A 55,465-nucleotide genomic window follows, 5' to 3' on the forward strand; every position below is an offset into this window, starting at 1 on the left:
GGTCGGTTCGGTGCCGGGTTCCCGGCAGAGCACCGGGACGGTGTTGTCCGTCAGCCCCCGCAGCCACTCCGGGGACGGGCTGCGGGCCCGGCCCCGAGCGCAGTCGGCCCGCTGGTCCAGCAGGGGGCCCGCCTGGACCCGTGTCCAGCGTCGGTCGGCCGGGGCCGCCGCGGCGTCCGCGGGGTCCGTGGGGGCTGCGTCCCACCCGGCCGGGTGGCGGAGCACCACGGGCCGTTGGACGCCCACCGGGACCCCGCCCGACAGGGTCCACTCGTCGACGGGCAGTCCGAACAGTTCGGGCTCGACGGCCACTTCCAGCAGGGCGGGGGCCTCGTGCGTGTCGCAGCGCCGGAACCCTTCGGCGAGCGGGGCCCGGAGGGCATCGGGGAGTCCGGCCGGGGTCGCCCGTACGCCGGCGGCCACGGGGGTGACGCGGCCGGGCCGTGCGGGGCCCGCGAGCACCGAGACCCGCCAGTCGTAGACGTCCTCCCAGCCGTGGGCCCACACCTCCAGCAGCACGGAGGGTCCCTCGGGAAGGCCGCCGCGCCGGCGGGCGGGGCCGTGGACGGCCTGGCCGGCGCGGGCCCTGCGGCGCCGTTCGCGTGCGGCCAGGCCCTGCTCGTGGCGTTCGGCCAGTTCGCGCCGCAGCGGGCGGGAGAGCCGCTCGGCGGTGACCCGCACCCAGTCCCACAGTTCCTCGTCGGCGCCCGGTGAGGGGGGCTCGCGGTGGTCGGCGACGCTCACGTCCGTCGCGTAGCGGAGCATCGCCGCGGCCTCGCCGCCCGCGCCGGGCGGGTCGTGCAGCAGGCCGAGTCCGTCGCGCCAGCTGAGCGGGGCCGGCAGTCCCGTGTCGGGTTCCTCGCCCCGGGCCTGCTCGGCGAGTTCCCGGACGGCCTCGGAGGAGCCGGGCGGCGGGAGTTCGGCGAGGAGCCCGCACAGGGTGGTGCGTTCTCCCGGGGTCAGCCGGCCGCGTCCGCCGTGGCGGTCCGCTTCGCCGGCGGGGAGTTCGTCGTGGACGTCGGTCCAGGTGCGGCGGCTGTCGAGATCGCTGAGGTGGCGGTCGTAGTGGTACAGGTCGTGGGCCTGCATGACGCGCCGGTACAGGCCGGTCCGGCCGTTCGCCGGCATCGGCAGGGTCCGTAACCGGTCGACGGACACGGCGAGTCCGCCGCCGCCGGCGGACCGCCGGGCCTTGACGACGCCGACGACCTCGCCGCGGGTGAGGTCGACGACGGGGCCGCCGGACATACCGGCCTCGATCTCGTCCTCGTCGCCGAGGCGGATCGCGGCGCCGTTGCCGGCGGTGCCGCGCAGGCGGGTGGTGCGGCCGGTGATCTCGCGGATTCCGAGTTCCTCGGTGCAGCCGAAGTAGGCGGCCTCGTCGAGTCGGGGTCCGGCCCGGTCGGTCAGCCAGACGCAGGCGTGCGAGACGGGCGAGAGGACCCGGACGAGGGCCAGGTCGGGCAGGTCCCACAGGGCCCGCCGCCCGGGCCGGTGTTCCTCCAACCGTTCCGGGAGGACGCATTCCACCCGGCCGGTGACCGTGCCCGTGGTCCCGGTGGCTCCGGCCGACGCCCCGGAGAAGAAGGTGATGCCGACCTCACGCCCGGCCAGACGCACCGCAGCACCCCCTTCGCCGACCACGTGCGCACACGTCAGGACCCAGCCGGGGGCGATGAAGAAGCCGCTGCCCCAGGTGGGTCCGGTCCCGTCGTTGCCCGGGTTCTCATACCCGCCCGGGGGCGCGTGGACGCGTACCGTGGCCGCCCGGACGAGGGGCTCCAGGAGCTCGAAGGCGCGCGCGGACCCCGCCGTGCGCCCATCCGGCATCCCCAGACCCCCGCCCCCCGCTCATCCCACCGAGAACGTCCAGGCTAGCCCCGGTGCACGGGACGGCGGGAGGTCTCGCCGTAAGGCGGATTATCCTGGCGGGAAACACCCCCATCCCGACACGGCACGGAGCCCGACTTGTACTTCACCGATCGCGGCATCGAGGAGCTGGAGAAGCGGCGCGGCGAGGAGGAGGTCACTTTCGAGTGGCTCGCCGAGCAGCTCCGCACGTTCGTCGACCTCAACCCGGACTTCGAGGTTCCGGTGGAGCGCCTGGCCACGTGGTTGGCCCGTCTCGACGATGACGACGAGGACGAGGAGTAGGACACCCGGCGCCTCCGCCCGCCCGGCCGCGGGGCCGCGCGCGCCTCGTCCGCGACCCCTCGCACCTCGTACGCTCCCGGGTGCGGCCCGCGCGCGGGTGCGCACCGGGAACACGACGACGGCCCGACCGCGCGGTGCGGTCGGGCCGTCGTCGTTTCGCGCCACCGGGGGCAGCGCGCGGGAAGCGGGGTGGCCCGGATCAGGCGGCCTTGGTCTCCCAGAAGATGCGGTCGATCTCGGCGATGAGCTCCAGCGCCTTGGCGCCGGTCGCCGGGTCGTTGGACGCCTTGGCGGCCGAGAGGGCCTTCAGGGTGTCGTTGACCAGGGTGTGGAGCTGCGGGTACTTCTCGAAGTGCGGGGGCTTGAAGTAGTCGCTCCACAGCACCGAGACGTGGTGCTTCGCGAGCTCGGCGCGCTGCTCCTTGATGGTGATGGCGCGCGCACGGAAGTCCGCGTCGTCGTTGGCCTGGTACTTCTCCTGGACGGCCTTGACGGACTCGGCCTCGATACGGGCCTGGGCCGGGTCGTACACGCCGCAGGGCAGGTCACAGTGGGCGGAGACCTTCGCCTTGGGGGCGAAGAGGCGGGAAAGCATGGAGTTTGTCCTCCTCGTGATCGTCTTCTCAAGAGGGGAGATTACTCGCTGGGAAAGAGGAATTCGCCGTCGCCCCCATGGGCTTAGGACAAAAGTCCAGGGTCGTACGAGGAGTGGTGAGCGAACGTACGGGGCCGTGCGGCACCATGCGGGCAGGGAAGAGGAGGGCTCGAATGGGGCAGAACAGGCGCTCGCGGGCGCGTTTCGAGGTGGTGGAGGTGACGGGCCCGTCGATGGTGCCGACCCTCGTGCACGGGGACCTGCTCGTGGTCCGTCACGGGGCGCTGGTCCGGCCGGGTGACGTGGTCGTGTTCCGGCATCCGCTCCAGCAGGACCTGTTGGTCGTCAAGCGCGCGGCCGAGCGCCGCCCCGGCGGCTGGTGGATGCTCGGCGACAACCCGTTCAACGAGTCCGGGGACAGCACCGACTACGGGGCCGTGCCGGAGGAGCTGGTGCTGGCGACGGCCGTGCTGCGGTTGCGGCCGTTCCCGGCGGGTCAGCGTTCGCTGAGGGCCCGGCTGTCCTGGGCGGCGTCGGCGTTGCGGGTGCTGCGGGCGGATTCCTCGGCCTCCAGCCGCTTGCGGGCGCGGTAGGCGGCGACGTTGGCGCGGGTGGCGCAGCGGTCGGAGCAGTAGCGCCGGGAGCGGTTGGTGGAGGTGTCGAGGTAGGCGTTGCGGCAGGGCGGGGCCTGGCACAGGCCGAGGCGGTCGGGTCCGTGTTCGGTGAGGTGGAAGGCCAGGCCCATGGAGGCGATCGCGGCGTAGCCGGCCGAGGCGTTGGACGGGTGGTCGGCGAGGTGGATGTGCCAGTCGGGGCGACCGTCCGGTCCGACGAGTTCGTGGCCGGAGACCTGCGGGCTGACGGGGAACTCCATGAGCAGGGAGTTGAGGAGGTCCACGGCGAGGACGTGGTCCCCGCCGTCGGCGGCCTCGAAGACGGATCGCAGTCGGCCGCGGACGTTGCGGAACCGGGTGACGTCGGTGTCGGTGACCCGGCGCGCCATCTGCACGCTGGCCCCGAAGAGGGCGCGGACGTCGTCCACCGAGGTGAGCGAGTCCTTGTTGCGGGCCGGCTCCTCGGTGTTGACCAGGCGCACGGCATAGTCCGAGTAATGGGCCAGTTCCACTTGTAGTCCTTACGGCTGCGGTTTAGGGTGAGCGGGAGCCGAGGTAACGGCTGATACGTCTTCGAGGGTATTACGTACGGAGGACTTCAGGGTGACGGACGCGGTGACCGGCGCGATCGGTACGGACTGGCAGGCCTGGCAGGACAGCTGGGACCGGCAGCAGGAGTGGTACCTGCCCGACCACGAGGAGCGGTTCCGGGTGATGCTGGACATGGTCGAGGCACTGGTGGGTCCTTCCCCCCGGGTGCTGGATCTGGCGTGCGGTACGGGAAGTATCACGGACCGGCTGCTCAAGCGGTTCCCGTCGGCGACGAGTACGGGGCTGGATCTCGACCCCGCGCTGCTGATGATCGCCCGCGGCCACTTCGAGGGCGACGACCGGGTCACCTTCGTGACCGCCGACCTCAAGGACCCCGACTGGCGCGCGGCCCTCCCGCACGACTCCTACGACGCGGTCCTGACCGCGACCGCGCTGCACTGGCTGCACAGCCCCGACCTGGCGGCGCTCTACGGGCAGATCGCGCCCCTGGTCCGGCCCGGCGGGGTGTTCATGAACGCCGACCGGATGCCCGACCCCGCCGCCCCGCGCATCGGCGCCGCCGAACGCGCCCACCGGCACGCCGGCATGGACCGGGAGAAGGCCGACGGGGTCCTGGACTGGCGGCAGTGGTGGGAACTGGCGGCGGCCGACCCCGTGCTGGCCGGGCCGACCGAGGCCCGGTTCGCGATCTACGGGGAGCACGCCGACGGCGACACCCCCGACGAGGCCTGGCACGCCCGGACGCTGCGCGCGGCGGGCTTCGACGAGGCCCGCACCGTCTGGCGCTCCCCCTCGGACGCGCTGGTCCTGGGTCTGAAGTAGGAGACCCGCGCCGGAGCGGGAAATCGGCGCGGAAACGCCGCAGGGGCGGTACGGGATCCCGTACCGCCCCTGCGGCGTTTGTGCGCGTACCGCTCACAGCACCTTGGACAGGAACGCCTTCGTCCGGTCGTGCTGCGGGTTGCCCAGGACGTCGCGCGGGTTGCCGGATTCGACCACGACACCGCCGTCCATGAACACGAGGTTGTCGCCGACCTCGCGGGCGAAGCCCATCTCGTGGGTCACCACGATCATGGTCATGCCCGATTCGGCCAGGTCCCGCATGACGTCGAGGACGTCACCGACCAGCTCCGGGTCGAGCGCCGAGGTGGGCTCGTCGAAGAGCATCAGCTTCGGCTCCATGGCCAGCGCGCGGGCGATGGCCACGCGCTGCTGCTGACCGCCGGACAGCTGGGTCGGGTAGTTCCCGCCCTTGTCGCCGAGGCCGACGCGGTCCAGGAGCTTGACCGCGCGCGCACGGGCCACCGCCTTGGACTCGCCCTTGACCATGACCGGGGCTTCCATGACGTTCTCGATGGCCGTCATGTGCGGGAAGAGGTTGAAGCGCTGGAAGACCATGCCGATGTCCCGGCGCTGGGCCGCGACCTCGCTGTCCTTCAGCTCGTAGAGCTTGTCGCCCTTCTGCTTGTACCCCACCAGCTGCCCGTCGACCGAGAGCCGGCCGGCGTTGATGCGCTCCAGGTGGTTGATGCACCGCAGGAACGTCGACTTGCCGGAGCCGGACGGACCGACCAGGCAGAAGACCTCCCGGGGCGCGACCTCCAGGTCGATGCCGCGGAGGATGTGGGCGGCGCCGTACGACTTGTGGACGCCTTCTGCCTTGACCATCGGCTGGGCGGTCACTTCGCCACCTCCGTACGGCGGAACATGTTCAGGTTGGCCTTCAGCCGCTCGAACGGCGTGGGCGGCAGGCTGCGCAGCGAACCGCGGGCGTAGCGCCGCTCCAGGTAGTACTGCCCGACGCTGAAGACGCTGGTGAGGGCGAGGTACCAGATGGAGGCGACGAAGTACATCTCGATGACCGCGCCGGCCGTGCTGCCGATGTTGGAGCTGGCCCGCAGGAGCTCGGTGTACTGCACCGCCGAGACCAGGGACGAGGTCTTCAGCATGTTGATGAACTCGTTGCCGGTCGGCGGGATGATCACGCGCATCGCCTGGGGCAGCACGACGCGGCGCATGGTCTGCGTCCGGGTCATGCCGAGGGCGTGCGAGGCCTCGCTCTGGCCCTCGTCGACGGACTGGATGCCCGCGCGGACGATCTCCGCCATGTAGGCGCCCTCGTTCAGGCCGAGGCCCAGCAGGGCGACCATGAACGGCGTCATGACGTCGACGGTCTCGTTCTTGTAGATCGGACCGAGGTTGATGTACTGGAAGATCAGCGGGAGGCTGAACCACACGAGGAGCTGTACGTAGACCGGGGTGCCGCGGAAGAACCAGATGTAGAGCCAGGACACGAAGCTCGTGACCGGGTTGTTCGAGAGCCGCATCACCGCGAACAGGATGCCGAGCACGAGGCCCAGCGCCATGGCGGAGATGCTGATGATGATGGTGTTGCCGAGGCCTGCGAGGACCGCCGGGTCGAACAGCTTGTCACCGACCGTCGCCCAGATGATCTTGCCCTGGGAGAAGGCGTAGACGAGCCAGGCGAGCAGGACCGCCACGACCACGGCGCTGATCCAGCGGCCGTAGTGGCGGACGGGGATGGCCTTGATGGCCTCGTAGGTGGTGCCCGAGGCGCCGGGCCCGGCCGGCGGGGTTGCGGCCGGACCCTTGTCGATCTTGTCAGTCACAATGACTGCCCTTCAGTGGTGCGCTCGCTCGGGAGTCACTTGCCTGCGTTGATCGTGGCGGACGGCACGGCGCTGTCCTTCACGTTCCACTTCTCCAGGACCTTGGCGTAGGAGCCGTCCTTGATGATGGCGTCGAGCGCTTCCTTGATGGCGTCGCGGAGCTGCGTGTTCTCCTTGGAGACCGCGATGCCGAAGAGGCCGACGTCGGCCTGCTGGCCGGCGACCTCGAAGTCGTTGCCGCCGCCCGAGGTCTTCGCGGTGTACGCGGTGACCGGGAAGTCGTTCAGGTCGGCAACGGCGCCGCCGGCCTTGACGCGGGTCTGCGCCTCGGCGTCGGTGTCGAAGGCCTCGATGGTGAGCTTCTTGTCGCCGCACTTCTCGGCCTGCGCCTTGAAGGTGTCCTCGTACGTGGTGCCGCGCTGCACGGCGACCGTCTTGCCGCAGAGGTCGTCGAGCGACTTGATGTTGTCCGGGTTGCCCTTCTTGACGAGGAGCGAGACGCCGGAGGAGAAGTAGTCGACGAAGTCGACGCCCTTGCCGATCTTGGCGCCCTTGTCGTCCAGGCCCTCCTGGCGCTTCTTGTTGTCGGTGATCGACGACATGGCGACGTCCTGACGGCCCGTCTCCAGCGAGGTGATCAGGCCGTCGAAGGTGCCGGAGGTGAACTGGAACTTCACACCGAGCTGCTTGCCCAGGGCCTCGGCGATGTCGGGGTCGACACCGACGATCTTGCCGCCGTCGACGAACTCCATCGGGGCGTACGCGGTGTCGGAACCGACCTTGACGACACCGGCGTCCTGGATCTTCTTCGGCAGCTTCGAGAACAGCGGGGCGCTGTTGTCGGTCTTGGCCGAGGGGGTCGAGGAGCCAGAGTCGGTCTGGTCGCCACAGCCCGTGAGGATCAGGGCACCGGTGACCGCGATCGCGCCGACCGCGGCGATCCGGGACCGGGCGGCGGTCGTACGACGGGTGGTGCTTGCGGTCATGAGCTGGTTCCTCCGGCAGGTGGAAAAGCATCCGAGAACGGTCGGGGCACGCACCATCGAGTGTCGCGACCTTGTGTGATTACGGCATCTTGCCATTCGGACTGACGCATTCAGGCTGCCCATAAGGTCAAAATCAGATAACGGGCGTACCCGATCACCCAACAGGACTGCGGGGAACGGCTGTCAGCGCCGCACAAAAGCCCGTGACCAGCCGCTTTCGCCTCAGTTTTTGCGGCGCGTCTCGTCTGCTGGACATCCAGGTTTGGACTTTTAGCCAAAACCCGGACAAGGAGCCTACGATCGTGCGGGAATCGACTCGTCCGGCCGAGCGTTCTTCGGGTAGAACAGATCCTTACACCCCTCATCCGGGGCTCAGGGCGCGCGTGCGGCGCGCCCGCGCGTACGAACCTCCCCTCCGCGGAGACGGTCCAACCGTCGACGAGGAGCACGGACGCGGTGCCCGCCCACCCCTTAACCAGGAGTGGCCACCCTCAACGATTCAAAGGACTTAAGGGGTCACACAAAGTGGCAGCGGAGATCGTCAACCCTCGCAGTGACAGCGCGACGGACAACAACCCCGACGCGGTGTTCGCACTGCACCGGGGCGGCAAGATGGCCATCCAGGCCACGGTGCCCGTCCTCAACAAGGACGACCTGTCCCTCGCGTACACCCCCGGCGTGGCGAAGGTGTGCAGCGCCATCGCCGAGCAGCCGGACCTGGTCAACGAGTACACCTGGAAGTCCAACGTGGTCGCCGTCGTCACCGACGGCACCGCGGTGCTCGGACTCGGTGACATCGGCCCGGAAGCCTCCCTCCCCGTGATGGAGGGCAAGGCCATTCTCTTCAAGCAGTTCGGTGGCGTGGACGCGGTTCCGATCGCACTCGCCACCAAGGACACGGACGAGATCATCGAGACGGTCATCCGTCTCGCTCCGTCCTTCGGCGGGGTCAACCTGGAGGACATCTCCGCGCCCCGCTGCTTCGAGATCGAGCGGCGCCTCCAGGAGGCGCTGGACATCCCGATCTTCCACGACGACCAGCACGGCACGGCCATCGTGACGCTGGCCGCCATGCGCAACGCCGCCAAGCTCACCGGGCGCACCCTCGGCGACCTGCGGGCCGTCATCTCGGGCGCCGGTGCCGCGGGCATCGCCATCGCCAAGATCCTGGTGGACGCGGGCATCGGCGACGTCTGCGTCACCGACCGCAAGGGCGTCGTCTCGGCGGACCGCTCGGACCTGACGGACGTCAAGGCCGAGATCGCGGGCCTGACCAACAAGACGGGGCGGACCGGCTCCCTGGAGCAGGCGCTGGCCGGTGCGGACGTCTTCATCGGCGTCTCCGGCGGCACCGTGCCCGAGGAGGCGGTGGCCTCGATGGCGAAGGACGCGTTCGTCTTCGCCATGGCCAACCCGAACCCGGAGGTCCACCCGGACGTCGCGCACAAGTACGCGGCGGTCGTGGCGACGGGCCGTTCGGACTTCCCGAACCAGATCAACAACGTGCTGGCCTTCCCGGGCATCTTCGCCGGGGCCCTCAAGGTCCGCGCGACCCGGATCACCGAAGGCATGAAGATCGCCGCCGCCGACGCCATCGCCGGCGTCGTGGGTGACGAGCTCGCCGCCGACTACGTGATCCCCTCCCCGTTCGACGCGCGCGTCGCCGAGGCCGTCTCGGCCGCGGTCGCCGCCGCGGCGAAGGCCGACGGAGTGGCCCGCCTGGTCTGATCCACGCGGAACGCAGCACCACGGGCGAGGCCCGGCCGGAACGTTCCGGCCGGGCCTCGCCCCTTTGTGCCGGACGGCCGCGCCCGCCCCCGCGGGTCCGGCGCCCGGCCGGTGCGACGAAGGCCTCACGACCCGGCCCCGGTAGCTCTGGAATCCGACCCTACCGAGCGGTAGCGTCGCGGCATGTTCGCTGCCTACGCCGCCCGAATCGACCGTGACCAGCCGCTGAGCGGCCTCGTACTGGGCGAACGCCCGGCGCCGGAGGCCCGTCCGGGCTGGGTCACCGTCGACGTCCGCGCCGCCTCCCTCAACCACCACGACCTGTGGTCGCTGCGCGGGGTCGGCCTCTCCGGGGACAAGCTCCCGATGATCCTCGGCTGTGACGCCGCCGGGATCGACCAGGACGGCAACGAGGTCGTCCTGCACTCCGTGATCGGCCAGAGCGGCCACGGTGTCGACCCGGACGAGCCCCGGTCGATCCTGACCGAGCGCTACCAGGGCACCTTCGCCGAGCAGGTGACCGTCCCCGCCTGGAACGTCCTGCGCAAGCCGGCCGAGCTGTCCTTCGCGGAGGCCGCCTGCCTGCCCACGGCCTGGCTGACGGCGTACCGGATGCTCTTCACCAACGCCGGCGTCCGCCCCGGCGACTCCGTCCTCGTACAGGGCGCGGGTGGCGGGGTCGCCACGGCCGCGATCGTCCTGGGTCGGGCGGCCGGTCTGCGGGTCTTCACGACCAGCCGCGACGCCGCCAAGCGCGAGCGGGCCGTGGAACTGGGCGCGACGGAGGCGTTCGAGCCCGGCGCACGGCTCCCGCACCGGGTGGACGCCGTCATCGAGACCGTGGGCGCCGCCACCTGGTCGCACTCGATCAAGTCGCTGCGGCCGGGCGGCACCCTGGTGATCTCCGGCGCCACCAGTGGTGACCGGCCCGCGCACGCCGAGCTGACGCGCATCTTCTTCCTGGAGCTGAAGGTCGTCGGCTCGACCATGGGCACCAAGGACGAGTTGGAGGACCTGCTGTCCTTCTGCGCCGCGACCGGCGTGCGGCCCGTCATCGACGAGGTGCTGCCCCTGGACCGGGCGCGCGAGGGCTTCGAGAAGCTGGAGTCCGGCGACCTGTTCGGCAAGGTCGTCCTCACGGTCTGATCACCCCCGCGCCGACGCCTCCGCACCCCGCCGTTCGTCAATGTGGGTTGACACCCCTCCCGTGTCAACCTACATTGACACGCATGACGGAAGCCACCGATCTCGCCGAACGAGCAGGAGACCGGGACCCCCGCGTGGGCCTGCGCGCCGTGGCCGCGCTCCGGCGGCTGCTGGAGCAGCTGGAGACCGTACAGGTGCGCAGTGCCCGCGCCCAGGGCTGGTCCTGGCAGGAGATCGCGGCCGAGCTGGGCGTCAGCCGGCAGGCCGTGCACAAGAAACACGGGAGGCTGTGATGTTCGAACGCTTCACCCGGGACGCCCGCGACGCCGTGTCGGGAGCGGTCGCGGAGGCCCGCCGGACCGGCGCCTCCACCGTGGCCGAGGAACACCTGCTGCTGTCCCTACTGGCCCTGGGCGCCCTCGACCCACTGGGCGTGGACCGGGAGTCGGTGACGGCCGCCCTCGCCGAGGCCCGGCGGCGCGGGGGCATGTCCCGGGCCGACGAGGAGGCGCTGGCCGGGCTCGGCATCGACCTCGGGGAGATCGTCTCCCGGATCGAGGAGAGCCACGGCTCGGGGGCGCTGGCCCCGGCCGCCCCGCGCCGGCGGACGCTGGGCTCCTCGCTGCGCTCCGCGCTGGGGCGCCCGGATCCCGAGCAGCGCCACTTCCCCTTCACCCAGGGCGCCAAGAAGGCCCTGGAGCAGTCCCTGCGGATCGCCCTGGGCCGCAAGGACCGTCACATCGGCACCCTGCACCTGCTGCTGGCCCTGCTGTCCCGACCCGGCACGGTCGCCGAGGTCCTCGCGGACCACGGCGTCACGTACGCGACGGCGGAGCGGGACACGGCCGCCTGAGGGGCGGGCCGGCGGCGGGTCTACGCCCCCGGGCGCAGCCCCGCCGCGATGCGGGTGGCGGCCGCCGCGAGGTGGGCGCGGGCCTCGGCCAGCTGGGCCGGGGTCACACCGTGGTCGCGGGCCGCGTCGCGCACGTCGTCGCGGAACCGGTCCAGCAGCCGGTCCAGGTCCCGCGCCGGGTCGGCCCCGGCCGTCAGGTCCTCGGCCCAGCCGTGGTCCGGCGCCGCCGTCCCGGCGGCCCGGGCGGCACCACCGTGGTCGGGGTCGCCCCCGTGACCCGGGTGGCCGCCGTGGCCGCCGTTGCCGCCGTTGCCGCCCAGCCAGGCTCCGGCCAGGTTGCCGAGGACCCCGCCCGGCTTCGTGAACTGCTCCTGGAGCTGCGCCGCGATCCGCTGGACCTCCTCGCGGGCCCGCTCCTGCGCCTCCTTGGCCTGCCGGCGGGCCTGCTGGGCCTCCTCGCGGGCCCGACGGCTCTCGTCCTTCGCCCGACGCGCCTGTTCCTTCCACTCGGCCTTGGCCTTGCGGAGCTCCTCCTTGGCGGCCTTCCAGGACTCGTCCTCGACCTGGGTCGCCGTCGCGGAGGCAGCGGCTGCCGCCCGCATCTCGCGCCGCAGGTCACCGGCGGCGCCCCGGACGTCGTCGCGGATCTCGGCGGCCAGCTCGGACACCGAGTCGCGGATCTCCAGCTCCAGATCGGCGAGTTCACCGACCCGGTCGGCGAGCTCGGCGCGGCCGGCCTCGGTGATCGAGTACACCTTGCGCCCGCCCTCGGTGGCGTGGGTGACGAGCCCCTCCGCCTCCAGCTTGGCCAGCCTCGGGTACACGGTGCCGGCGGACGGCGCGTACAGGCCCTGGAAGCGCTCCTCCAGCAGCCGGATCACCTCGTACCCGTGGCGCGGGGCCTCGTCGAGCAGCTTGAGGAGGTAGAGGCGGAGGCGGCCGTGGGCGAAGACGGGGGGCATGTCAGAGCACCTTCTTGTCGAGCTGGAGGGGGGCGTCGGCCTCGGCCTGGGGGCGGCGCAGGAGCGCGATGGCACCGGAGACCGTGGTGGCCCGCAGGGTGCCCGCGCCGGTGCCCAGGGTGCCGGTGATCCGCTTGGCACCGAACTGACCCGAGACCCGCAGGTCCTCGAAGGCGTTGGAGACGCCGCCGGTGGCGGTGTTGGCCTCCACCTTGGCGTCGGCGGGGTGCGGGAGGCGGATGGCGACCTCGCCGGAGACCGAGTTCAGGAAGATGTCCACCGGCTTCGGCGCGGCCGCGTCCGGGGCGAGGTCGATGAGCATGTCCCCGCTGACCGAGTCGGCCCGTACGTTGCCGCCGGAGCCGTCGACCACCGTCAGGCCGCCGGAGACCGAGTGGAAGCCGAGCTCACCGGTGACGGACTGCGCCTCGACGCTGCCCGAGACCGTGTGCGCCTTGACCCGGCCGGAGAGACCGACGAGCGTCGTGTCGCCCGAGACCCCGTTGACGTCGACCGGGCCCGCGATGCCCGACACGAAGGTCGCGGCGCTCACGGCGGCCACCTGGACGCGGGTGCCGGCGGGCACGGCGACGGTCACGGTGACGCTGCGCTCCCAGGCCTTGCGGCCGTCCTCGGACGACCCGGACCAGGCCTTCCACGGCTTGCCCTCGAACCACTTCTTGAAGCCCTGCGCACCGTTCCAGGGCAGGTCCTCGTAGGACAGGGTGAGCGCGCCCCCCTCCTGCACCACGAGCAGCGGCGGGCCGTCCACCTCGGCGACCTCCAGCCGGGCCGGGCCCTCGTCGGCGGCGACCACGTTGACCGTGCCGCCGACGACGCGCACGCGCAGCTCCGTCACCGGCTGCTCGAAGTCGAGCTTCTGGGGCGCGGCGACGGACCACGTCATCTGCTCTGTCATGGTGCTGCTCCTCCTCGTGGACGACGCACGCAACATATCGCGTCTCGTTGAGAACACGATATATCGCGGCTCGGGGAAGTCAAGCAGCATGTCGCGATACAACGGAATCCGCCCCGCGACACGCGACCGCCGCGGCCGGCGGCGGTGGGCGGGCGGGGTGGGGCCGCGCGCGGGGCGGGTGGGCTCAGGCCACCAGCAGCCGGTTCCCGTGGTGCCGGAGCCACGCCCGGTACGGCGGCGTGCTCAGGGCGACCTCGCGGTAGGCCGCGCGGAGGTCCTCGAAGACCTCGGCGTGCGCGCCCGGCCGGGTCGCGAGCAGCAGCCTCACGGCGAGGGGGTCCCCCGACAGCGGCCGGATGGCCATGTCCTCCCGCGGTCCGGACGTGGGCTGACAGGGCGCCACCGCCTCGCCCGAGACGATCAGGGAGGTGGCCGTGTGGTAGTCGGCGTGCAGGACGGGCGGGTCGAGGCCGGCCCCGGCGAACACCCTGCGCAGCCCGTCCCACTCGCCGTCCACGGAGGGATCGACGGTCCACCGGTCCCGCGCCAGGTCCGCCAGCTTCACGATGGACGAGCTCGCCGCCGGATGGTCCCGGGACATGGAGACGAACTGCGGCTCGCGTTCCATCAGCACGTGCAGTTGCAGCCCGGCCGGCACCCGGAGCGGGCTGCCCTCCACCTCGTGGACGAACGCCACGTCCAGCTGTCCGGCGTCCACCATCCGCAGCAGGGCGTTGGCCGAGACGTCGACGACCAGCGAGGTCTCCGCGTCCGGGTGTCTTCGGTGGAGTCTTCGCAGCCAACCCGGCAGGGCCCGGCTCGCGGTCGAGCCGATCCGGAGCCGAGGTCCGTGGGCGGCCGCCCGCGCCTCCGCGACCAGCGCGGCCATTTCGGCCAATAAGGGCCGGGCCCGTCCGAGTACCGTGCGCCCGAAGGGCGTTGGCCGGCAGCCCGTCCGCTCGCGCAGGAACAGCTCGCCGTCCAGGGCCCGTTCGATTCTCCGCAGTTGGGTCGTCAGCGAGGGCTGACTCACGCCGAGCTGCCGCGCCGCCTTGTGCAGACTGCCGGCGTCGGCGATGGCGCACAGCGCGCGCAGGTGCCTCACCTCAAGCTCCATGACCCGAGGGTAGGGCGGTGCCGGTGGCCCGCACCAGCCGCCGATAGCCCCCCGAATCCCGCCATTCTCACGCCAGTCGGCCTCCCGAAAACCTCCCGATAGGCCGGTGTTATCGGGCTCTGACATCATCCGCCGGCCCCATCCGCTCCCGCAGACTCCGGTACCGAACCACCACCCCCACACCGGATGAGTAGGAGCTCCCCCACATGCGCCACTCCCGCAAGGCCACTCTGGCCTCCGCCGTCGGTCTCGGCGTCGCCGCCGCGCTCGGCGGCATCGTCCCCACCGCCACCGCCGCCACCCCCGCCGGCTCCCCGTCCTCCTACGCGGCGTACGAGCGTTCGCAGGAGAACGAGAGCGCCAACCGCGCCTTCTTCGACGCCGTGCAGCGCTCGGTCGCCGAGCAGCGCGCGGCGAACCCGGGCGTCCTCGCGGTGACCGTCACCTACAACACCCGCAGCGCGCCCAGCTTCCGCACCCAGATAGCCAACTCCACGCGGATCTGGAACAGCTCGGTGACCAACGTGAAGCTCCAGGAGGTGTCCTCCGGCGGGAACTTCTCGTACCGCGAGGGCAACGACTCCCGCGGTTCGTACGCGAGCACGGACGGACACGGCCGGGGCTACATCTTCCTGGACTACCGGCAGAACCAGCAGTACAACTCCACCCGGGTGACCTCGCACGAGACCGGTCACGTGCTGGGACTGCCGGACCGCTACTCGGGTCCGTGCAGCGAGCTGATGTCGGGCGGCGGGCCGGGCACCTCGTGCCAGAACGCCACCCCCAACAGCAATGAGCGGGCGCGCGTGAACCAGCTCTGGGCGAACGGTCTGGCGGCGTCGGGCCTCGGTTCGAAGGGCTGACCGACCGGCGTACGACCTCCCCGCGGTCCCTCCGGAGGCGCCCCGCCGGGCCTTCGGAGGTGCCCCGCCGACGTCCGACCGGCGTCTCGACGGGGCTCCCGGGGGCCGGGCACGTCTGCTGCTCGTGCCCGGCCCTCGGGGCGACCGCTCCGGTGCGCACGGATTCCGGGACCGCCGGTCACGCCTCGGCGGCGGGCCGGTTCCCGCGCGCTCGGCGGGTCAGCGCTTGACGGTGTAGCAGGTGACCGTCTGGCCGCCGCCGAGGACGGTGCAGCCGGTCAGCTCCAGCGGGCGCACGCCGAAGCCGGCCCGGGACATCGGCATGCCGGTCCCCACGACGACCGGGTAGGTCTTGACGACGTACTCGTCGATCTCGTCGGCGAGCTGCCCGGCGAGGTCGGCGCCACCGCACAGCCAGATGCCGAGCCCGTCCCGCGCCTTGAGCTCGCGGACCTTCTCGACCACGTCCCCGGCGATCAGCGTCACCTGCTGGTCGGGGGCCTCGACGAGGGTGCGCGAGACGACGTACTGCTCGCTCAGGTGGCCGTAGGGGCTGGTCATACCCACCTTGAGGCCCGGCTCGTAGGTGCGGCGACCCATGAGGACCGCGTCGAACCTCTTCGGGGCGACGTCCTCGATGCCGAGCTGGGCACGGCCCAGGGCGGAGATCGTCTCCGGGTACTCGGCCGCCAGGTGGCCCACGAACTCGGGGTCGACGCAGGAGTACATGAACTCGGCGTCGCCGTCCGGGGCCCCGATGAAGCCGTCGACCGTGGTGGCGATGAAGTACGTGAGCTTGCGCAAGCGATTCTCTTCCACTGGACCGTGCCACCGCTCCGGGGCACATCAAGCAAAGTACTTCATCTGAAGTACTTTGCCCAGCTCCATTTTCGGGGAACCCGGGACGCGAGCGCCTCAGCCCCGCGGCTTGCGCCACATCGGCCACATCGGGGGCCCGTCGGGCAACTGCACGGTCCGGCCCGTGAACTCCCAGCCCAGCCGCTCGTACAGGCGCATGCTGCGCTCGCTGCTCGCCTCCAGGTACGCGGCCACCCCGTCGCGGTCGCAGCGCTCCAGCACCGGCCGGATCAGCTCGGTGCCCAGCCCCTCGCCCTGCCGGTCCGGCGCGACGGCGATCATCAACAGGTACTCGTGCTCCTCGGCGGTCGGATGGACCTCCCCGGTCAGCCGGCCGACCAGCTCACAGCGCTCGTTGTCCGGGTCGGCCACCGCGCGCATCCGCGCCGGGACCTCGTCCTCGCCCTCCGGCTCGCCCGCCGGGACCCGCAGCCACAGCGCGGCGGCGGCGCCGTCGGCGGTGCGCTCGATCCGGCCCTCCTCCAGGGCCACGTCCACGAAGACGCCGAGGAACTTGCCGTGCACGGCGGCCCGGTGTTCCGGATCGGGGAAGACCCAGGTGCTGACCGGGTCGTCCCGGAAGGCCTCGTCGAGCAGTCGCGCCACCGCGTCCCGCTCGGAATGATCCGCCTGGCGTATCTCCAGCACCACAGGTCACACCCTTCACTCACGTGTCAACAACCGTGAACGATCCTAGAGTTGACCCCCCGACGCAGAAAGGCCTGTTCCGGCACCACCGCGGTGCCGGAACAGGCCTCGGGCCCGGGAACCCGCGCGAGCCGCCGCGCTCGCCGTGAGCGGCGCGACGCACGCACTCGACGGGCGCGCCCGGCCCGCCCCCTACGCGTTCACTTCGTGCGCCGGGTGACGAACTCCGCCAGCGCCAACAGTCCGCCGGCCGCCGCGAGGTCCGGGACGGCGCGGGACAGTTCCTGCACCGCCCGGCCCATCCGGTCGGCTGCATGGGCCTGCGCCCAGTCGCGGCCGCCCGCCCGGTCCACCGCCCGGGCCGCGTCCCGTACGTCGTCGGCGGTCATCGGGCCCGCGTACAGGGCCGCGAGGTCGGCCCCCGCCTCGGTGCCCGAGGTGAGGGCGGCCACGACCGGGAGGGACTTCTTGCGCGCGACCAGGTCGGCACCGGCCGGTTTGCCGGTGTGTCCCGGATCCCCCCAGATGCCGATCAGGTCGTCGATCAGCTGGAAGGCCAGACCCGCCTCCCGGCCGAAGGCGTCCATCGCGTCGACCTCCTCCGGCCCGGCGCCGGCGTACAGCGCGCCGAGGGCGCAGGCGCAACCGAGCAGGGCCCCGGTCTTGGCCGTCGCCATCGTCAGGCACTCGTCGAGGGTCACGTCGGGCCGCCGCTCGAAGGCGCAGTCCGCCTGCTGCCCCGCGCAGAGCTCGATGACGCAGGCCGCGAGCCGGGCCGAGGCCGCCGCCGAGGCCGGGTGCGGGTCCTCGGCGAGCTGCCGCAGCGCGAGCGCCATCATGGCGTCGCCCGTGATGACCGCGTCCGGGATGCCGAAGACGGTCCAGGCCGTGGCCCGGCCGCGCCGCCGGACGTCCTTGTCGATGACGTCGTCGTGCAGCAGCGTGAAGTTGTGCGCCAACTCCACGGCCACCGCGGCCCGCACGGCGTCCTCGGCGACTCCGGGCGGCCCGCCCACGGCCTGCGCCGAGGCCAGCACGAGCGCCGGCCGGATGGCCTTGCCCGCGTTGCCCGCCGCCGGAGTGCCGTCCGCCTCCTGCCAGCCGAAGTGGTACATCGCCACGTCCCGCATGGAGCCCGGCAGGCTCTCGACCGTGCGGCGCAGCCACGGGTTGACCGTCTCCCTGGTGCGCTCCAGCAGGACCGCCGCTTCCTGCCCCTCGCCCGCGGCGAGGGCGTTGGGGGTCATCAGCGCCAGCGGCCGATCTCGACGTTCTCCAGGACGCCGAGCGCGTCCGGGACGAGCACCGCGGCGGAGAAGTAGGCGGTGACCAGGTACGAGATGATCGCCTGCTCGCTGATGCCCATGAAGCGCACCGACAGGCTCGGCTCGATCTCGTCGGGGATGCCGGGCTGGTGCAGACCGATCACGCCCTGCTCCTCCTCCCCGGTGCGCATGCACAGGATGGAGGTCGTACGGGCGTCACTGATCGGGATCTTGTTGGACGGGAAGATCGGCACCCCGCGCCAGGAGGGCACCCGGTTGCCGCCGATGTCGATGGCCTCGGGGTACAGGCCGCGCTTGTTGCACTCGCGGCCGAAGGCGGCGATGGCCTTGGGGTGCGCGAGGAACATCTTGGAGCCGCGGCGCATGCTCAGCAGCTGGTCCATGTCATCGGGCGTGGGCGCGCCGTCGTGGGGCTGGATGCGCTGGTCGTAGTCGGCGTTGTGGAGCAGGCCGAAGTCGCGGTTGTTGAGCATCTCGTGCTCCTGGCGCTCGCGCAGCGCCTCGACCGTGAGCCGCAACTGCTGCTCGGTCTGGTTCATCGGCTGGTTGTACAGGTCGGCGACGCGGGTGTGGACGCGCAGGACCGTCTGCGCGATGGAGAGCTCGTATTCGCGCGGTCGACCCTCGTAGTCGACGAAGGTGCCGGGGAGCACGGCCTCGCCCTGGTGGCCGGCGGAGAGGTCGATCGCGGCCTCGCCGTACTTGTTGGTGCGCTGGGCGGGCTGGGTGCGGACGTTCTCGACGTGCTCGCGCAGGGAGTCGACCCGGTCGGCGAGGAGCAGGAAGTCTTGGCGGGAGAGGACGAGGGCGGTGCCGGGGGTGGCGGCGCGGGCGGTGTACTCCCAGATCGCCTCGCCGTCGGTGAGCGCGTCCTCGCCGAAGTAGGCGCCGTCGGCGACGGTCCGCAGGACGGCGTCCTCGCCGTAGGGGCCGGGGCCGACGTGGTCGATGCGGCCGTGGGCGAGCAGGAAGACCCTGTCGGAGCTGTTGCCGAAGGAGGTGAGTTCCTGACCGGGCTCGAAGTCGATCTGCTGGCACCGGTTGGCGAGTTCGGTGAGGACCGCCTCGTCCTCGTAGTCGCGCAGCAGCGGCAGCTCGCCGAGTTCGGCGGGGATGACCTGGACCTGGGTCCCGGTCTTGATGAACTCCACGCGTCCGTCGCCGACGGAGTAGCTCAGCCTGCGGTTGACGCGGTACGTACCACCCTGCACGGGGACCCACGGGAGCATCTTCAGGAGCCACCGCGAGGTGATCTCCTGCATCTGCGGCGCGGACTTGGTCGTGGTTGCCAAGTTCCGTGCGGCCGAGGTGCCGAGACTGCGCTGCGGTGTCTGGGCTTCGGTTTCGGAACCTGCCTGGACCGACATGTCTTTCCCCTTCGATCACTCCATGGATATGCGGTACGAAAGCCTTCCAGTACGCAACGCAGCCGGACCATTACACAAAAGGGTGGGACTACTCCGTGTGGGTGTGGGCATGCTCTGCGGTCCGACCGGGCCGGAGGGATCGACTTCAACAGCTATTTCCGGCCATACCGCACGCACCGCGCACACCACGCGCACCGGTGGAGGCGGAATCACGACTTAACTTGCATACCCGATGCAAGGTTTCTACGCTGTGGGCATGCGGCTGACGCGATTCACCGACCTGGCGCTGCGCGTGCTCATGCGCCTGGCCGTCGAGGAGACGGACCTCCCCACCACCCGTGATGTGGCGGCGACCATGGAGGTTCCGTACACCCACACCGCCAAGGTGGTCGCCCGGCTCCAGCACCTGGGGCTGATCGAGGCACGCCGGGGCCGGGGCGGAGGGCTGACGCTCACCACCTCCGGACGCGCCGCCTCGATCGGCGCGGTGGTGCGCGAACTGGAGGGCACCGGCGACGTCGTGGACTGCGACGGCGCCACCCCCTGTCCGCTGCGCGGCGCCTGCGTTTTGCGCGGCGCGCTGCGCCGGGCCCAGGAGGCGTTCTTCGCCGCACTGGACCCGCTCACGGTGAACGACCTGGTGGCGAGCCCGACGGGACCGCTGCTGCTGAGCCTCTCGGGCGGATCCGGCACCCGGCCGTCCGGCCCCGACCGGGAAGGGGCCGAAGGGCCCGACATCACGGGCCGGATGGCCGGTTCGGTCCGCCGTTCGGCCCGCCTACCCTGAGACCGAGGGACCCCCGAACGAATGTCCGCACCGCGGCGGACCCTTTTTTTCGGCCCTTTAATACGCATGCCACATTCCAATTAAGCGAGGAGCTCCCATGCTGTCCGAGAAGTCGACCGCGACCGTACGCGCCACCCTGCCCGCCGTCGGAGCGGCGATCGGCGAGATCACGGAGCTCTTCTACAGCAAGCTGTTCACGGCCCACCCGGAACTCCTGCGCGACCTGTTCAACCGCGGCAACCAGAACGCGGGCCTCCAGAAGCAGGCCCTGGCGGGCTCCATCGCGGCCTTCGCGACGCACCTGGTCGAGAACCCCGGCACCCGCCCCGACGTGATGCTCGGCCGCATCGCGCACAAGCACGCCTCGCTGGGCGTCACCCGCGAGCAGTACCCGGTCGTGCACACCCACCTCTTCGCGGCGATCGTCGAGATCCTCGGCGAAGCCGTCACCCCCGAGGTCGCCGAGGCCTGGGACGAGGTCTACTGGCTGATGGCGAACGCCCTCATCACCATCGAGGAGCGCCTCTACGAGGAGCAGCGGGTCCTCGCCGGGGACGTGTGGCGGGAGTGGACCGTGGCCGCACGGGTCGAGGAGACCGCGGACTGCACCACCTTCCACCTGACCCCGGCCGACGACGCCCCCGCACCCGACTTCCGGCCCGGCCAGTACGTCTCCGTCCAGGTCGAACTCCCCGACGGAGCCCGGCAGATCCGCCAGTACAGCCTCTCCCGGGCCCCCGGCTCCCCGATCCGCGCGATCACCGTCAAGCGCGTGCACGGCCCGGCCGCCGGCGGCCCCGACGGCGAGGTCTCGAACCACCTGCACGCCCGGATCCGCACGGGCGACCGGCTCCGCGTCTCCGCCCCGTACGGGGACCTGGTCCTGCGGGACGGCTCCGCGCCGGTACTGCTCGCCTCGGCCGGCATCGGGTGCACCCCGATGCTGTCGATGCTGGAGCACCTGGCCGAGACCGGGCACACCGCCCCCGTCACCGTCGTGCACGCCGACCGCTCCCCCGCCGACCACGCCCTGGGCGCCGACCACCGGGCCCTCACCCACAAGCTCGCCGACGCCTCGGCCCGCTTCTGGTACGAGGAGGCGGCCGAGCCCGGCGACGCCACCGGCCTCGTCGACCTGACGGACGTCCCGGTCGCCCCCGGCACGAACGCCTACCTGTGCGGACCGCTGCCCTTCATGCGGGCGGTGCGCGGCCAGCTGATCGCCAAGGGCGTGCCGGCGTCGGACATCCACTACGAGGTGTTCGGCCCGGACCTGTGGCTGGCGTCGGCCTGACGGCCGGCCGGATCCGCTCGCTCGCCGTACGAACGCCCTAGCCCCGGAAGGGCCGCCTCCACTACACCGGAACGTAACGAGACGCACACGGAGTGTGTCTCTCACGCACCGCAAAGGAGGCGGCCATGGCCGCACCCATGTCCGCGGACCGTTTCATCAACGCACTCCGGAACGAAGGCCTGACCGTCGTCGAGGTCGGCTCCTGGCGCACCCACAACCGCAACCACAAGGGCCCTTGGGGCCCCGTCCACGGCGTGATGATCCACCACACCGTCACCCGCGGCACCCCGTACACCGTCGCCCTCTGCCGCGACGGACACGACGACCTGCCGGGCCCGCTCTGCCACGGCGTCATCGCCAAGGACGGCCGGGTCCACCTGGTCGGCCACGGCAGGACCAACCACGCCGGCTCCGGCGACTCCGACGTCCTGGCCGCCGTCATCGCGGAGAAGCGCCTGCCCGCCGACCACCAGGCGGACACCGACGGCAACCGCCACTTCTACGGCTTCGAGTGCGAGAACCTCGGCGACGGCAAGGACCCCTGGCCCGCCGTCCAACTCGACGCCATCGCCCGCGCGGCGGCCGCCCTCTGCCGGGTCCACGGTTGGACCGCCCCGTCGGTCATCGGCCACCTCGAATGGCAGCCGGGCAAGGTCGACCCCAGGGGCTTCACGATGGCCTCGATGAGAGCCCGCGTGGCCGAACGCCTCAAGTGACGGACCGCCCCGCACCCCACCCGGGCCGACAATGAAGAGGTGAACCACCCCGAACTGCGTCCCCGGCCGCCGTCCCCGCTGGTCGAGGCGGCCGACGGACGGTTCGTCGCGCACGGGGTCCGACTGCTGCTCAAGCGGGACGACCTCGTGCACCCGGAGCTGCCCGGCAACAAGTGGCGCAAGCTCGCGCCCAACCTCCGGGCGGCCCTGGAGGCCGGGCACGAGGAGATCGTCACCTTCGGCGGCGCCTACTCCAACCACCTGCGGGCCACCGCGGCGGCCGGCCGGCTGCTCGGCCTGCGCACCACCGGCATCGTCCGCGGGGACGAACTCGCCGACCGCCCCCTCAACGACTCCCTCGCCCGGTGCGCGGCGGACGGCATGCGGCTGCGCTTCGTGACCCGGTCCGACTACCGCCGCAAGGCCGAGCCCGGGACGCGGGACCGACTGCTGGCCGACGCCGGCGCCCCCGGCGCGTACGTCGTCCCCGAGGGCGGGAGCAACGCCCTCGCCCTGCGGGGCTGCGCCGGGCTGGGCCACGAGCTGCGCGGCGAGGCCGACGTGGTGGCGGTGGCCTGCGGCACGGGCGGCACCCTCGCCGGCCTGGCCGCCGGCCTCGGCCCCGACGCGCGGGCCCTCGGCGTACCGGTCCTCGCGGGCGGTTTCCTGGGGGCGGAGATACGTTCCCTCCAAGAGGCCGCCTTCGGCGGGCCGGTCGGTGACTGGAGCCTGGCCGAGGGGTTCGACCACGGCGGCTACGCCCGCGTCCCGGCCGCCCTGGAGGCCTTCGCCGCCGACTTCGAGGAGCGGCACGGGTTCCCCGTCGAGCGGATCTACGTGGCCAAGCTGCTGTGGGCGCTGGTCGCCCTCGCCGAGTCGGGTGCCTTCCCCCGGGGCACCACCCTGGCCGCCGTCATCACCGGCCGGCCGTGATCCTCCGCCGCCGGTAGGGCCGCCCCGGCGGGCCCGGCATCCGCGCCGGCCACCCGCGACGCGGGGGCGGAGCGGGGATCAGGCGGACTCCTCCCGGTAGGCCGCCGCCTCCTCCAGGTCCAGCCGGCGCAGCAGCGCGCGCAGCATCTCGTCGTCGATCCGGCGGGCGTCGCGCAGGGCCACGAACACCTCCCGCTCGGACGCGATCATCTCCCGGGCCAATCTGCGGTAGACGTCGTCGGCCGACTCCCCCGTCCGCGCGTTGACCTCGCCCAGCCGCTCCCACACCGCGTTGCGGCGGCGCTCCAACACCGTGCGCAGCCGTTCCACCAGGGGCGGCGGCAGCGCGTTGTGCTCCGAGTCCTCCAGCAGTTCCGCCAGCCGGTCCTCGGCGGCCCGCGAGGCCTCGCTCTGCGCCTGCGCCTCGGCGAGCGTCTCGGCCCGGACGTCGCGGGGCGGCAGTTTCAGCAGCTTGATCAGCGGCGGCAGGGTCAGGCCCTGGACGACCAGGGTGCCGATGACGGTCGTGAAGGTGAGGAAGAGGATGAGGTTGCGGTGCGGGACGTCCAACGGCACCGAGAAGGCGATCGCCAGCGACACCACGCCCCGCATGCCGGCCCAGCCCACGATGACCGGGGCCTTCCAGTTGGTCTCCGGTTCCCGTTCCCGGATCCGTTCGGAGAGCCACCGCGGGAGGAACGTCGCGGGGAACACCCACAGGAACCGGGCCGCCACCACGGCGAGGAACACCGCGACCGCGTACCCGACCACGGCGGAGGGCTCGTACTCGTCCAGGCCCTTGAGGACCACCGGCAGCTGGAGTCCGATCAGCGCGAAGACCACGGACTCCAGGACGAAGGAGACCACCTTCCACACGGCCTCCTCCTGGAGCCGGGTGGCGAAGTCGACCTGCCAGTTCCGGTGCCCGAGGTAGAGGGCGACGACGACGACCGCCAGCACCCCCGAGGCGTGCACCCGTTCGGCCGCCGCGTACGCCACGAAGGGGATCAGCAGCGACAGGGTGTTCTGGAGCAGGGGTTCCCTCAACCGCTTGCGCAGCTGGTGGATCGGCACCATCAGCAGCAGGCCCACGCCCACCCCGCCGACGGAGGCGAGCAGGAACTCCGCGATCCCGCCGGCCCAGCCCGCGCCGACCCCCACGGCAGCGGCGAGCGCCACCTTGTAGGCGGTGATGGCGGTGGCGTCGTTGACCAGGGACTCGCCCTGGAGGATGGTCGTGATCCGGTTCGGCAGGCCCAGCTTGCGGGCGATCGCGGTCGCCGCGACCGCGTCCGGCGGGGCGATCACGGCGCCCAGCACCAGCGCCACGGGCAGCGACAGTCCCGGCACCAGCAGGTAGGCCGCGTAGCCGACCGCCAGCGTCGCGAAGAGCACGTAGCCGACCGACAGCAGCGCGATCGGCCGGACGTTGGCCCGCAGGTCGAGGTAGGAGCTGTCCACCGCGGCCGTGTGCAGCAGCGGCGGCAACAGCAGCGGCAGCACGATGTGCGGGTCCAGCACGTACGGCGGCACGCCCGGGACGTACGCGGCGATCAGCCCCACCGCGACGAGCAGCAGCGGTGCGGGCACCGGCGTCCGGCGGGCCAGGCCCGCCACCGCGGCGCTGCCCGCCACCAGCGCCACCAGCGGCAATACCTCCATGACGATCCACCCTCATCGCGTCGTGCACACGCAGCCTCGTCGTACGCTGGCCATCATGAGCGAGTGCACCCACGTTGCAGAACTGCCGCGCCCCGAGCCCGTCCCTCATGCGATGACCTGCCCGGAATGTCTGGCGCTCGGGAGCCATCCGGTGCAGTTGCGGATGTGCCTCGCGTGCGGCTGGGTGGCCTGCTGCGACTCCTCCCCCCACCGGCACGCCACCGCGCACCACCAGGAGACGGGTCATCCGGTGATGCGGAGCTTCGAGCCGGGGGAGACCTGGCGATGGTGCTTCGTCGACGGTTCGATCGTCTGAACCGGGGTAGGTCAACCCTCCGCCGGTTCCCCCGAATTGGGCCCGCAGACCTCTAGCCACTGTGCGTACCCATGGGCTTACCATCAGTCACTGGACGCACGGCAGGTCGGCCCGGGCGCCCCGAAAGGGGCGCTGTGAGGGGTGCCGCGACACGATCACCCGGATCGCGATAGCGTCACCGGCGAACAGAGCTCGTACCACCTTGGAGGTGAGGGTGTCCCAGATCGCAGGCGAGCCCGGGACCCAGGACTTCGTGGAAGTCCGGCTGCCCGCTGCGGGTGCCTACCTGTCCGTGTTGCGAACGGCCACGGCCGGTCTCGCAGCCCGTTTGGACTTCACTCTCGACGAGATCGAGGACCTCCGCATCGCGGTGGACGAGGCCTGCGCGATCCTGCTCCAGCAGGCCGTGCCCGGCTCCGTCCTCAGTTGCGTCTTCCGGCTGGTGGACGATTCGCTGGAGGTGACCGTCTCGGCGCCGACCACCGACGGCCGCGCGCCGGAGCGCGACACGTTCGCGTGGACGGTCCTGTCGGCGCTGGCCGGCAAGGTCGAGGCGACGGTCGAGGAGAACCGGACGGTGAGCATCAGTCTCTACAAACAGCGCGGCGCGGGGCCAGGCCCGGTGTGAGCGGCGGGGAGATCCCGGTGCGGGGCGGGGATCGGCCCCGGGTACGGCACGAGGTCGACGGCGGCATCCCGGAACAGCAGCACGCCCGGCCGCACCCGGCTGACGCGGATGCGGAAGACGGCTTTTTGGACTCGGCGGAGCGACGGGCGGGCCCTATGAGCGAGAACCAGCACGACCAACCACAGCCACCGGAGGCCGCTCCCGCGGCCCCGGCGGTGCCGGCCGCGCCCGTGGCGCTGCCGGATCCGCGGGACCGCAGCGGTGCGCGGGCCCTGTTCTTCGAGCTGCGCGAGCTGCCCGAGGGCTCACCGGAGCGCGCGGAACTGCGCAACCGGCTGGTCCGGATGCACCTGCCGCTCGTCGAGCACCTGGCGCGGCGGTTCCGCAACCGCGGCGAGCCGCTGGACGACCTGACGCAGGTCGCGACGATCGGCCTGATCAAGTCGGTGGACCGGTTCGACCCGGACCGCGGGGTCGAGTTCTCGACGTACGCCACACCCACCGTGGTCGGCGAGATCAAGCGGCACTTCCGTGACAAGGGCTGGGCGGTACGGGTCCCCCGCCGCCTGCAGGAGCTGCGGCTGTCGCTGACCACGGCCACGGCCGAGCTGTCGCAGCAGCACGGCCGCTCGCCGACGGTGCACGAGCTGGCCGAACGGCTCGGGATCTCCGAGGAGGAGGTGCTGGAGGGCCTGGAGTCGGCCAACGCCTACAGCACGCTGTCCCTGGACGTGCCGGACACGGACGACGAGTCCCCGGCCGTCGCGGACACCCTGGGCTCGGAGGACGAGGCGCTGGAGGGCGTCGAGTACCGCGAGTCCCTCAAGCCTCTCCTGGAGGGGCTGCCGCCGCGGGAGAAGCGGATCCTGCTGCTGCGGTTCTTCGGCAACATGACCCAGTCGCAGATCGCGCAGGAGGTCGGGATCTCCCAGATGCACGTGTCCCGGCTGCTGGCCCGCACCCTGGCCCAGCTCCGGGAGAAGCTCCTCGTGGAGGAGTAGCCGCCGGTCGGGTGAGGGGCGGGGTTATCGGGCCTGTTCGCCGGGCCCGATGCCGAGCGCCTCGGTGGCCGTGGGGTTGACCAGCAGCACGGTCACGGCGACGGCGGCCAGGGCGAGTGCCACGGCGGCGGCCGTCATCGCGCCGCCGGTGGTCCACAGGGTCCACGCCACCGGCATCGCCATGAGCTGGGTGATCAGTGCCGGGCCGCGGCTCCAGCGGCGGCCCAGGCGCAGGCCCCGCGCGGCGACGAGCGGGAGCGCGGCGAGCGCGAGCAGGGTCACCCCGCCGGTCTCGGCCTGCTGCGGGGAGTCGGGGTCGCCGGCGATGCCGACGAACAGCATGTACACGCCGAGCCCGGCCAGGGCCAGACCTTCCAGGGCGGTGAGCACGGCGGCTGCGGTGAGCCGACGGGGCAGTGCCGCGGGAGCGGCGACCGCGGGGGCGGGGGTGCTCGGGGCCGGTCGACGGTTCTGCGGGCGGCTCTGCTTCTTACTCACCCCAGCAGGGTAGCCGCGTGCCGGCGGCGCGGTACGGGACGGTCGGTAGGGAATGCCCGGGGAGGGGTGGGTACTCTGGCGGTCATGCGTGCACTCCTCGTGGCCAACCCAGCAGCGACGACGACCAGTGCGCGCACGCGCGACGTCCTGACCCACGCGCTGGCCAGCGAGATGAAGCTGGAAGCGGTGACGACCGAGTACCGGGGCCACGCCCGCGACCTGGGCCGCAAGGCCGCGCACGAGGGTCTCGACCTGGTGGTGGCCCTCGGCGGTGACGGCACGGTCAACGAGGTGGTGAACGGTCTCCTGCACGACGGGCCCGATCCGGACCGGCTGCCGAAGCTGGCGGTGGTGCCCGGCGGATCGACGAACGTCTTCGCCCGGGCGCTGGGACTGCCGAACGACGCGGTCGAGGCGACCGGCGCCCTGCTGGACGCCCTGCGCGAGGAGCGCGAGCGGACGGTGGGGCTGGGCCTGGCCGCCGGCTCCCCCGGGACCGAGGACGAGTCGGTCCCGGCCCGCTGGTTCACGTTCTGCGCGGGCTTCGGCTTCGACGCGGGCGTGGTGGGGCGGGTCGAGCAACAGCGCGAACGCGGCAAGCGGTCGACGCACGCCCTGTACGTGCGGCAGCTCATGCGCCAGTTCTGGGAGGAGCCGAACCGCAGGAACGGCACGGTCACCCTGGAGCGTCCCGGCCAGGATCCGGTGACGGACCTGGTGCTCTCGATAGTCTGCAACACCTCCCCCTGGACGTACCTGGGGAACCGGCCCCTCTACGCCTCCCCGGAGGCCTCGTTCGATACCGCGCTTGACGTATTGGCACTCAATCGTTTGTCAACTCCGGCGGTCGCCCGGTACGCCACGCAGCTCCTGACCTCGACTCCTGAGCGCGGTCCGCACGGCAAGCACGCGGTGTCTCTGCACGATCTGACCGACTTCACCTTGCATTCGAAGGTTCCGCTGCCCTTCCAGATGGACGGCGATCACCTCGGACTGCGCACCAGCGTTCGGTTCACAGGCGTACGCCGGGCACTGCGTGTGATTGTGTGAGTGGAAGGGCCCAAAGTCCTTTCACTCGAACGTATACACGCCGGTCCACCCCTAGGAACTAGGGCTGTGACCTAGTAGACACCGACGAATCCAAAAAAACTTTCCGGAAGGGGTTGTATCCCCGTCCGAGGTTTGCGAATCTCTACATGGCGATCGGGACAGCCCGCAGCACCCGGCACCCACACAGAACGCCAGAACCCCTCCACGTATCTCGGACCGCACCAGGCAACTGGGCGTCGGCCCTTCCCTCACGGGGGGATTCGTGAAAGCGTTCACATTCACAAGCAACCTGCCCGCAATACAAGGAGATGGAGCAGCCATGGACTGGCGTCACAACGCCGTTTGTCGTGAGGAAGACCCGGAACTCTTCTTCCCCATCGGCAACACCGGTCCTGCGCTGCTGCAGATCGAGGAAGCCAAGGCCGTCTGCCGCCGCTGCCCCGTCATGGAGCAGTGCCTGCAGTGGGCGCTTGAGTCCGGTCAGGACTCCGGCGTCTGGGGCGGTCTCAGCGAGGACGAGCGCCGCGCGATGAAGCGCCGCGCCGCTCGCAATCGGGCGCGCAACGCCACCGCCTGACATCGACTTTCGAGCCTCGAGCCGCAGCGCGTAGTACCCATAGCAGCGCTCAGCAACGTGCTCTTGAGCCCCGGACCGGGACTCCCCCCCAGCCACCATCGGGGGTGCGCCCCGGTCCGGGGCTCAGTGCTTTTCCCGGCATCCCGTCCGGCAGGCACCGGTTCCGTCCCGTCACGTTGAGTGACGGGACGGAGGGTCACTTCTGGGGGCTGGCCGGGATGTCGAGGACCACCTTGGTGCCGCGCGGTTCGACGCGCAGCATGTCGAACGTGCCGCCGAGCTCCCCCTCCACAAGGGTCCGCACGATCTGGAGCCCGAGGTTGCCGGCGCGCTGGGGGTCGAACCCCTCGGGCAGTCCGCAGCCGTCGTCGAGCACGGTGATCAGCAGTCGGGCGTCGGCCCGGCCACTGCCCGAACGGATCGCGGACACCTCGACCGTGCCGCCCTCCCCCTGGGTGAAGGCGTGTTCCAGCGCGTTCTGGAGCACCTCCGTCAGCACCATCGACAGCGGGGTGGCGACCTCCGCGTCCAGGATCCCGAAGCGGCCGGTGCGCCGGCAGGCCACCTTGCCCGGGGAGATCTCCGCGACCATCGCGATCACGCGGTCGGCGATCTCGTCGAACTCGACCCGCTCGTCGAGGTTCTGAGAGAGCGTCTCGTGCACGATCGCGATCGAACCGACACGACGCACGGCCTCGTTCAGCGCCTCGCGGCCGTTCTCCGAATCCATCCGTCGGGCCTGCAGCCGCAGGAGCGCGGCCACCGTCTGGAGGTTGTTCTTCACCCGGTGGTGGATCTCCCGGATGGTCGCGTCCTTGGTGATCAGTTCGCGTTCGCGACGGCGCAGTTCGGTGACGTCGCGGCACAGCACGAGGGAACCGATGCGGGTCCCCTTGGGCTTGAGGGGGATGGCGCGCAGCTGGATGACGCCGCTGGTGCCCTCGACCTCGGTCTCCCGCGGCGCCCAGCCGCTGGCCAACTTCACCAGCGCCTCGTCCACCGGGCCCCGGGACGGGGCCAGTTCGGCGGTGGTGGTGCCCAGGTGCTGGCCCACCAGGTCGGCCGCGAGGCCGAGCCGGTGGTAGGCGGAGAGGGCGTTCGGGGACGCGTACGTCACCACGCCCTCGGCGTCGAGCCGGATGAGGCCGTCGCCGACGCGCGGGGAGGCGTCCATGTCGACCTGCTGCCCGGGGTACGGGAAGGAGCCCGCGGCGATCATCTGGGCCAGGTCGGAGGCGGACTGGAGGTAGGTGAGCTCAAGCCGGCTGGGTGTACGCACAGTGAGCAGGTTGGTGTTGCGGGCGATGACGCCCAGGACCCGGCCCTCGCGGCGCACGGGGATCGACTCGACGCGGACGGGCACCTCCTCCCGCCACTCCGGGTCGCCCTCGCGCACGATCCGACCCTCGTCGAGGGCGGCGTCGAGGAGCGGGCGGCGGCCCCGCGGCACCAGGTGGCCGACCATGTCGTCCTGGTACGAGGTGGGGCCGGTGTTCGGGCGCATCTGGGCGACCGAGACGTACCGGGTGCCGTCCAGGGTGGGTACCCACAGCACGAGGTCGGCGAAGGACAGGTCGGAGAGCAGCTGCCACTCCGAGACCAGCAGATGGAGCCACTCCAGTTCGGCTTCACTGAGAGCGGTGTGCTGGCGTACGAGGTCGTTCATGGAGGGCACCTGGCGAGCGTACCCCGGGTACGGCCATGACTTTTCCCACGCGAATACCCAGGAGTACCCACGAGGGGCCCGGTCCGCGTACTGTTGGAGGAAGTGACGGGATGAAGACATCCGCCATTGGATGGACAGAGCAGAATGGTCTAGTCCACAATTGAGTGAAGCTTCCGCCCTCCCCGCACAGGAGGACGGATAGAGGTAACCGCGCGCTCTGCCCTGACCGCGCAGGCACCTCCCAACCGGCCGCCGGGAACCGCACACCCGACGGCCGTAAGTACTCCGGGCTACGGTGCCGGGCGGGTCGAGGGTCCCGTCCTGCACCGTGGCCCAGAGGAATTCCAGGGCCGAATTCCGAGCCCTGTTGCGGGAATTCCCGCGGTGGATCTCCCCGCGGATCAGGTCACGCCGGCCAGGCCGACATCGCCCGCGCCGCGACCGCCTCCAGTTCCTCCCTGCTCGCCCCGTCGCGGGACTGCGTGGACATTCCCTGGATCACGGCTCCGGCGTAGCGGGCGAGGGCGCCGGCGTCGGTGTCCGCGGGGAGGACCCCGGCCGCGACGTCAGCGCGGATCCGGCTCTCGAACATCGCCAGGTTGGCGTTGCGCCGCCGCCGCAGGGCTTCCGCGACCTCCTCGCTGGTGGTGTTCACGGCCGCGCTGATCACCATGCAGCCCGGCGGATGGGCCGGGTCCGTGTAGATCTCGGCGGCCTCGAACAGGATGCGGCGCACGGCGTCCCGGGCGGTGGGTTCCTCGGCCATGGCCACGCCCGCGAAGTCGCCGTACCGGCCCCCGTAGACCGCGACGACCTCGTCGAAGAGCTTGCGCTTGTCGCCGAAGGCCGCGTAGAGGCTGGGCGCGCTGATGCCCAGGGATGCGGTCAGGTCGGAGATGGACGTCGCCTCGTACCCGCGCTCCCAGAAGGCGAGCATGGCCTTGTCGAGGGCGGCGTCGCGGTCGAAGGAGCGGGGCCTGCCGCGCTGTCCGGTCACCATGCGCGGATTCTATAGCGGTCGCTAGCGAATCTGGTACCGTCCCTTTCTGTAGCGACCACTAGATAATGCTGAAGGGGGGCGCGTCATGGGCGTGCTCAAGGGGAAGACGGCACTGGTCACGGGCGGCAGCAGGGGGATCGGACGGGCGGTCGCGCGGCGGCTGGCCCGCGACGGGGCCCTGGTCGCGGTGCACTACGGGCACGACGGGGCCGCGGCGGCGGAGACCGTCGCCGCGATCGGGGCCGCCGGGGGAACCGCCTTCGCCGTCCGCGCGGAACTCGGGGTGCCGGGGGACGCGCAGGCGCTCTGGGCGGCGTACGAGGCCCATCCGCTGGCCACGGAGCACGTGGACGTGCTGGTGAACAACGCCGGTGCGGCGACCTTCGCGGGCGTCGCGGACACGGACGAGGAGACCTTCCGCCGGGTCCAGGCCCTCAACGCCCAGGCCCCGTTCTTCGTGATCAAGCACGGGCTGGCGCGACTGCGGGACGGGGGCCGGATCGTGAACGTCACCGGCACCCCCCACCTCGCGCTGCCCGCGATCCTCGCCACCGTCATGGCCAAGGGCGCGGTGAACGCCCTGACCGTGTCCCTGGCCGCCGAACTCGCCCCGCGCGGGATCACCGTGAACTCGGTCGGCCCGGGCATCACCGAGACCGACCTGAACGCCTCCCTGCTCGCCGATCCCGGGACCCGGGAGCACCTGGCCGCCCGGTCCGTCTTCCGCCGGGTCGGCACCGCCGACGAGGTGGCGGACGTGGTCGCCTTCCTCGCCTCGCCGGACTCCCGCTGGGTCACCGGCCAGCACTTGGACGCCACGGGCGGGCTCCAGCTCTCGCTGGTCTGAGGACGGCCGGGCCGGCGGACTTCCGTCGGCCCGGCCGGGGCGCGGGCCCGCCCGCCCCGGGAGGCCGGGGCGGGCGATCGGGACCACCATGGAACGGGGGCGAAGGCCCGCCACGAACGGCTCCGCTCTGCTAGATTGGTCTATACCACAATGTGACCGCACCCCTCTCAGATCGGCAGGCCCCGCGTGGAAGTTGTCATCGTCCCGGACGCCAAGGCAGGCGGCGAGCTCATCGCGGAGGCCATGGCCGCCCTGGTCCGTCGCAAGCCCGACGCCCTGCTCGGCGTGGCGACCGGCTCCACCCCGCTGCCCATCTACGAGGCGCTCGCCGCGAAGGTCAAGGCGGGCGAGGTCGACGCGTCCAGGGCGCGCGTCTGCCAGCTCGACGAGTACGTCGGCCTGCCGACCGGGCACCCCGAGTCCTACCGGGCCGTGGTCCTGCGTGAGGTCGTGGAGCCCCTCGGCCTGTCCGAGGCGTCCTTCATGGGCCCCGACGGCTCCGCCGAGGACATCGTCGGCGCCTGCGACGCCTACGACCGAGCCCTCGCCGCGGCCGGCGGCGTGGACCTCCAGTTGCTGGGCATCGGGACGGACGGCCACATCGGCTTCAACGAGCCCTGCTCCTCGCTGGCCTCCCGGACCAGGATCAAGACGCTGACGCAGCAGACCCGCGTCGACAACGCTCGCTTCTTCGACGACGACATCGACCAGGTGCCGCACCACGTCATCACCCAGGGCATCGGCACCATCCTCGACGCCCGTCACCTGGTCCTGCTGGCCACCGGCGAGGGCAAGGCTGAAGCCGTCGCGCAGACCGTCGAGGGCCCGCTCTCCGCCCTCGTCCCGGCCTCCGCGCTCCAGCTGCACCGGCACGCCACCGTGGTCGTCGACGAGGCCGCCGCCTCGAAGCTGAAGCTGGCCGACTACTTCCGCCAGACCTACGCGGACAAGCCCGCCTGGCAGGGCCTGTAGCCGCAGCCCGGCCGGACGCGGCCGACGGAACGGCGAAAGGGCCGGGCCCCCCTCCTCGGGGGCCCGGCCCTTTCGCACGTACGGCGTCGGCCCGCGCGGGGCCGGCGGCCGCTATCCGCCCGCGATCACCTCTGCGGCCGCCCGGCCACAGACGCGGGAGGCGCCGTGCGTGGCGAGGTACAGGGCCCCGCGCGGCTCGGCGAGCGGTACGCCCATCTCGACGACCACGGTGTCCGGGCGGGCCGCGACGAGCGCGTCCAGGACCTCGGTCATCCACGGGTGCCGGTGCGCGTCGCGGACCACCGCGACGACGGTGCGGTTGCCCGCCGCCGCGAGCACGTCGCCGGCGGCGGAACCCTTGGGGTAGACGCCGGCCCCGGTGCCCGGGACCAGCGCGGCCAGCTCCGCGGCCACTCCCCACGGGGTCTCGTCCCCCACGGCGATGTTCGGGACCGGGGTGAGCGTGGCGACGTACGGGTCGGTGATCGGGGTCGCCGTGCCGGAGACGACCACCGCACGGCGGGCCGCCGTCAGGCCGATGTCGGACGCGCCGCTCCCCTCCGGCCGCGCGTGCGACCGGGCCCGACGGGTCCAGTCCGCGAGGGCGCGCACCCGGGCGGCGGCGTCGGCGAGCCGCTCCTCCGCCAGGGAGCCCTCGCGGACGGCGGCCACGAGCGCGTCCCGCAGGCCCAGCACGGTGGCCTCGTCGGCGAGCCCGCCGCCGACGCAGATGGCGTCGGCGCCGGCCGCGATGGCCAGGACCGAGCCGCGTTCGATGCCGTACGTCCCGGCGATGGCGTTCATCTCCATGCCGTCGGTGACGATGAGGCCCTCGTAGCCGAGTTCCTTGCGCAGCAGGCCGGTCAGGATCTGCGGGCTGAGCGTGGCCGGGCGGGTCGGGTCGAGGGCGGGCACGAGGATGTGCGCGCTCATGACCGCCTTGGTGCCGGCCTCGATGGCCGCCTTGAAGGGGATCAGCTCACGGACCTGGAGGGTGTCCAGGTCGACGTCGATGCGGGGCAGCGCGTGGTGCGAGTCGACGTTGGTGTCGCCGTGGCCCGGGAAGTGCTTGGTGCAGGCGGCGACCCCGGCGGCCTGGAGGCCCTCGACGTAGGCGGCGGTGTGCCGGGCGGCGAGGGTGGTGTCGGCGCCGAAGGAGCGGACCCCGATGACGGGGTTGTCCGGATTGGAGTTGACGTCCGCGGACGGCGCCCAGTTGAGGTTGACCCCGCACTCGGCGAGACGGCGACCCAGCTCGCGGGCCACGTCCCGGGTGAGGCCGGTGTCGTCGACGGCGCCCAGCGCGAGGTTCCCGGGGAAGGACGAGCCGCCCCGGACCTCCAGACGGGTGACGTCGCCGCCCTCCTCGTCGATGGCGACGAGCACGTCGTCGCGCTCGGCGCGCAGCTGCGCGGTGAGGGCGGAGAGCTGCCCGGCGGAGGTGATGTTGCGGCCGAAGAGCCCTACCGCGGTGAGGCCTTCGGCGACCTGGCGCAGCAGCCAGGCGGGGGCGGTGGTGCCCTCGAAGCCGGGCTGGAGGACCGCGAGGGCGTCGCGGGTCACCGTATCCGTGCGGTGCGCAAGGACAGTCATGTCGTCCGTTATCCCTTCACGGCGCCGGCGGTCATGCCGCCGACGGCCTTGCGCTGGAGGAAGATGAAGATGAGCAGGACCGGTACCGCGAAGAGCGAGGACGCCGCCATGGTGGCGCCCCAGTCGCTGCCGAAGGCGGTCTGGAACTCGGTCAGCCACAGCGGGAGGGTCTGGGCGGTCTTGTCCTTGTTCAGGATCAGGACCATCGCGAACTCGTTCCAGGCGGTGATGAACCCGAAGAGCGAGGTGGACATCAGACCGGGGGCCAGCAGCGGGAAGATCACCTTGCGGAAGGCCTGGCCGCGGGTGCAGCCGTCGATCTGGGCCGCCTCCTCCAGGGTCACCGGGACGGCGGCGATGAAGCCGCGCAGGGTCCAGATGGTGAAGGGGAGGACCATCACGAAGTAGATGGCGGTCAGCACGCCGATGTTGTTCAGCATCTCGGCGTCGCGGACGATCATGTACATCGCGATGACCATGACCTCCCAGGGGGCCATCTGGGCCATCATCACGGCGAGGACGAGGCCCTTGCGGCCCTTGAACTTCATGCGGGCGATGGCGAAGCTCGCGGCGAGGGCGACGAGCAGGGCCAGCAGCACCGCGCAGATGGTGACGACGAGGCTGTTGGTGACGTACGACCAGAAGTTGTCGACGCCGGTGGCCTTGTCGAAGTTCTTCAGCGTCGGCGTGAAGACGAAGACGGGGTCCTTGCTGAGCATCTCGCTCTGCGGCTTGAGCGCCGAGGAGAACATCCAGTAGACCGGGAAGACGAAGACGAGGGCCAGCAGCAGGGCGCCCACGTTCTTGGCGACGGTGCCGGGGCGCAGCGGGCGGCCGGTGCGCAGCCGCTGGGCGGGCTTCGCGGACGGGGCGGTCGGCGCCGGCTTCGGGGCGGTGGTGGTGCTCACTGCTCCTCCTCCTGCTTCAGGATCAGGCGGAAGTAGAAGGACATGACGATGATGAGGATCAGGATCGTCAGGACGGAGATCGCGGCGGCCAGGCCGTAGTGGAACTGGCTCTGGCCCTCGACGTAGGCGAAGACCGGGAGGATCTCGGAGGCGCGGTCGGGGCCGCCCTTGTTCATCGCGTAGACCTGGGTGAAGGCCTTGAAGACCCAGATCACCTCAAGGAAGGTGGTGATCAGGAAGAACGGCTTGAGCTGGGGGAAGACGACCTTCCAGAAGGTCTGCCAGCCGTTGGCCCCGTCCATGCGGGCGGCCTCGTACAGTTCGGCTCCGACCGTCGTCAGACCGGCGTACATGTTGAGGGCGACGAAGGGGACCGAGCCCCAGACCACCAGGATCGTGATGATCACCAGGGTGGAGAAGCCGGTCTCGAACCAGTTGTGCTGGTCGTATCCGGAGAAGCCGGCGGAGCGCATGACCCAGTTCATGACGCCGAACTGCTCGTCGAAGAGCCACTTGAAGACCTGGACCGACGCGACGATCGGCATGGCCCAGGCCATCACCAGTGCCATCGACAGGACGAGGCGCATCCACTTGCCGAGCCGGTTGAGCAGGATGCCGATGAGGCAGCCGACCGCCATGATGAGCGCGACGTTGGCGAAGGTGAAGCCGAAGCTGCGCAGGACGACGGTCCAGAAGTCGGGGTCGCCGAGCAGCTGGGTGTAGTTGTCGAGTCCCGCGAACGGGTACTTCCGCTGGATGAACTCGATCTTGTTGATGTCCTGGAAGGACAGGATCACGTTCTTGATCAGCGGATACAGCAGCAGTGTCGCGAGGCTGAGCACCGCGGGCAGGACGAGCAGATAGGGCGCCCACCCCGAGGGGAGCGACCTTCTGCCCCCGCGAGGCGACGGATGGCTGGGGCCGGTACCGGTGCCGGGCACCTTGGGCCGTCCGGCGGACTTCTGTGGTGCGTCCTGTGGAGCGCTGGTCGTCGCTCCCTGGGAGTGCACGGTCATGTCTGGGCTTCCTCGCGGTTGACTGTGGAGTCAAATGCGCGACCGGGGGTGCGGCAGGCGCTGCGGGGCGCCTGCCGCACCCCCCGGTGCGTTCACACTGCTGGTTCCTGCGGGTGCTGCGGTGTTTCAGGTGGTGCGGTGCCGCGGCGGGTCAGGTGGTGCGGTGCCGCGGGGCGGGACTACTTGTTGATGCGGCTCGCGATTTCCTTGTCCGCGTCCGCGCCCGCCTTGGCGGCGTCCTCACCCTTCAGGACCTTGGTCATGAACTCCTTGATGGGGTTCGGCTCGGTCTCGACGTTCGCCCAGCCCGCGGTGACCGGGGTGATCTTGCCGGAGGCGGCGGCCTTGGCCATCGACTCGGCGAAGGAGCCCGGGGCGGCGGCGAAGTTCGCGGCCGTCTGGTTCGGGAGCAGCGCGCCCTCGGTGGCGGTGGCGTACTTGGTCATCTGGTCCTTGCCTGCGGCGAGGGCCAGCCACTCCTTGGCGAGCTCCTTGTTCTTGGAGCGCTCGGCGACGGCGAGGTTCGAGCCGCCGAGGAAGACGGAGCCCGGCTTGTCGGCGGTCTTGCCCGGGATCGGGAAGTAACCGAAGTCGCCTTCCTTGCCCGCTTCCTTCAGGGCCTTCAGCGCGCCCTGCGCCTCCCAGCCGAGACCGATCCAGGACGAGACGCCGCCCTTGGGGATGATGTCGGTGGACTGCTGCGGGGTGGCCTCGTCCTTGTCCTTGGGGGCCGTGGAGAAGGACTGGAGCTTCTTGTAGAAGTCCATCGCGGAGGCGGCCTGCGGGGTGGAGAGCTGGCCCTTCCACTTGCCGCCGTCCTTGACGGCGAGGTCGCCGCCCTCGTCCCAGACGAAGCCGGCGAGGATGTACCAGCTCTGGCCGGGCAGGTAGATCGGCTGCGAGGCCGGGTCCGAGGCCTTCAGCTTCTCCAGGCCGGCCACCCACTCGTCGCGGGTCTTCGGGACGGTGACGCCGGCCTTCTCGTAGGCCTTCTTGTCGTAGACGACGACGCGGTTGGCGGCGTACCACGGGGCGGCGTAGAGCTTGCCGTCGACCTCGGCGGAGGACGTCATGCCCTTCGACCAGGCGTCGGCGCCGAGCTTGGCCTTGTCGCCCGACAGGTCCGCGAGGCCACCGGTGACGGCGTAGCCGACGGTCTGGGTGTTGCCGAGCTCAATGACGTCCGGCGGGGTGTTCTCCGAGAGGGCCGTGGTGACCTTCTCCTGGATGCCGGTCCACTTCTGCTCCTCGACCTTGACCGTGACACCGGGGTGCTTGGCCGAGAACTCCTTGTTGACCTCGTCGATCCAGGCCTTGGGTGCGGAACCGTCCATCACCCAGACGGTGATCTCCTTGGCCGCGCCACCCGATGCTTCGGTCTTCGCCTTGTCGTCGGCACCGTCGCCACACGCCGCGAGGCCGATAACCATGCCCGCGACTCCGACCGCCGCGATGAGCTTGCGCTTCACGCCACCCTCCTCAGGGATGCTGCCTGCAACTTCCCTCGCCCACCGCGGTGACGTACCAAGTACTGCCCGTGGGGCCGGGATCCGATCCATATTGGTTTAGACCAGTACCCGGAGCTTGGCCTAGACCTTTAGGGGTGTCAAGGGTCTAATGAGCGGGTGCTCGGTCCGTTATCGGACCGACACCTGGGGGAGGGAGGAGGCCTGTCCCCCCTCCCGTGTCACGATGTGACCGCACATATCGGAGGAGCCGGTGACGGCAGCGAAACTGGAGTCGGGAAGGCGGGCGGCGATGGCCACCGAAGGGGCGACCACGGAGCCGGAAGGCGGGGCAGTCACCCGGACGGCGCGCGTGCCCAAGTACTACCGCCTCAAGCGGCACTTGCTCGACATGACCGAAACGCTCCCACCCGGCACACCGGTCCCACCGGAGCGCACGCTGGCGGCCGAGTTCGACACCTCCCGGACCACCGTCCGGCAGGCCCTGCAGGAGCTCGTCGTCGAGGGCCGGCTGGAAAGGATCCAGGGCAAGGGCACCTTCGTCGCCAAGCCCAAGGTCTCGCAGCCGCTCCAACTCTCCTCCTACACCGAGGACATGAGGGCCCAGGGCCTGGAGCCGACGTCCCAACTCCTCGACATCGGGTACGTGACGGCCGACGACACGCTCGCCGGTCTGCTCAAGATCACCACCGGCGGACGGGTCCTGCGCATCGAGCGACTGCGCCTGGCCAGCGGCGAACCGATGGCCATCGAGACCACGCACCTGTCGGCCAAGCGCTTCCCCGCGCTGCGCCGTTCGCTGGTCAAGTACACCTCCCTCTACACCGCCCTCGCAGAGGTGTACGACGTCCGCCTCGCGGAGGCGGAGGAGACCATCGAGACCTCCCTGGCCACCCCGCGGGAGGCCGGGCTGCTCGGCACGGACGTCGGACTGCCGATGCTGATGCTCTCCCGGCACTCGCTGGACGCCGACGGCGAACCGGTCGAATGGGTACGTTCGGTGTATCGCGGCGACCGTTACAAGTTCGTTGCCCGTCTTCAGAGGCCCGCCTTGTGATCACCGGTTGACTCCCGTTCGATCCTCGGTGGACGCTCGTACCGCTATGCGGACGGGGGCTTACGTCCAGCGGTCAAGCCCCCGTAGATTCCCTGCGCTTACGCAGATGATCAACGAGGGGACGAGGATCATGCCGGAACCGGAAGCAACAGGGACAGACCGGACTCCATCACCGGGGGGTGCGGCGAGCACGGGCGGCAGGCCCGACTCGCCCTCTCCGTCGGGCCGCCTCACCCCGCAATCGATCGCCGTGTGGGCGCTCGTGGCCCTGATCGGAGCCATCGGCTGGGGCGTGCTGGCCCTTTCGCGGGGTGAGGAGATCTCGGCGGCCTGGCTGCTCGCCGCCGCGCTGGGTTCGTACGCCATCGGCTACCGCTTCTACGCGCGCTTCATCTCGCGGCGCGTGCTGAGGGTCGACAAGACCCGGGCGACCCCCGCCGAACGCCTCGACAACGGTGTCGACTTCCACCCCACCGACCGTCGGGTGCTCTTCGGCCACCACTTCGCGGCCGTCGCCGGCGCGGGCCCGCTCGTCGGTCCCGTGCTCGCCGCGCAGATGGGCTACCTGCCGGGCACGATCTGGATCGTCGCGGGCGTCATCTTCGCCGGCGCCGTCCAGGACATGGTGACGCTGTTCTTCTCCACCCGGCGCGACGGCCGTTCGCTCGGCCAGATGGCCCGGGACGAGATAGGGCCCGTCGGCGGGGCCGCCGCCCTGGTCGCCGTGTTCGCCATCATGATCATCCTGTTGGCGGTGCTGGCCCTCGTCATCGTCAACGCCCTGGCGCACTCGCCCTGGGGCGTCTTCTCCATCGGCATGACCATCCCGATCGCCCTCTTCATGGGCGTCTACCTGCGCGTGCTGAGGCCGGGTCGGGTCACCGAGGTCTCCGCCATCGGCGTCGCGCTGCTGCTGCTCGCCATCGTCGCGGGCGGCTGGGTCGCCGAGTCCTCCTGGGCGGACACCTTCACCCTGGAGAAGGAGACGCTGGTCGTCTGGATGATCGTGTACGGCTTCATCGCCTCGGTGCTGCCGGTGTGGCTGCTGCTCGCCCCCCGCGACTACCTGTCCACCTTCATGAAGGTCGGCACGATCGCCCTGATGGCGCTGGGCGTGGTCATCGCGATGCCGACGTTGCGGATGCCCTCGGTCACCGACTTCGCGGCGCGCGGCGACGGCCCGGTGTTCGCCGGCTCGATGTTCCCGTTCGTCTTCATCACCATCGCGTGCGGGGCCCTGTCCGGCTTCCACTCCCTGGTCGCCTCGGGCACCACCCCGAAGATGATCCAGAAGGAGACCCAGGTCCGGGTCATCGGCTACGGCGCGATGCTCACCGAGTCGTTCGTCGCCATCATGGCCGTGATCGCCGCCTGCATCATCGAGCCCGGCCTCTTCTTCGCCGTCAACTCACCGCCCGGCGTCATCGGCACCACGGTCGAGACCGCGTCCGCCGCCGTCACCAACTTCGGCTTCGCCATCAGCCCGGACGCCCTCGCGCAGGCCGCGAAGGACGTGGAGGAGAGCAGCCTGCTCTCCCGTACGGGTGGCGCCCCGACCTTCGCACTCGGAATGTCGGAGATCTTCTCGGCCGTCATAGGCGGCACCGGGATGAAGGCGTTCTGGTACCACTTCGCCATCATGTTCGAGGCCCTGTTCATCCTGACCACGGTCGACGCGGGCACCCGCGTGGGCCGGTTCATGCTCCAGGACACCCTCGGCAACGTGCACAAGTCCTTCAGGGACGTCAGCTGGAAGCCGGGCGTGTGGCTCGCGAGCGCCATCGTCGTCGGCGGCTGGGGCTACTTCCTGTGGGTCGGCGTCAAGGACCCGCTGGGCGGCATCAACCAGCTGTTCCCGCTGTTCGGCATCGCGAACCAGCTGCTCGCCGCGGTGGCGCTGGCCGTCTGCACGACCCTCCTGGTGAAGTCCGGGCGGCTGAAGTGGGCCTGGGTCACCGGGGTTCCGCTGGCGTGGGACGTGGCCGTCACCCTCACCGCCAGCTACCAGAAGATCTTCTCCCAGGACGTGAAGGTCGGCTTCTTCGCCCAGCGCGACAAGTACCAGGCGGGCATCGACGCCGACAAGGTCCTCCCGCCGGCCAAGACGATGGGCGAGATGCACACCGTGGTCACCAACGCCACGGTCGACGGGGTCCTGTCCGTGCTGTTCGCCGTCCTCATCATCATCGTGCTGGTGGACGCGGGCCGGACCTGCTTCAAGGCCATCGCCCACCCGGAGTCGGTCCGCCTCTCCGAGGTCCCGTGGACCGAGTCGAAGATCGTCGCCCCGGCCGGGCTCATCGCCACGGCCGAGGAGAAGGCCGAACTCGCGGCGGCCGGCCTCGACAGCGGCGGCGGCCGGGTCAAGGAACCCGTCGCGTGAACACCGCACGAACGCCGGCCGCAGTGCGCAACGCGCTGGCGAGGGCCCGGTACTACGTACGGGAGTTCTCCGGCGAGGCGGCGTACGACCGCTATGTCGCGCACGCCCGGGCCCACGACCCGCAGGCCGGGGTCATGACCCGGCGCGCCTTCGAGCGGGCCCGCACCGACGCCCGCGAGGCGGACCCCCGCGAGGGCTTCCGCTGCTGCTGACCACCCCCCGCGAAGGGCCCCGCCGCACCCGCGACGGGGCCCTTCGGCGCGTTCCGGGGTACCCGCGGTCGCGTCCGTCGGCGTCGGACCCCGCCCGCCCGGGGGCGCCTCCGGCACACTCGACCGCATGGACACAGTGATCAGGGCGGCGCTGCCCGCCGAGTACGAAGAACTGGGTGACATCACCGCGCGGGCTTACCTCGGGGACGGGCTGCTCGACGGCAACCCCGACGGCACCTACGAGCGCGTGCTGCGCGACGTCGCCGGTCGGGCCCGAGCCGGCGAGGTGCTCGTGGCCGTGCTCGGCGGACGACTGCTGGGCGGTGTGACCTTCGCCCCTCCGGGGAGTCCGCTCGCCGACATAGCCGGCCCCGGCGAGGCCGAGTTCCGGATGCTCGCGGTGGCCGCCACCGCCCGGGGCAAGGGCGCCGGCGAGGCCCTCGTACGGGCCTGCGTCGAGCGGTCCAGGGTCCTTCCCGGGGTCACCCGGCTGGTGCTCTCCACGCAGCCGCGGATGGCCTCCGCGCACCGGATCTACGAGCGCCTGGGCTTCGTCCGCACCCCCGAACGGGACTGGTCGCCGCTTCCCACGGTGCCCCTGCTCACCTACGCCCTGGAGCTGTACGCACCCGAGCAGTAGCCACCCCGACACAACATGTGGGGGCTACCGCAACGGGGCGCCCCCACATGTATGCTCATGCCTGCTGTCGCCGCAGGGGAATCCGGTGCGAATCCGGAACTGTCCCGCAACGGTATGAAGTGCACCCATTGGTGCGTCCGGAAGTCCGACGACCTGCCGACAGCGCTCCCGGCTCGACCGAACCGGGTGCCGACACGTCCGGGCCTCGCGGTTGGGCCGGTGGACGCCACGCGGTGCACGTACCGCCTGCCCTGTCCGGGCCGGTGCGTGGCCTTCCCGCGTGCGCCCGCTCGCCCCGCCCCGTCGAAGACCGGGCCGAGTGAGGGAGAGCTCCCCCCGTGACCATCGCGCCCGCCGCACCGCGCGCCGAGTCCGCCCAGTCCGCCAACGAGGCCGCGCTCGCGCCCGAGGGCCCGGGGACCGCACTGCTGCGCACCCTCACCGAACTCACGGCCGACCTGCCCGACACGGACCCCGGCCGGGTCGCCGCCGCCGCCCTGCGCGGCCGCAGCTCCGTCGCCGACGAGGCCGAACTGCGGGGGCTGGCCACCGAGGCCGCCGCCGGTCTGATCTCCGAGGACCCGGCGTACTCCCGCCTCGCCGCCCGGCTGCTGACCCTCGCCATCGCCGACGAGGCCGCGGGCCAGGGTTCCGCCTCCTTCGCCGAGTCGGTCGCCGTCGGCCACCGCGAGGGCCTGATCGCCGATCGCACGGCCGAGTTCGTCGAGGCCCACGCCGCCCGGCTGAACTCCCTCGTCGAGCACGCCCTCGCCGAGGGCGCCGACGACCGCTTCGGCTTCTTCGGCCTGCGCACCCTGCACAGCCGTTACCTGCTGCGCCACCCGATCACCCGCCAGGTCATCGAGACCCCGCAGTACTTCATGCTGCGCGTGGCCTGTGGCCTCGCCGCGGACGAGAGCGTCCAGGCCGTCGAGGAAGTGGCCTCGCTCTACCGGCTGATGAGCCGCCTGGACTACCTGCCGTCGTCCCCCACGCTCTTCAACTCCGGCACCCGGCACCCGCAGATGTCGTCCTGCTACCTGCTGGACTCCCCGCTGGACGAGCTGGACTCGATCTACGACCGCTACCACCAGGTCGCCCGCCTGTCCAAGCACGCCGGCGGCATCGGCCTCTCGTACTCCCGCATCCGCGCCCGCGGTTCCCTGATCCGCGGCACCAACGGCCACTCCAACGGCATCGTCCCGTTCCTGAAGACCCTCGACGCCTCCGTCGCCGCGGTCAACCAGGGCGGCCGGCGCAAGGGCGCGGCCGCCGTCTACCTGGAGACCTGGCACGCGGACATCGAGGAGTTCCTGGAGCTCCGCGACAACACCGGTGAGGACCAGCGCCGTACGCACAACCTGAACCTCGCCCACTGGGTGCCGGACGAGTTCATGCGCCGCGTGAACTCCGACGGCCAGTGGTCGCTGTTCTCCCCGGCCGACGTCCCCGAGCTCGTGGACCTGTGGGGCGACGCGTTCGACGCCGCCTACCGCAAGGCCGAGGCGGACGGCCTGGCCCGCAAGACCATGCCCGCCCGTGACCTGTACGGCCGGATGATGCGCACCCTCGCGCAGACCGGCCAGGGCTGGATGACCTTCAAGGACGCCTCCAACCGCACGGCGAACCAGACCGCCGAGCCGGGCTCGGTCGTCCACTCCTCCAACCTGTGCACCGAGATCATCGAGGTCACCGACGACGGCGAGACGGCCGTCTGCAACCTCGGCTCGGTCAACATGGGCGCCTTCGTGGTGAACGGGGAGATCGACTGGGAGCGCCTGGACGAGACCGTCCGCACGGCCGTGACCTTCCTCGACCGCGTCGTGGACATCAACTTCTACCCGACCGAGCAGGCCGGGCGTTCCAACGCCCGCTGGCGGCCGGTGGGTCTGGGCGCGATGGGCCTCCAGGACGTCTTCTTCAAGCTGAAGCTGCCCTTCGACTCCCCCGAGGCGAAGGCGCTGTCCACGAAGCTCTCCGAGCGGATCATGCTCGCCGCGTACGAGGCCTCCTGCGACCTCGCCGAGCGCAACGGCCCGCTCCCCGCCTGGGAGAAGACCCGTACCGCCCGCGGTGTCCTGCACCCGGACCACTACGACGTCGAGCTGAACTGGCCCGAGCGCTGGGACGCCCTGCGCGCCCGCGTCGCGAAGACCGGCATGCGCAACTCGCTGCTCCTCGCCATCGCCCCGACGGCGACGATCGCCTCGATCGCGGGCGTGTACGAGTGCATCGAGCCGCAGGTCTCCAACCTGTTCAAGCGCGAGACCCTCAGCGGTGAGTTCCTCCAGGTCAACGCCTACCTGGTGGACGAGCTGAAGCAGCTCGGCGTGTGGGACGCGCAGACCCGCGAGGCGCTGCGCGAGTCCAGCGGCTCCGTGCAGGGCTTCGGTTGGATCCCTGCCGAGGTCCGCGAGCTGTACCGGACGGCGTGGGAGATCCCGCAGCGCGGCCTGATCGACATGGCGGCGGCCCGGACGCCGTTCCTCGACCAGTCCCAGTCGTTGAACCTGTTCCTGGAGACGCCGACCATCGGCAAGCTCAGCTCGATGTACTCGTACGCCTGGAAGCAGGGCCTGAAGACCACGTACTACCTGCGCTCGCGCCCGGCGACGAAGATCGCCCGTGCCGCGCAGGCCGCCGCCCCCGCGGCGCTCCCGCAGGCCGTGACCGACGCGGAGGCGCTGGCCTGCTCCCTTGAGAACCCCGAATCGTGCGAGGCCTGCCAGTAATGAGCACCACCGAAAAGAAGAAGAACCTGCTGGACCCGGGCTTCGAGCTCACGCTCCGCCCGATGCGCTACCCGGACTTCTACGAGCGCTACCGGGACGCGATCAAGAACACCTGGACCGTCGAGGAGGTCGACCTCCACTCGGACGTCGCCGACCTCGCGAAGCTGACGCCCGGTGAGCAGCACATGATCGGCCGGCTGGTCGCGTTCTTCGCGACGGGCGACTCGATCGTCTCGAACAACCTCGTGCTGACGCTGTACAAGCACATCAACTCCCCGGAGGCGCGCCTGTACCTGTCGCGCCAGCTGTTCGAGGAGGCCGTGCACGTCCAGTTCTACCTGACGCTGCTCGACACCTACCTGCCCGACCCGGACGACCGCGCCGCCGCGTTCGACGCGGTCGAGGAGATTCCCTCGATCCGCGAGAAGGCGCAGTTCTGCTTCAAGTGGATCAACGAGGTCGAGAAGCTGGAGCAGCTGGAGACGCAGGCCGACCGCCGTCGTTTCCTGCTGAACCTGATCTGCTTCGCGGCGTGCATCGAGGGCCTGTTCTTCTACGGCGCCTTCGCGTACGTGTACTGGTTCCGCTCGCGGGGTCTGCTGCACGGTCTGGCGACCGGCACCAACTGGGTGTTCCGCGACGAGACCATGCACATGAACTTCGCCTTCGAGGTCGTGGACACCGTCCGCAAGGAGGAGCCGGAGCTCTTCGACGACGCCCTCCAGCAGCAGGTCACCGACATGCTGAAGGAAGCCGTGGAGGCGGAGCTGCAGTTCGGCCGTGACCTGTGCGGCGACGGCCTGCCGGGCATGAACACCGAGTCGATGCGCGAGTACCTGGAGTGCGTCGCGGACCAGCGCCTGGTGCGCCTCGGGTTCCCGCCCATCTACGGCTCGCAGAACCCGTTCTCGTTCATGGAGCTCCAGGGCGTCCAGGAGCTGACGAACTTCTTCGAGCGCCGCCCGTCGGCCTACCAGGTCGCGGTCGAGGGCACGGTCGACCTGGACGAGGACTTCTAGGACGACCCACCCACCCCGGGTGTGGAGGGAGCCGGGACGCGATCCGATCGCGTCCCGGCTCCTTCGCGTCCCGGCCCCTTCGGCTCCTGGTGTCGGGACGTCGGCGGCCTCAATGGGCGAGGCGCCCCCGGCGCCGGACGAGGGGCCGGTGGCCGCGGCGGACCGGTTCGGGCGGCCGGCCGCCCGCCTTCTGTCGCGGCAGCCACACGAACCGGTTCTCCACGGCCCGCAGCTGCCGGTCGACGCGCCGCTCGCACAGGGCCCCGTACAGGCTGGGGCCGAGGAGCAGGGCGGCGATGACGAGGACGGCGAGGTAGCTCAGGAACGTGTTCATGTCTCCACTGTCACCCCGCGGACGGAACCCGGCCAGTGGCAGGACTGTCACCAAAGAGCGAATTACTGCCACACTGAGGGCATGCTGACGAATGTGGCGGTGGCGCTCGTCGACCAGGTGGCGCCCTTCGAGTTCGGGATCTTCTGCGAGGTCTTCGGCATCGACCGGAGCGAGCAAGGACTGCCGGTGTACGACTTCGCGGTGTGCGCCGCGGAGGAAGGTCCGCTGACCATGGCGGACGTGGGTTTCACGATCGCGCCGCAGTACGGGTTGGAGCGGCTGGAGCAGGCCGACCTGATCTGCCTGCCCGCCGGCCGGAACGCGGCCGTACGGGAGTACCCCGAGCCCTTCCTCGACGCCCTGCGCCGGGCCGTGGACCGGGGGACACGGGTGCTCAGCGTGTGCAGCGGGGCCTTCGTCCTCGGGGCTGCCGGCCTGCTGGACGGTCGCCGCTGCACCACGCACTGGATGCACGCCCCCGCGCTGGCGCGCCGCTTCCCGCGCACCCTGGTCGACCCGGCCGTGCTCTACGTCGACGAAGGGCCGGTGATCACCGCCGCCGGCACCGCCTCGGGCATCGACGCCTGTCTGCACGTGGTGCGTCAGGAGCACGGCGCCGAGGTCGCCAACACGATCGCGCGACGGATGGTCGTACCGCCCCACCGCGACGGCGGTCAGGCGCAGTTCATCCGGCGACCGCTGCCCCGCACCTCCTGCGACACGGTCGCTGAGGTGCTCGGCTGGATGTCCCGACACCTCGCGGAGGAGATCACCGTCGAGCAACTCGCGGAGCGCGCGCACATGTCCCCGCGCACCTTCGCCCGCCGCTTCCAGCAGGAGACGGGCACCACCCCGTACCAGTGGGTGCTGCGCCAGCGGGTGCTGCTCGCGCAGGAGCTGCTGGAGTCCTCCGACGAGACCGTCGACGCGATCGCCGGCCGCAGCGGCTTCGGCAACGCCGCCGCCCTGCGCCACCACTTCCTGCGCACCCTCGGCACCACCCCCAACGCCTTCCGTCGCGCCTTCCGGGGGCCGCGCGCGGTGGCGTGAGCACCGCCGCCGGCCCGCGGACGCGGGTCGCGCGAGGGCCCCGCGCCGGATTCCGGTGCGGGGCCCTCGCGGTCGAGCGGGCGCGGGATCAGTCGTTCGGGACGACCTCGTAGCGGGGGGTGTTCTCGGCCATCTGGCGCAGGGCGTCCTTGCGGTCGCGCTTGGAGAGCCGGTCGATGTACAGGTACCCGTACAGGTGGTCCGTCTCGTGCTGGAGGCAGCGCGCGAAGTAGCCGGTGCCGCGGACCTTGATCGGGTTGCCCTGCGCGTCCTGACCGGTCACCTCGGCGTAGTCCGGGCGGGCCAGCGCCGCGTAGGCGGTCGGGACGGAGAGGCAGCCCTCGTTCGAGTCGTCCAGCACGCGGCCGGCGGCCGGCAGCTCGACCAGCTTCGGGTTGACGACGACACCGGTGTGGCGCTTGCCGTCGTCGTCCGGGCAGTCGTAGACGAAGACCTTCGCGTCCACGCCGATCTGGTTGGCGGCCAGGCCCACGCCCTCGGCGGTCTTCTGGCTGGCGAACATGTCGTCGATGAGCTGCGCGAGCTCCGCGCCGAACTCGGTGACGTCCTTGCACTCCCGGTGCAGCACCGGGTTGCCGACCACCGTGATCGGGCGGGACGTGCCCCGCTCGCGGTGGGCGAGCTCGCGCGCCTCACAGTCCTCGGTGTCCACGACCCAGCCCTCGTCGTCGACCGGGACCACCTGGTTCTCCTGCTGCGCCATGTCCGCCGTACGCCTTCCGTAGATTCGCCCGAGCCACCGATGTGACCGGTACAGCCTACGGCCCGCACTCAGCAGACTTCTTCGAGATCCCGCCACTCCCGGCTGTCCGGGCTGTCGGCCACCCAGCCGTCGAGCAGCCCTCGCACCAGACCGGCCGGGGCCGCGATGCCGCATTCCCGCTCCGGCACCCACAGCGGGCCGGAGCCCGCGGTGCGGTGGCCCAGCGGGCCGGGGTGACCGGGCTCGCTGTGGTCGTGCGGGTCGAGGTGGTCACCGGCGGACTCGCCGCTCGGCATCGCGCTCTCCGAACAGGTCCGGCACAGCAGCCGGACCGAGGAGGACCAGTCCTCGGCGGCGAAGCCCGCGTCCGAGGCCAACTGCTCCAACGCGTTGCGGTCCGCCTCGGAGGCCGCTTCGAGCAGCACCACCCAGGTCGGCACCGGGGAGGGTGCCCACAGCTCGATCTCGTCGAACACGGGGTACGAAGGTCCGGCCGAGGTGACCCGCTCGCCGTGCGGAACACCGTCGTGCAGGACGACCTCGCCCCAGCGCCGCCCCGAGGAGGGCAACGGGATCGACAGGACCTCCATGCGGGCCGGATCGAGCCTCCGGCCCCACACCACCTCGGCCTCGCCCTCGGGCGACAGCCGCACCGCGGCACTGCCCAGCTCCATGCCCACCGGCTCGCCCGTCCCCGCACTGCTGTGGGGGTCCCCGGGCACCTTCAGCCCGTACGCCTGCCAGGCCCGCCGGGCCAGCGGCCAGTCCTGGAGCGCGGTCGCGGCGATGCCGACGTTCCACCAGTCCGGCGCGCCCGCCTCACGGTCCAGGAGCGCCACGGCACGCAGGCCCGCGGCCCGTGCCTGCTCCCAGTCGTGGCGGAACTTGTGCAGCAGCGCCAGGTTGAACCAGGACTCCGACAGCCAGGGCTCCAGGTCCGCCGCTCTGGTCAGGAGCGCGCCCGCGTCCTCGTACCGCCCGTCACCGATCAGCGTGAACGCGCGGTCGGTGGCCTGCCGCCACGAGGCGGAGGGCCGATGCCGTACCTTCCCGAAGATCCTCACGATTCCCGCCTGCCGGTCCCGGTGCAGCCTTGCGGACACCCTCACGGACACTCCTACTGCATCCAACCATGCCCGCTCGGACGCCCGCTCATTACCCATGGGTTACCCCGGGGGAACGGGAACGACTCGGCTCCGCCCGCCCCTGGCCAGAACCCTGGCCAAGGACTCCACGACACCGGGCTCGTAGTCGTGCCCGGTGCCCAGCCGCAGCCGTTCCAGGGCCGCGAGGGAGCCGCCCGGGTGACGGGCCCCGGCCGCCAGGTCGTCGTAGGCGTTCACCGCGCGCACGATCCGGGCGGCGACGGGCTGGTCCCGGTACGGATCCGCCTGCCGCTCCACGATCACCGCCACCTCGGCGGGGACTCCCGTCCGGCGGGCCACCTCGCCGCCGAGCTCGGCGATCCGTCTGGCCTCGGCCGCGGGCAGCTCGGCGGTGGCCCCGCACGGCACGGGATCGACGAGGGACAGCTGGCCGATGTCGTGCATCAGCGCCGCGTACTCCAGCACCGTGAGCTCCCGCTCCGACAGCCCCAGCTCCCGGCCGACCGAGCGGCTCAGCGCGGCGACCCGGCGCGCGTGGCCGGGCGGGGTGCAACCGGCGATCTCGGTGGCCCGGGCCAGCGAGGTGATGGTCTGGCGGTAGGTGGTGCGGACGGCGGCGATCCGATGGAAGGACATCTGGGTCAGCAGCAGCGGCACGCTGAAGACGGGCAGGGCCCACAGGCCTGCCACGGCCACCCCGAGGGTCATCACCACGCCGGAGGCGCAGATCGCCGAGCCGATGCCGAGTTGCGCGCGCAGCTCGTCGCACAGCAGCGGACCGTACGGCCAGCCGGTGCGGGCCCCCGCCAGGGCGGCGGCGAGCACGGAGTCGCACAGCGCGGTGAGGCCGAGCAGGAACAGCAGGAACACGACGAGGTACGGGCCCTGCCCGATCCACTCCCCCAGCCGCCCGGAGTTGTAGAGGGGCTGGAAGCAGACGGCGGCGAAGGCGACGGTGAGGACCCGCCGGGCCACGTGGTCGAGGGCGGGCCCACGGCCGCGGGCGACGTGCGGGACGATCCCGACGAGGGCCGCCGCGACGACGACGGTGATGGTCTGGAGGACCCCGTGGTGGGTGGAGTGTCCGCCGTTCTGGCCGAGCAGGGCGTAGGCGAGCGCCCCGGCGGAGCCCAGCGGCGCCGGGTGCCGGTCCTCGGCCGGCGGCGGCCCGGCGCCCGCACCGCGCGGGGCGGTGCCCGTCCCGGTGCGCGGGGCGTGGCCGGGGTGGCGGCGGGCGAGCTCGCCGACCGCGACGAGGGTGCCGAAGGCGAGGGCGACGCCGGGTTCGGCGACGCCCCACCACAGGGTGTGGCCGAGTCCGGCCAGGGCCAGCAGGGCGGCGGCCGCGTGGACGACCGGTGCGGTGGCCGCCCTCACCGCGCGCCCCGGGGGCCGGTCCCGTCACCGGCTCCGGCGGCTCCGGGCAGCGCCTCCCGCGGCCCGGGGGCCCCGACGCCGGACCCGGTCCCGGCGTCCGACCGCGGGGCCGGGGTCGCCGCGCCCGCGCCGGGCCCGCCCTCGCGGCTCCCGGGCGGCGGCCCGGAGCGTGCGGTGTCGGGGGCGGGGCCGATGACCCGGAGGTCGTCGTCGGAGGTGACCACCGGGTGCCAGCCGTACCGGCCGATGGCGCCCACCAGGGCCCGGACCATCGCGGGGTCGAACTGGGAGCCCGCGCAGCGTTCCAGCTCGGCCAGGGCGACGGGCACCGGGCGGGCCCGGCTGTAGGAGCGGGTGGAGGTCATCGCGTCGAAGGAGTCGGCCACCGCCACCACCCGGGCCAGCACCGGGATCTGCTCGCCGTTGAGCCCGTACGGGTATCCGGAACCGTCCACCCGCTCGTGGTGGTGCAGGATCGCGGCGCGGGCCTCCCCCAGGAACCCGATGCCGCGCACCATCTCGTGGCCGTACTCCGGGTGCAGCTCGATGACGCGGCGCTCCTCGGGGGTCAGTGGCCCGTCCTTGCGCAGCAGTCGGGTCGGCACCCCGAGCTTGCCGACGTCGTGGAGGATCCCGGCGATGCGGACGGTCTCCAGCCGGTCGTCGACCATGCCCAGTTCCCGGGCGATCATCGCGGACGCCTGCCCGACCCGCTCGCTGTGGCCGCGCGTGTAGCGGTCCTTGATGTCGACGGCCTGGACGAGGGCCCGGATCGTGGCCTGGTGGGCGGCGTGTTCGCGGTGGTACTGGGCGAAGACCCAGCAGGAGATGTACATCGGCAGCAGGACGAGCAGCGCGGCCGGAAGTCCGTACGGGCTGCGCCACATGACGGCCATCATCAGTCCGGCGAGCCCGTGGACGCAGTGCGGCAGGAGGGATCGGGTGAGCAGGCCCCGCCAGGCGGTGGCCGCGGGGCGGCGTTCGGCGGCGGCGAGGACCAACCCGTCGAGGGCGACCATGACGAGGCAGAAGGCGACGGCGGCGGCCGTGGCGGGGAGCATCGCCCAGGGGAAGTCGGCCGGCCAGCCGGCCGCGTCGATCGTGCGTCCCGCGTCGTCCGGCGGTCCGGATCCCCCGGCCCCCGAACCGGACGCGGCGCCGATCGCCCGTCGGCCGCCGAGGAGGCCGAAGAGCTGCCCGGCCGCCCAGGCGGCCACCGCCTGCTGGGCGGCGTGCCACACGCGCCGCACCCCGGCGGAGTGGCGGACCACCGGTTGCGCGAGCCCGCCGGGCACGGCCACGAGCGCGGCGGCGGCGGGCGGCAGCAGGAAGACGGCGGCCAGCACGACGGGGAAGAAGGAGCCGATGCCCTCGGGGGCCCGGTGGCCCGACAGGGGGCGGATCCGGACGAGTTCGCAGCCGAGGTAGAGCGCGGCGGCGGGCGCGACCACCCCCCACGGCGTCGAGGCGTCCGTCAGGGCGGGGGCGACGCAGGCGAGGGCGGCGAGGACCGCGGACAGGACGCAGACGCGCGCGGCCGGCGGAAGTACCCGCATGGCGTTCCCCTCCCCCCGTGACGCACAGGCCGGATACCGGAAACGAACCGGTACCGGGAGGGGAGAATAGGGCGGCCTCCGAACGGAGCGTGGCCCATTTGCACATTGCGCCGTACGGACGCCCCCGGATTAGCACCTTCGGGTGAACGAAGTGCCCTTCCGGGGGCGGTTGTCGAAGCGGCGACCATTCAGCCGCCGGCGGTTCAACCGGGGGCCGGCCCCGCGGTCACGTCGTGATCGGGCACGGCCTGACCCGAGCGGATCAACTCGATCCGACCCATGACCTTGGAGCGCAGATCGGACGGCACGTCGTCCGACCCGCAGCAGCGCTTCACCAGCTTCTTGACGGCCTGTTCCAGGCCGTACTTCTCCAGGCAGGGATTGCACTCGCCGAAGTGCGTCTCGAACTTCGTGCAGTCACTGTCCGGCATCTCGTGGTCCAGGAACTCATAGAGATGGTCCAGGACCTCGGCGCACTCCGTCTCGTGCGGCTCTCCGCAGCTCATGAGCCCGAGCCTTTCAGGTCGTTCGACTCTCCCGCGCCGGCCGGGACCAGCCCGCGTTCACGGGCATAGTCCTCCAGCATTCCGCGGAGTTGACGGCGGCCACGGTGCAGTCGCGACATGACCGTACCGATGGGTGTACCCATGATGTCCGCGATCTCCTTGTACGCAAAGCCCTCTACGTCGGCAAGATAGACCGCGATGCGGAACTCCTCCGGAATGGCCTGGAGCGCTTCCTTCACATCGGAATCGGGCAGGTGATCGAGCGCCTGCGATTCCGCGGAACGCAATCCGGTCGACATGTGCGACTCGGCGCGCGCCAGCTGCCAGTCCTCGATCTCCTCCGCGGCACTGCGCTGCGGCTCGCGCTGCTTCTTGCGGTAGGAGTTGATGAACGTGTTGGTCAGAATGCGGTACAGCCACGCCTTCAGGTTGGTGCCCTCGCGGAACTGGTGGAAGGACGCGTACGCCTTCGCGTACGTCTCCTGGACCAGGTCCTCGGCGTCCGCCGGATTGCGCGTCATGCGCAGCGCGGCGGAGTACATCTGGTCGAGGTAGCCGAGGGCGTCCCGCTCGAAGCGCGCATTGCGCTCCGGAGTAGTCTCCTGCGCCTGGCCTTCGTCGGTCCCAGCGACAGGACCCACCTCCTCCGACAGCGTGGCGGCTCCGAAAGCGGATCCGCTCGAATCGGAGAATAGTCGACCATCCCGGCCTTCCGCCGCCCGAAGCGAAGCGCGCTTCGGTCCGGGCAGAACGGTCCAGTCCAGGTCAGCGGCCTGCGGACGGTTCTGGCTGATGACCTGGGCCATGCGGTCCCTCTCCTCCGACGTGTTTCCCGTGTGTACCGACACTCCCCACAACAGGGCCCCGGGGCCCCGCATTCCCGGGCCCCGCAGGCCTTTTCCGGTACGGCCCGGGCATCACGAAAGGCGGGTGAGCGGGATCACCCGCAGATGTGTCAGGTCATTCCCCCGCACTGAGCCGGGCGAGCCACTCGGCCACCGCTCCGGTGATCACCGCGAGGGTCTCCTCCTGCGTCGGACCGGCCTTCTTCGGCACCGCGAAACCATGGTCCCCGTACGGCACCTCGACCAGTTCGTACGGGTCCGGCCCGACCGGCTCCGGGAATTCCTCCGGCCTCCCGAACGGGTCCCGGCCGCCCTGCGCCACCAGCACGGGCCGACCGGCGTCCAGGAGTTCCGCGGCCCGGGACTTCTCGGGCCGCCCCGGCGGGTGCAGCGGGAAGGCCAGCGCGAGCACCCCGACCGCGCCCAGTTCGGCGGCGGTCCGGCAGGCCACCCGGGCCCCGGCGCTGCGCCCGCCCGCCACCACGGGCAGCCCGGGCCGGGCCAGCGCGGGCCACAGGCCCCGCCAGCCCTCGTCGAGCACCTTGGGCGCGGCGGCGACCTTCTTCCCGGCGACCCGCCAGGGCTGCTCCACGAGGGCGACGTCCACCCCCAGCGGCGGCAGTGCGGCGGCCAGGGCCCTCAGGTCCCGGGCCTCGATCCCGCCGCCGGCCCCGTGGCTCACGGCGAGCACGAGCCGGGCCCGGCGGGCGGGGTGCCAGGTGATGCGGGCCTCGCCCGCCGGGGTGTCGACGCTCTCGGTGGTCACGGCGCGCTCCGGTGTCATGGGGCCGATCATGCCGGGTCGGGCCGGGTCAGAAGAGCGTGCCCTCCTCCGGCGCGGCGAGCTCACCCAGCAGCTCCGGGCCGTTGTTGCGGACGTTGCTGACGGCGGTGGACACCGGGTAGGCGCGCATCAGCCCGCCCGGCGGCGGCGCCAGCAGCTCCCGCAGGCCGGCCTCGTCGGTGCGGGCGGGGTCCAGCCAGGCGTCCCAGCGGTCCGGGGTGAGCATCAGCGGCATCCGCGGGTGGATGTCGGACAGCGACTTCGGCCCCTCGGCGGGGGCCGCGCCCAGCGGCCCGGTCTCGGCCTCGGCGGTGATCACCGAGCAGGTCACCCACCAGGCGAGGGGGTGCTCGTCCGGCAGGGTCCGGTCGCGCCAGAACTCGTACAGGCCCGCCATCGCGAAGACCGAGCCGTCGGTGGGGAGCACGAAGTAGGGCTGCTTGCGGGCCCGCTTGCGCTTCCCCTCCACTTCCAACTGCCGTTCGTCGTGGGCGGTGACCCACTCGTAGTAGCCGTCGGCGGGAACGATGCAGCGGCGCTGTGCGAAGGGCCGCCGGAAGGACGGCTTCTCGTGCAGGGTCTCCGACCGCGCGTTGATCATCCGTGCGGCGCCCTCGGGGCTCTTCGCCCAGGACGGCACGAGCCCCCACCTCAGCGTCCGCAGCTGGCGAACCGGACGCGGGTCCGCCGCGTCCTTGAGGGGACGGTCGAGGACGACGTGGACCTCCTTGGTCGGGGCCACGTTCCAGTCGGGGGCCAACGTCTCCTGCGGCTCCCACCGCTCGACGCCGAATATTCCCGCCAGCTCCTCGGGCGTACGACTCGCCGCAAACCTTCCGCACATGGCTGACACACTGCCATGGCATCCGCCCACCACCGCAAGGAGTCCGCCACTTCATGGACAGCACCACGACGGCCGGCATCTGGGACCG

56 protein-coding genes, 1 pseudogene and 1 riboswitch (2 of these 58 running past the window's edge) are annotated in these 55,465 nt (G+C 71.5%); of the genes and pseudogenes, 27 read left to right on the top strand and 30 right to left on the bottom strand.

Annotation, left to right across the window (positions count from 1 at the left end):
* Positions 1–1,830: the 5' portion of a VMAP-C domain-containing protein gene (locus tag ACZ58N_RS04440; protein WP_471155512.1), read on the bottom strand. Its footprint begins 282 nt before the window's first position; only the first 1,830 of its 2,112 coding nucleotides appear in the window; the start codon lies at positions 1,828–1,830; its stop codon lies off the left edge, out of view.
* A 138-nt stretch (positions 1,831–1,968) separates the two neighbouring features.
* Here ACZ58N_RS04440 and ACZ58N_RS04445 point away from each other — a divergent pair, with 138 nt between their 5' ends.
* Positions 1,969–2,154 (top strand): DUF6104 family protein, encoded by a 186-nt coding sequence (locus ACZ58N_RS04445; RefSeq protein ID WP_388889175.1) that lies wholly within the window; start codon positions 1,969–1,971, stop codon positions 2,152–2,154.
* A gap of 199 nt (positions 2,155–2,353) precedes the next feature.
* Here ACZ58N_RS04445 and sodN read toward each other — a convergent pair whose 3' ends face one another.
* Positions 2,354–2,749 (bottom strand): superoxide dismutase, Ni, encoded by a 396-nt coding sequence (gene sodN / locus ACZ58N_RS04450; RefSeq protein WP_030709803.1) that lies wholly within the window; start codon positions 2,747–2,749, stop codon positions 2,354–2,356.
* Between the two features lie 173 nt (positions 2,750–2,922).
* Here sodN and sodX point away from each other — a divergent pair, with 173 nt between their 5' ends.
* The gene (sodX, locus tag ACZ58N_RS04455; RefSeq protein WP_471155515.1) at positions 2,923–3,342 is read left to right on the top strand and encodes a nickel-type superoxide dismutase maturation protease; all 420 of its coding nucleotides are present in this window, start codon (positions 2,923–2,925) and stop codon (positions 3,340–3,342) included.
* On the opposite strand, the gene ACZ58N_RS04460 is transcribed toward sodX, so the two are convergent.
* Positions 3,246–3,875, bottom strand: coding sequence for a CGNR zinc finger domain-containing protein (locus ACZ58N_RS04460; RefSeq protein ID WP_471155517.1), 630 nt, complete (start codon positions 3,873–3,875; stop codon positions 3,246–3,248). The two genes, sodX and ACZ58N_RS04460, sit on opposite strands and share 97 nt — an antisense overlap.
* 91 nt (positions 3,876–3,966) lie before the next feature.
* Between ACZ58N_RS04460 and ACZ58N_RS04465 the strand changes: the two genes are divergently transcribed.
* The gene (locus tag ACZ58N_RS04465) at positions 3,967–4,737 is read left to right on the top strand and encodes a class I SAM-dependent methyltransferase (RefSeq protein WP_471155519.1); all 771 of its coding nucleotides are present in this window, start codon (positions 3,967–3,969) and stop codon (positions 4,735–4,737) included.
* A 93-nt stretch (positions 4,738–4,830) separates the two neighbouring features.
* On the opposite strand, the gene ACZ58N_RS04470 is transcribed toward ACZ58N_RS04465, so the two are convergent.
* The 3 genes from ACZ58N_RS04470 to ACZ58N_RS04480 are packed head-to-tail and all read right to left on the bottom strand — an operon-like array spanning position 4,831 to position 7,531.
* Complete coding sequence (locus ACZ58N_RS04470) at positions 4,831–5,583, bottom strand: amino acid ABC transporter ATP-binding protein (protein ID WP_389710564.1); 753 nt, start codon at positions 5,581–5,583, stop codon at positions 4,831–4,833.
* An 11-nt stretch (positions 5,584–5,594) separates the two neighbouring features.
* Positions 5,595–6,545, bottom strand: a complete 951-nt coding sequence (locus tag ACZ58N_RS04475) for an amino acid ABC transporter permease (protein WP_388889162.1) — start codon at positions 6,543–6,545, stop codon at positions 5,595–5,597.
* 35 nt (positions 6,546–6,580) lie between these two features.
* A complete protein-coding gene (locus ACZ58N_RS04480; protein ID WP_385585723.1) occupies positions 6,581–7,531 on the bottom strand; it encodes an ABC transporter substrate-binding protein in 951 nt (316 codons plus the stop codon).
* Between the two features lie 525 nt (positions 7,532–8,056).
* Here ACZ58N_RS04480 and ACZ58N_RS04485 point away from each other — a divergent pair.
* From ACZ58N_RS04485 to ACZ58N_RS04500, 4 genes are all read left to right on the top strand, one after another.
* Positions 8,057–9,259, top strand: a complete 1,203-nt coding sequence (locus tag ACZ58N_RS04485) for an NAD(P)-dependent malic enzyme (protein ID WP_389710510.1) — start codon at positions 8,057–8,059, stop codon at positions 9,257–9,259.
* 183 nt (positions 9,260–9,442) lie between these two features.
* A complete protein-coding gene (locus tag ACZ58N_RS04490) occupies positions 9,443–10,405 on the top strand; it encodes a zinc-binding dehydrogenase (protein ID WP_471155522.1) in 963 nt (320 codons plus the stop codon).
* 83 nt (positions 10,406–10,488) lie between these two features.
* Positions 10,489–10,698: a helix-turn-helix domain-containing protein gene (locus ACZ58N_RS04495; protein ID WP_079429728.1), complete on the top strand. Its 210-nt coding sequence runs from the start codon at positions 10,489–10,491 to the stop codon at positions 10,696–10,698.
* On the top strand, positions 10,698–11,258 hold the full coding sequence (locus tag ACZ58N_RS04500) for a Clp protease N-terminal domain-containing protein (RefSeq protein WP_471155524.1): 561 nt from the start codon (positions 10,698–10,700) through the stop codon (positions 11,256–11,258). Before ACZ58N_RS04495 ends, ACZ58N_RS04500 begins: the two co-directional genes overlap by 1 nt.
* 20 nt (positions 11,259–11,278) lie before the next feature.
* On the opposite strand, the gene ACZ58N_RS04505 is transcribed toward ACZ58N_RS04500, so the two are convergent.
* The 3 genes from ACZ58N_RS04505 to ACZ58N_RS04515 all read right to left on the bottom strand — a co-directional run bounded on the left by ACZ58N_RS04505 (position 11,279) and on the right by ACZ58N_RS04515 (position 14,256).
* Positions 11,279–12,220, bottom strand: coding sequence for a PadR family transcriptional regulator (locus ACZ58N_RS04505; RefSeq protein WP_471155526.1), 942 nt, complete (start codon positions 12,218–12,220; stop codon positions 11,279–11,281).
* Between the two features lies 1 nt (position 12,221).
* Positions 12,222–13,139 carry a DUF4097 family beta strand repeat-containing protein gene (locus ACZ58N_RS04510; RefSeq protein ID WP_471155528.1) on the bottom strand — a complete coding sequence of 306 codons (918 nt, stop codon included), beginning with the start codon at positions 13,137–13,139 and terminating at the stop codon, positions 12,222–12,224.
* Positions 13,140–13,323: 184 nt separating this feature from the next.
* A complete protein-coding gene (locus tag ACZ58N_RS04515) occupies positions 13,324–14,256 on the bottom strand; it encodes a LysR family transcriptional regulator (protein ID WP_471155530.1) in 933 nt (310 codons plus the stop codon).
* A gap of 206 nt (positions 14,257–14,462) precedes the next feature.
* Here ACZ58N_RS04515 and snpA point away from each other — a divergent pair, with 206 nt between their 5' ends.
* A complete protein-coding gene (gene snpA, locus ACZ58N_RS04520) occupies positions 14,463–15,119 on the top strand; it encodes a snapalysin (protein WP_471155533.1) in 657 nt (218 codons plus the stop codon).
* A gap of 219 nt (positions 15,120–15,338) precedes the next feature.
* Here the strand turns inward: snpA and ACZ58N_RS04525 are convergent, their stop codons facing one another.
* From ACZ58N_RS04525 to ACZ58N_RS04540, 4 genes are all read right to left on the bottom strand, one after another.
* Positions 15,339–15,923 (bottom strand): dihydrofolate reductase family protein, encoded by a 585-nt coding sequence (locus tag ACZ58N_RS04525; protein ID WP_471155535.1) that lies wholly within the window; start codon positions 15,921–15,923, stop codon positions 15,339–15,341.
* Positions 15,924–16,034: 111 nt separating this feature from the next.
* Positions 16,035–16,628 carry a GNAT family N-acetyltransferase gene (locus ACZ58N_RS04530; RefSeq protein WP_471155537.1) on the bottom strand — a complete coding sequence of 198 codons (594 nt, stop codon included), beginning with the start codon at positions 16,626–16,628 and terminating at the stop codon, positions 16,035–16,037.
* A gap of 197 nt (positions 16,629–16,825) precedes the next feature.
* Positions 16,826–17,872 carry a family 2 encapsulin nanocompartment cargo protein polyprenyl transferase gene (locus ACZ58N_RS04535; RefSeq protein ID WP_471155540.1) on the bottom strand — a complete coding sequence of 349 codons (1,047 nt, stop codon included), beginning with the start codon at positions 17,870–17,872 and terminating at the stop codon, positions 16,826–16,828.
* Positions 17,872–19,278, bottom strand: coding sequence for a family 2B encapsulin nanocompartment shell protein (locus tag ACZ58N_RS04540; RefSeq protein ID WP_471155542.1), 1,407 nt, complete (start codon positions 19,276–19,278; stop codon positions 17,872–17,874). Before ACZ58N_RS04540 ends, ACZ58N_RS04535 begins: the two co-directional genes overlap by 1 nt.
* Before the next feature lie 256 nt (positions 19,279–19,534).
* Here ACZ58N_RS04540 and ACZ58N_RS04545 point away from each other — a divergent pair.
* The 4 genes and pseudogenes from ACZ58N_RS04545 to ACZ58N_RS04560 form a co-directional block, all read left to right on the top strand.
* Positions 19,535–19,969 (top strand): annotated as a pseudogene (locus ACZ58N_RS04545) (RrF2 family transcriptional regulator); the annotation flags it as partial.
* A gap of 193 nt (positions 19,970–20,162) precedes the next feature.
* A complete protein-coding gene (locus ACZ58N_RS04550) occupies positions 20,163–21,359 on the top strand; it encodes a globin domain-containing protein (protein WP_471155545.1) in 1,197 nt (398 codons plus the stop codon).
* A 125-nt stretch (positions 21,360–21,484) separates the two neighbouring features.
* Positions 21,485–22,075 (top strand): N-acetylmuramoyl-L-alanine amidase, encoded by a 591-nt coding sequence (locus tag ACZ58N_RS04555; protein ID WP_471155547.1) that lies wholly within the window; start codon positions 21,485–21,487, stop codon positions 22,073–22,075.
* A 39-nt stretch (positions 22,076–22,114) separates the two neighbouring features.
* Positions 22,115–23,008 (top strand): 1-aminocyclopropane-1-carboxylate deaminase/D-cysteine desulfhydrase, encoded by an 894-nt coding sequence (locus ACZ58N_RS04560; protein WP_471155549.1) that lies wholly within the window; start codon positions 22,115–22,117, stop codon positions 23,006–23,008.
* A 78-nt stretch (positions 23,009–23,086) separates the two neighbouring features.
* Here ACZ58N_RS04560 and ACZ58N_RS04565 read toward each other — a convergent pair whose 3' ends face one another.
* Complete coding sequence (locus tag ACZ58N_RS04565) at positions 23,087–24,670, bottom strand: Na+/H+ antiporter (protein ID WP_471155550.1); 1,584 nt, start codon at positions 24,668–24,670, stop codon at positions 23,087–23,089.
* A 55-nt stretch (positions 24,671–24,725) separates the two neighbouring features.
* Here ACZ58N_RS04565 and ACZ58N_RS04570 point away from each other — a divergent pair, with 55 nt between their 5' ends.
* The 3 genes from ACZ58N_RS04570 to ACZ58N_RS04580 all read left to right on the top strand — a co-directional run bounded on the left by ACZ58N_RS04570 (position 24,726) and on the right by ACZ58N_RS04580 (position 26,615).
* Positions 24,726–24,986: a UBP-type zinc finger domain-containing protein gene (locus tag ACZ58N_RS04570; RefSeq protein ID WP_471155552.1), complete on the top strand. Its 261-nt coding sequence runs from the start codon at positions 24,726–24,728 to the stop codon at positions 24,984–24,986.
* A gap of 214 nt (positions 24,987–25,200) precedes the next feature.
* Positions 25,201–25,614, top strand: a complete 414-nt coding sequence (locus ACZ58N_RS04575) for an ATP-binding protein (RefSeq protein WP_281208104.1) — start codon at positions 25,201–25,203, stop codon at positions 25,612–25,614.
* Positions 25,615–25,625: 11 nt separating this feature from the next.
* The gene (locus ACZ58N_RS04580; RefSeq protein WP_471156534.1) at positions 25,626–26,615 is read left to right on the top strand and encodes an RNA polymerase sigma factor SigF; all 990 of its coding nucleotides are present in this window, start codon (positions 25,626–25,628) and stop codon (positions 26,613–26,615) included.
* 24 nt (positions 26,616–26,639) lie between these two features.
* Here the strand turns inward: ACZ58N_RS04580 and ACZ58N_RS04585 are convergent, their stop codons facing one another.
* Positions 26,640–27,113 (bottom strand): hypothetical protein, encoded by a 474-nt coding sequence (locus ACZ58N_RS04585; protein ID WP_471155555.1) that lies wholly within the window; start codon positions 27,111–27,113, stop codon positions 26,640–26,642.
* A gap of 84 nt (positions 27,114–27,197) precedes the next feature.
* Here ACZ58N_RS04585 and ACZ58N_RS04590 point away from each other — a divergent pair, with 84 nt between their 5' ends.
* Both ACZ58N_RS04590 and ACZ58N_RS04595 read left to right on the top strand, forming a co-directional pair.
* Entirely contained in the window at positions 27,198–28,163 is a 966-nt protein-coding gene (locus ACZ58N_RS04590; RefSeq protein WP_388889111.1) for a diacylglycerol/lipid kinase family protein, read from the top strand.
* Positions 28,164–28,482: 319 nt separating this feature from the next.
* Positions 28,483–28,740: a WhiB family transcriptional regulator gene (locus ACZ58N_RS04595; RefSeq protein WP_004937597.1), complete on the top strand. Its 258-nt coding sequence runs from the start codon at positions 28,483–28,485 to the stop codon at positions 28,738–28,740.
* A 196-nt stretch (positions 28,741–28,936) separates the two neighbouring features.
* Here ACZ58N_RS04595 and ACZ58N_RS04600 read toward each other — a convergent pair whose 3' ends face one another.
* Complete coding sequence (locus ACZ58N_RS04600) at positions 28,937–30,406, bottom strand: sensor histidine kinase (RefSeq protein ID WP_471155558.1); 1,470 nt, start codon at positions 30,404–30,406, stop codon at positions 28,937–28,939.
* Positions 30,407–30,812: 406 nt separating this feature from the next.
* Positions 30,813–31,406 (bottom strand): TetR/AcrR family transcriptional regulator, encoded by a 594-nt coding sequence (locus ACZ58N_RS04605; protein WP_471155560.1) that lies wholly within the window; start codon positions 31,404–31,406, stop codon positions 30,813–30,815.
* A gap of 85 nt (positions 31,407–31,491) precedes the next feature.
* On the opposite strand from ACZ58N_RS04605, the gene ACZ58N_RS04610 reads away from it, so the two are divergent.
* On the top strand, positions 31,492–32,253 hold the full coding sequence (locus ACZ58N_RS04610; RefSeq protein ID WP_471155563.1) for an SDR family NAD(P)-dependent oxidoreductase: 762 nt from the start codon (positions 31,492–31,494) through the stop codon (positions 32,251–32,253).
* A gap of 186 nt (positions 32,254–32,439) precedes the next feature.
* Positions 32,440–33,225, top strand: a complete 786-nt coding sequence (gene nagB, locus ACZ58N_RS04615; protein WP_471155565.1) for a glucosamine-6-phosphate deaminase — start codon at positions 32,440–32,442, stop codon at positions 33,223–33,225.
* 111 nt (positions 33,226–33,336) lie between these two features.
* Here nagB and ACZ58N_RS04620 read toward each other — a convergent pair whose 3' ends face one another.
* The 4 genes from ACZ58N_RS04620 to ACZ58N_RS04635 all read right to left on the bottom strand — a co-directional run bounded on the left by ACZ58N_RS04620 (position 33,337) and on the right by ACZ58N_RS04635 (position 38,211).
* Positions 33,337–34,818 (bottom strand): glycoside hydrolase family 3 protein, encoded by a 1,482-nt coding sequence (locus ACZ58N_RS04620; RefSeq protein WP_471155568.1) that lies wholly within the window; start codon positions 34,816–34,818, stop codon positions 33,337–33,339.
* Positions 34,819–34,826: 8 nt separating this feature from the next.
* On the bottom strand, positions 34,827–35,663 hold the full coding sequence (locus ACZ58N_RS04625) for a carbohydrate ABC transporter permease (protein ID WP_471156537.1): 837 nt from the start codon (positions 35,661–35,663) through the stop codon (positions 34,827–34,829).
* A gap of 59 nt (positions 35,664–35,722) precedes the next feature.
* A complete protein-coding gene (locus ACZ58N_RS04630; RefSeq protein ID WP_471155570.1) occupies positions 35,723–36,742 on the bottom strand; it encodes a carbohydrate ABC transporter permease in 1,020 nt (339 codons plus the stop codon).
* 179 nt (positions 36,743–36,921) lie between these two features.
* Entirely contained in the window at positions 36,922–38,211 is a 1,290-nt protein-coding gene (locus ACZ58N_RS04635; protein WP_471155573.1) for an extracellular solute-binding protein, read from the bottom strand.
* 289 nt (positions 38,212–38,500) lie between these two features.
* Here ACZ58N_RS04635 and ACZ58N_RS04640 point away from each other — a divergent pair, with 289 nt between their 5' ends.
* The 6 genes from ACZ58N_RS04640 (at position 38,501) to ACZ58N_RS04665 (ending at position 46,251) form a co-directional block, all read left to right on the top strand.
* Positions 38,501–39,265 carry a GntR family transcriptional regulator gene (locus tag ACZ58N_RS04640; RefSeq protein ID WP_385585155.1) on the top strand — a complete coding sequence of 255 codons (765 nt, stop codon included), beginning with the start codon at positions 38,501–38,503 and terminating at the stop codon, positions 39,263–39,265.
* 130 nt (positions 39,266–39,395) lie between these two features.
* Positions 39,396–41,648: a carbon starvation CstA family protein gene (locus tag ACZ58N_RS04645; protein WP_471155576.1), complete on the top strand. Its 2,253-nt coding sequence runs from the start codon at positions 39,396–39,398 to the stop codon at positions 41,646–41,648.
* Positions 41,645–41,860: a CstA-like transporter-associated (seleno)protein gene (locus ACZ58N_RS04650; RefSeq protein ID WP_471155578.1), complete on the top strand. Its 216-nt coding sequence runs from the start codon at positions 41,645–41,647 to the stop codon at positions 41,858–41,860. The genes ACZ58N_RS04645 and ACZ58N_RS04650 overlap by 4 nt, the downstream gene beginning before the upstream one ends.
* A gap of 127 nt (positions 41,861–41,987) precedes the next feature.
* Positions 41,988–42,500, top strand: a complete 513-nt coding sequence (locus ACZ58N_RS04655) for a GNAT family N-acetyltransferase (RefSeq protein WP_471155581.1) — start codon at positions 41,988–41,990, stop codon at positions 42,498–42,500.
* Positions 42,501–42,551: 51 nt separating this feature from the next.
* A riboswitch (cobalamin riboswitch) is annotated at positions 42,552–42,675 on the top strand.
* A 163-nt stretch (positions 42,676–42,838) separates the two neighbouring features.
* The gene (locus ACZ58N_RS04660; RefSeq protein WP_471155584.1) at positions 42,839–45,232 is read left to right on the top strand and encodes a ribonucleoside-diphosphate reductase subunit alpha; all 2,394 of its coding nucleotides are present in this window, start codon (positions 42,839–42,841) and stop codon (positions 45,230–45,232) included.
* Positions 45,232–46,251, top strand: a complete 1,020-nt coding sequence (locus ACZ58N_RS04665) for a ribonucleotide-diphosphate reductase subunit beta (RefSeq protein ID WP_471155586.1) — start codon at positions 45,232–45,234, stop codon at positions 46,249–46,251. Before ACZ58N_RS04660 ends, ACZ58N_RS04665 begins: the two co-directional genes overlap by 1 nt.
* 109 nt (positions 46,252–46,360) lie before the next feature.
* On the opposite strand, the gene ACZ58N_RS04670 is transcribed toward ACZ58N_RS04665, so the two are convergent.
* The gene (locus tag ACZ58N_RS04670; protein WP_471155588.1) at positions 46,361–46,585 is read right to left on the bottom strand and encodes a hypothetical protein; all 225 of its coding nucleotides are present in this window, start codon (positions 46,583–46,585) and stop codon (positions 46,361–46,363) included.
* Positions 46,586–46,666: 81 nt separating this feature from the next.
* On the opposite strand from ACZ58N_RS04670, the gene ACZ58N_RS04675 reads away from it, so the two are divergent.
* Positions 46,667–47,635: a helix-turn-helix domain-containing protein gene (locus ACZ58N_RS04675; protein WP_471155590.1), complete on the top strand. Its 969-nt coding sequence runs from the start codon at positions 46,667–46,669 to the stop codon at positions 47,633–47,635.
* Between the two features lie 88 nt (positions 47,636–47,723).
* On the opposite strand, the gene def is transcribed toward ACZ58N_RS04675, so the two are convergent.
* From def to ACZ58N_RS04715, 8 genes are all read right to left on the bottom strand, one after another.
* Complete coding sequence (gene def, locus ACZ58N_RS04680; RefSeq protein ID WP_471155592.1) at positions 47,724–48,359, bottom strand: peptide deformylase; 636 nt, start codon at positions 48,357–48,359, stop codon at positions 47,724–47,726.
* A 68-nt stretch (positions 48,360–48,427) separates the two neighbouring features.
* Positions 48,428–49,423: a tetratricopeptide repeat protein gene (locus ACZ58N_RS04685; protein WP_389711653.1), complete on the bottom strand. Its 996-nt coding sequence runs from the start codon at positions 49,421–49,423 to the stop codon at positions 48,428–48,430.
* Positions 49,424–49,525: 102 nt separating this feature from the next.
* Entirely contained in the window at positions 49,526–50,842 is a 1,317-nt protein-coding gene (locus tag ACZ58N_RS04690) for an HD-GYP domain-containing protein (RefSeq protein WP_471155595.1), read from the bottom strand.
* Complete coding sequence (locus ACZ58N_RS04695) at positions 50,839–52,398, bottom strand: HD-GYP domain-containing protein (RefSeq protein ID WP_471155598.1); 1,560 nt, start codon at positions 52,396–52,398, stop codon at positions 50,839–50,841. Before ACZ58N_RS04695 ends, ACZ58N_RS04690 begins: the two co-directional genes overlap by 4 nt.
* Before the next feature lie 203 nt (positions 52,399–52,601).
* Entirely contained in the window at positions 52,602–52,904 is a 303-nt protein-coding gene (gene rsrA, locus ACZ58N_RS04700; protein WP_136213975.1) for a mycothiol system anti-sigma-R factor, read from the bottom strand.
* Positions 52,901–53,545 (bottom strand): sigma-70 family RNA polymerase sigma factor, encoded by a 645-nt coding sequence (locus ACZ58N_RS04705; protein ID WP_266576354.1) that lies wholly within the window; start codon positions 53,543–53,545, stop codon positions 52,901–52,903. Before ACZ58N_RS04705 ends, rsrA begins: the two co-directional genes overlap by 4 nt.
* A 319-nt stretch (positions 53,546–53,864) precedes the next feature.
* On the bottom strand, positions 53,865–54,533 hold the full coding sequence (locus ACZ58N_RS04710) for an alpha/beta hydrolase family protein (RefSeq protein WP_471155601.1): 669 nt from the start codon (positions 54,531–54,533) through the stop codon (positions 53,865–53,867).
* Positions 54,534–54,561: 28 nt separating this feature from the next.
* Entirely contained in the window at positions 54,562–55,377 is an 816-nt protein-coding gene (locus tag ACZ58N_RS04715; protein WP_471155604.1) for an SOS response-associated peptidase, read from the bottom strand.
* Positions 55,378–55,430: 53 nt separating this feature from the next.
* On the opposite strand from ACZ58N_RS04715, the gene ACZ58N_RS04720 reads away from it, so the two are divergent.
* Positions 55,431–55,465, top strand: the start of a protein-coding gene (locus ACZ58N_RS04720; RefSeq protein ID WP_471155606.1) for a M50 family metallopeptidase. 679 nt of this gene lie beyond the right edge of the window; only the first 35 of its 714 coding nucleotides appear in the window; it begins with the start codon at positions 55,431–55,433; its stop codon lies beyond the right edge, outside the window.

This window comes from Streptomyces sp. NPDC040432 (genome assembly GCF_055595445.1).

Coding starts and splice junctions, on each gene's coding strand:
- ACZ58N_RS04470 (WP_389710564.1), bottom strand. CDS start 5,583: ATGGTCAAGGCAGAAGGCGTCCACAAGTCGTACGGCGCCGCCCACATC.
- ACZ58N_RS04535 (WP_471155540.1), bottom strand. CDS start 17,872: ATGACCCCCAACGCCCTCGCCGCGGGCGAGGGGCAGGAAGCGGCGGTC.
- rsrA (WP_136213975.1), bottom strand. CDS start 52,904: ATGAGCTGCGGAGAGCCGCACGAGACGGAGTGCGCCGAGGTCCTGGAC.
- sodX (WP_471155515.1), top strand. CDS start 2,923: ATGGGGCAGAACAGGCGCTCGCGGGCGCGTTTCGAGGTGGTGGAGGTG.
- ACZ58N_RS04570 (WP_471155552.1), top strand. CDS start 24,726: ATGAGCGAGTGCACCCACGTTGCAGAACTGCCGCGCCCCGAGCCCGTC.
- ACZ58N_RS04510 (WP_471155528.1), bottom strand. CDS start 13,139: ATGACAGAGCAGATGACGTGGTCCGTCGCCGCGCCCCAGAAGCTCGAC.
- ACZ58N_RS04600 (WP_471155558.1), bottom strand. CDS start 30,406: ATGAACGACCTCGTACGCCAGCACACCGCTCTCAGTGAAGCCGAACTG.
- ACZ58N_RS04495 (WP_079429728.1), top strand. CDS start 10,489: ATGACGGAAGCCACCGATCTCGCCGAACGAGCAGGAGACCGGGACCCC.
- ACZ58N_RS04550 (WP_471155545.1), top strand. CDS start 20,163: ATGCTGTCCGAGAAGTCGACCGCGACCGTACGCGCCACCCTGCCCGCC.
- ACZ58N_RS04555 (WP_471155547.1), top strand. CDS start 21,485: ATGGCCGCACCCATGTCCGCGGACCGTTTCATCAACGCACTCCGGAAC.
- ACZ58N_RS04640 (WP_385585155.1), top strand. CDS start 38,501: ATGGCCACCGAAGGGGCGACCACGGAGCCGGAAGGCGGGGCAGTCACC.
- ACZ58N_RS04505 (WP_471155526.1), bottom strand. CDS start 12,220: ATGCCCCCCGTCTTCGCCCACGGCCGCCTCCGCCTCTACCTCCTCAAG.
- ACZ58N_RS04610 (WP_471155563.1), top strand. CDS start 31,492: ATGGGCGTGCTCAAGGGGAAGACGGCACTGGTCACGGGCGGCAGCAGG.
- ACZ58N_RS04710 (WP_471155601.1), bottom strand. CDS start 54,533: ATGACACCGGAGCGCGCCGTGACCACCGAGAGCGTCGACACCCCGGCG.
- ACZ58N_RS04490 (WP_471155522.1), top strand. CDS start 9,443: ATGTTCGCTGCCTACGCCGCCCGAATCGACCGTGACCAGCCGCTGAGC.
- def (WP_471155592.1), bottom strand. CDS start 48,359: ATGGCGCAGCAGGAGAACCAGGTGGTCCCGGTCGACGACGAGGGCTGG.
- ACZ58N_RS04695 (WP_471155598.1), bottom strand. CDS start 52,398: ATGCGGGTACTTCCGCCGGCCGCGCGCGTCTGCGTCCTGTCCGCGGTC.
- ACZ58N_RS04540 (WP_471155542.1), bottom strand. CDS start 19,278: ATGTCGGTCCAGGCAGGTTCCGAAACCGAAGCCCAGACACCGCAGCGC.
- ACZ58N_RS04515 (WP_471155530.1), bottom strand. CDS start 14,256: ATGGAGCTTGAGGTGAGGCACCTGCGCGCGCTGTGCGCCATCGCCGAC.
- ACZ58N_RS04665 (WP_471155586.1), top strand. CDS start 45,232: ATGAGCACCACCGAAAAGAAGAAGAACCTGCTGGACCCGGGCTTCGAG.
- ACZ58N_RS04670 (WP_471155588.1), bottom strand. CDS start 46,585: ATGAACACGTTCCTGAGCTACCTCGCCGTCCTCGTCATCGCCGCCCTG.
- sodN (WP_030709803.1), bottom strand. CDS start 2,749: ATGCTTTCCCGCCTCTTCGCCCCCAAGGCGAAGGTCTCCGCCCACTGT.
- ACZ58N_RS04645 (WP_471155576.1), top strand. CDS start 39,396: ATGCCGGAACCGGAAGCAACAGGGACAGACCGGACTCCATCACCGGGG.
- ACZ58N_RS04630 (WP_471155570.1), bottom strand. CDS start 36,742: ATGACCGTGCACTCCCAGGGAGCGACGACCAGCGCTCCACAGGACGCA.
- ACZ58N_RS04715 (WP_471155604.1), bottom strand. CDS start 55,377: ATGTGCGGAAGGTTTGCGGCGAGTCGTACGCCCGAGGAGCTGGCGGGA.
- ACZ58N_RS04655 (WP_471155581.1), top strand. CDS start 41,988: ATGGACACAGTGATCAGGGCGGCGCTGCCCGCCGAGTACGAAGAACTG.
- ACZ58N_RS04595 (WP_004937597.1), top strand. CDS start 28,483: ATGGACTGGCGTCACAACGCCGTTTGTCGTGAGGAAGACCCGGAACTC.
- snpA (WP_471155533.1), top strand. CDS start 14,463: ATGCGCCACTCCCGCAAGGCCACTCTGGCCTCCGCCGTCGGTCTCGGC.
- ACZ58N_RS04620 (WP_471155568.1), bottom strand. CDS start 34,818: ATGACTGTCCTTGCGCACCGCACGGATACGGTGACCCGCGACGCCCTC.
- ACZ58N_RS04590 (WP_388889111.1), top strand. CDS start 27,198: ATGCGTGCACTCCTCGTGGCCAACCCAGCAGCGACGACGACCAGTGCG.
- ACZ58N_RS04500 (WP_471155524.1), top strand. CDS start 10,698: ATGTTCGAACGCTTCACCCGGGACGCCCGCGACGCCGTGTCGGGAGCG.
- ACZ58N_RS04605 (WP_471155560.1), bottom strand. CDS start 31,406: ATGGTGACCGGACAGCGCGGCAGGCCCCGCTCCTTCGACCGCGACGCC.
- ACZ58N_RS04675 (WP_471155590.1), top strand. CDS start 46,667: ATGCTGACGAATGTGGCGGTGGCGCTCGTCGACCAGGTGGCGCCCTTC.
- ACZ58N_RS04480 (WP_385585723.1), bottom strand. CDS start 7,531: ATGACCGCAAGCACCACCCGTCGTACGACCGCCGCCCGGTCCCGGATC.
- ACZ58N_RS04565 (WP_471155550.1), bottom strand. CDS start 24,670: ATGGAGGTATTGCCGCTGGTGGCGCTGGTGGCGGGCAGCGCCGCGGTG.